Raw genomic sequence first — 57,671 nt, 5'->3', positions numbered from 1 at the left:
GGCCGAAGCATCGAGCATGGCATCGACGCGCAGGGACGCTGGTGTCCGGTGCGGGGGCGGTGCAGCACGAGGCGGCCTGGCATTCGCTGGGGACAGCGCATGACCGGCCACTGGAGCAGACTGCCCGAGCAGCGCACGTCGGCAGTAGGGCTCACTGGCCCCGAGCTGGTTACCTGGATCCGGGACCTCCAAGCCACCCTGGCGTTGGATCTCGGGTTCCTGACCCGCGCCCTCGACGAACGATATCCGCGACCGGACGCGGTGCGGGATCTCGGCGAGCGCCTTCTCGACCTCGGGCGGGCCTTGATCCGGCGGGCCGATCACCTCAACGAGATCGTCCTGGCGAGCCTGCCCGCGCACGGCTGGCTGCCGCAGGCGGGTGCGCCGGAGAACGCGGCTCGGCTGGCGCATCAGGTCGGGCGGCGTCCGTTGCGGTGCGGGCCGGTGTATCTCGGGTTGTGCGGGGCCGCGTGTTATCCGGTGTTCGGGCAGGATCCGCACGATCACACGAAACGGTACGCGCGCTGCGCGGACTGCCAGAGCAAGGGCGGTGCGGCCATGCTTCGCGGGTGAAGAGGCGCCACCGCAGCGGGACTGGTGAGCCACGGCGGGCGCGAGCCGGAGCAGTCCGGCCTGCGGCCGAAGCAGGGCGCGGACGGGGAACACCCCAGCCAGGGGCCAAAGGAGGGCGCGAGCCGGAGCAACCCGGCCTGCGGCGGCCGCAGGGCGCGAGCCGGAGTAACCCGGTCCGCGGCCGAAGCAGGGGCACGAGCCGGAACAGCCCGGCCACCGGAGGAAGCAGGGTACGAACCGGAACACCCCGGCCAGCGGTCAAAGCAGGGCACGCAAACCGGATCACCCAGCCGAAACCAGGCCGTCAACCCAGCATGTCCCGGGGTTTTCCGGTTTCCTGTACCGATGAGCGAGGAGACCTCCACCCGTTCCACCGAGCGGCTGTTCAAGATCGCGATCACGCTGAAGGGCCTCGACGGGGGCCTTCAGCTGATCGGGGCGCTGATCCTGGCGTTCATCCCCGCGACGGTCGTCACGGGGTTCGTCAACGCGGTCATCACCCGCGACCTGCTGGGCGACCCCTCCGGCACGCTGGCACGGCATCTGGAAACCGCTGCCGAGCATTTCGCCGGAGGGGGGACCAAGACGTTCGCCGTCATCTACCTGCTGGCGCACGGGTTGCTCAAGCTCGCCCTCGTGTGGGCGCTCGCGCGCAAGTGGGTCCGCGCGTATCCGGTCGCGATGCTCGTGCTCGCGGCGTTCGTCGTGTACGAGATTTACCGCGCCTTCGAAACGCACTCCATCGCGCTGCCGTTCTTCGCGGCACTCGACGCGGTGATCATCGTGCTCGTCTACCGCGAGTACCGGGCCCTCAAACGGGAGCGTGCTTAGGCGGCGGTGTGCAGCCTCTCCGTGACCAGCGCGGCCACGTCAGGGGCTTCCACGAACAGCGCCGTCGCGTTGTCGCGGCCGCCCAGGGCGATGGCGGTGGCGACCAGCGCTGAGGCGCCGCGGGCCGGGTCGGCGAGGATTTCGTCGATCGTGGCGGGCGTGAGGACCTTGTGCACGCCGTCGCTGGTGAGCAGGAGGCCGCCGCTCAGGGATTCCGTCGTGCCGATCTCCTCGGGCTTCGTCGTGCGGACGCTCGTGGTGACCAGGTGCTCCATCCGCGGCGAGTACGGCTGGTGCCGCGAGCGGAAGTACTCCGCCATCGTGTGGTCCCGCGTCAGCTTGTGGATCATCGACCCGTCCCACGCATACGCTCGCGCGTCGCCGACCCAGGCGATCCGGTATCCGCCGGCGAACGGCATGGCCACCACCAGGACGGCGTCGCCGGTGCCGCCCAGCCGGTGAACTGCTTGCTGGGCGGCCAAAACCGCCTTGACCGGACCGGCTTCGACGGGAGTCCGCGCGGCGGCCGCGGCGGCGACCTGGGCGGCTCGCCCGGCGCCGGGGTCGTCCCCGACGCCGTCGGCGAGTGCGAAGGTGATTCCGCGCGCCCCGGCAGCCGCGTAGGCGCTCACCGCGTCGGCATTGCGCTCGCGCGGGCCCTGCTCGCTCGCGGTGTGCCAGCGTGGGTATGCGGCCATCGTGACCTCCCGGACGTTCGCGGCGGATGACTCTCCGTGCTTTCCAGAATGCGCCTCGTTCCTGGGAGGAGGCTGAGGATTTCCCGACTTACCGGGTGAGCTGGTAGACAGTTTCGCCACCGACCGTGGTCGCGGTGAAGTTCGCGGCCACCCACTCGGAGATGTCGTTCGACCCGCCGCCGGGACCGCCGCCCCGGCCGCCGTCCACGTAGTACGCCACTTCGCCCGCCGCGACGTACTGCTTGAACTGCTCCAGCGTCGGGGCCGGATCGCTGCCGTCCCAGCCGCCGATGCCCATCACCGACTTGCCGCTCGCCAGCTCCAGGCTCGCCGCCGACTGCGATCCGGTCGTCGCGGCGGCCCACTTCGTCGTCGTGCCGCCCAGCAACTGGCCGACGGAACCGTTGGCCTCGTCCATCCCGCCGCCGAAACCGCCGCCCATTCCGCTGCTCCGAGGACCCGAAGTCGGGATAGAACCGCTGTGCGGCAAGGAAACCGTCTCCGCGGCGTATCCGGCGGTGCCGACCCCGAGCGTCAGGACGATCGCCGCCGCGAGGCCGATCAAGACGGTCCGCGTCCGCGGCACCCCGACCACCACGATGGTGCTCACGAGCAACCCCAGCACCACGATCACCCAGCGCAGCGCGGGCACCCAGTCCGGCGTCCGGTCGAGCAGGATGAAGTCCCACACCGCGGTCGCCGCGATCATCCCGCCCAGCACCGTCCGCGGCGCGGTGTGCGCCCGGCCGCGCCACAGCGCGTGCCCGGAAATCGCGACCAGCGCGGAGATCGCGGGCGCGAGCTGCACCGCGTAGTACGGGTGCACGGTGCCGCTCATGAAGCTGAACACCAGCCCGGTCACCAGCAGCCATCCGCCCCAGACCAGCAGCGACGCCCGGGTACGGTCGGTGCGCGCGGCCCGCCGGGTGAACCACAGCCCGGCCGCCAGGCCGATCAGCGCGGCCGGCAGCAGCCACGAGACCTCCGTGCCGAAGCTCGCGCCGAACATCCGCCCGAGACCGGAGCTGCCGCCGAACGCGGTGTTCCCGCCGCCCTGGCCGCCCATGCCGCCGCCGTTGCCCTGCCCGCCGAAGATCCGGCCGAGCCCGTTGTATCCGAGTGCCAACTCCAACAGGCTGTTCCCGGTCGACCCGCCGATGTACGGCCGCGAAGCCGAAGGCCAGAGCTCCACCAGCGCCACGAACCAGCCCGCCGACACGATCACCGCGAGCCCGGCGTAAACCAAGTGCAGCAACCGTTTCCCGAGCCCGGTCGGCGCGGCGATCAGATAAGCCAGCGCGAACGCGGGCAGCACGAGGAACGCCTGCATCATCTTCGTCAGGAAGCCGAAACCGATTGCCACGCCAGCGAAAGCGAGCCATCGAGGGCTGGCTTTTTCGATCGCCCGCACCGTGCAGTACGCACCGGCGATCAGCAACAGCGTGAGCAGCGCGTCCGGGTTGTTGAAGCGGAACATCAGTGCGGCGACCGGCGTCAGCGCGAGCATCGCCCCGGCCAGCAATCCCGGCAGCGGTCCGGAAACCCGGCGGACAGTCAGGTACAGCAACCCGACCGACCCGACGCCCATCAGCGCCTGCGGAGCGAGCACCGTGAAGCTCGAGAACCCGAAGATGCGGGCGAAAGCTGTCCCCACCCACAACGCGGCAGGCGGTTTGTCGACAGTGATCACGTTCCCGGCGTCCAACGAGCCGAACAGCCACGCCTTCATGCTCTGCGTGCCCGATTGCACGGCCGCGGCGTAGAACGAGTTGCCGAACCCGGAAGCGGTCAAGTCCCAGAAGTACAGGACAGCGGTGAGCGCCAGGAGTCCGAACACCGACGGGCGGACCCAGCGAGGTTTCGCGCGGTCCGGCGCGTCCGGGACGGCAGGCCGGGCGGACAGGACAGTGCTCAAGACGACTCCTCGGTAGCGGTACGGCGCGGATTGAAGACCCACCCCCGCAGCAGCAGGAAACGCAGCACCGTGGCGGCGAGGTTCGCCAGCACGAGCACGGTCGTCTCCAGGACGAGCCCGGGATGGGTGGTGTGGTTGAGCAGGGCGAGCGAACCGCTGGTCAGCGCCAGCCCGAGGCCGAACACGATGAGCCCCTCGAACTGGTGCCGCCCGGCTCCGGCCCGGCCGCGGACGCCGAACGTCACCCGCCGGTTCACCGCGGTGTTCGCGACGGCGGTGACGAGCAGCGCGGTGAAGTTGGCCGCCTGCGCGCCGACCATGGTCCGCAGCAGCAGGAAAAGCAGCAGGTACGCGACGGTGCTGGCGATGCCGACCGCCGCGAACCGCACGAGTTGTTTGACCAGGCTCGGGGACACTCCGGGGGCCTCCACGCCGATCGGTTCGCGGCCGAGCTGTTCGCGCAGCCGGTGCACGGGGATCTCACCGGTGAGGGTCGCGCGGGTGACCCTGGCGATGCCTTTGAGGTCCGCGGTGGCGGTCGCGATGAGGTCGACCGACGAGTCCGGGTCGTCGACCCAGTCCACCGGCACCTCGTGGATCCGCAGCCCGGAGCGCTGGGCGAGCACGAGCAGTTCGGTGTCGAAGAACCAGCCGGTGTCGCGGACGTGGGGGAGCAGCGCGCGGGCGACGTCGGCGCGGATCGCCTTGAACCCGCATTGCGCGTCGGAGAATCTCGCCGCGAGCGTGCCGCGGAGGATCAGGTTGTAGCAGCGGGAGATGAACTCTCGCTTCGGCCCGCGGACCACGCGGGCGCCGCGGGCGAGGCGGCTGCCGATCGCGACGTCCGAATGTCCGGACAGCAGCGGGGCTACGAGCGGGTCGAGCGCGGCGAGGTCGGTGGACAGGTCCACGTCCATGTAGGCCAGCACGGCGGCGTCCGAGGCGGACCAGACGGCTTGCAGTGCGCGGCCGCGGCCCTTCTCGTCGAGGTGGTGCACTTCGACTTCAGGGAACTCGCGGGCCAGTTCTTCGGCTACGGCAAGGGTTTTGTCGGTGCTCGCGTTGTCCGCGACGGTGATCCGGTACGGATAGCCGGCGCGTTCGGCGAGGTGCGCCCGCAGTCTGCGGATGCACGGTTCGAGGTCGGCTTCCTCGTTGTAGACCGGGATGACGACGTCGAGCACGGGATGCGGGCCGCCGAGGCCGACCGGAGTCGTCCCGGGCCGCGGGGCGCCGCTGCGGGAGGGGGCGGTGGCGTTCATGAGTTCACCGTCGTCCGCCGGGCTTTGGCCACGTTGTGGTGTTCCTGTGCCTGCGCTGTGCGACGTACGCCCGCTCGGGTGATCTTGGCCGCACGGCACGGAATCAGGCAGTCAGGTCATAGACGCTGACACCGTCCACTGTGGTCATCCGGTAGTTCTCGGCCACCCACTGGACGATCCGGGCGGCCGCGTCGCTTCCGCTGCCGGACCCGCGCATCGTCATGCCGTCGCCGAGGAAGTAGCGGATCTGGCCTTGCCGGACGTACTGCTCGAACTGCGCGAGCGTCGGATACGGGTCGGTGCCGTTGAATCCGCCCACCGCGAGCACAGGTTCGCCGCTGCCGAGCTGGTATCCGGCGGCGTTGTTGGACCCGACGGTCGCCGCGGCCCACCGGTGGTCGCCGGACTGCCGCAGCAGTGCCGTCAGATTCGCGCCGGGCAGGGTGGTGCCGAGGAGTCCGCCGCCACCGCCGAACATTTGCCGGGTATTCGGTCCGGCGGACGGAATCGCGCCGCTGTGCGGAGTCGCCGCGGTGGCGAGGCAGTACGCGCCGGTTCCGGTGAGCAGCACGACCAATCCCAGCACCGCGGCGATCCGGCCGAAGTGCTGAACGAAAAACAGGGCGATAGCCGCCAAAAGCCCGAGAACGAGCACGGTCGCGGCAAGCCACGGTTGCCAAGAGCCGTCCAACAGCAGATAACTCGTTACCGTCGTCAGTGCGATTCCGCCGCTCAAAAGCCCGACTGCGGCCGGATTGCCGCGGATCCGCCACAACTGGACGGCGGCGGTCCCGACGAGCGCGGCGATCGCCGGGGCGAGTGCGACGGTGTAGTAGGGGTGGATGATCCCGCCCATGAAGCTGAACACCGCGGCGGTCACGATGAGCCAACCGCCCCAGAGCACCAGCGAAGCGCGACTGCGGTCGGTGCGCGGCGCGTAACGGGTGAACCAGAGACCAGCGCCGAGTCCGAGCACCGCGGCGGGCAGCAGCCACGCGATACCACCCGCCATCTCGCTGCCGAACAACCGGAACAGCCCGGTGCTGCCCCAACCGCCGCCCGGACTTCCGCCGACACTGCCGGTCTCGTCGCCGGTGATGCGGCCGAAACCATTGTAGCCCAAGGTGAGTTCGAGCAGGCTGTTGTTCTGCGACCCGCCGATGTACGGCCGGTCCGCGGCTGGCCACAACGCCACGACCGCGAGATACCAGCCTGCCGAAACCACGACCGAGCCCAGTCCGGCGAGCAGATGCAGCAGACGCTTGCCGAGGGTGATCGGTGCGGCGACGAGGTACGCGAGGGCGAAGGCGGGCAGGACGAGGAAAGCTTGCAGCATCTTGGCGAGGAAGCCGAATCCGATTGCCACGCCAGCGAAAACCAGCCATCGAGGGCTGGCCTTCTCGATTGCCCGCACCGTGCAGTAAGCAGCGGCGATCAGCAATAGCACCAGCAATGCGTCTGGGTTGTTGAAGCGGAAAATCAGCGCCGCAGCCGGGGTGACGGTGAGTACTGCGCCAGCGAGCAATCCCGCAGCCGCGCCGGAAGTACGCCGCACAGTCGCGTACAGCAGCCACGTGGAGCCGACACCCATTAACGCTTGCGGCACCAGGATGCTCCACGCGTTCACGCCGAACAGCCGTGCGGACAGGCTCATGACCCAGAGCGCGGCTGGCGTCTTGTCCACAGTGATGCCGTTGGCCGCGTCGGTGGAGCCGAAGAACAACGCCTTCCAACTCTGCGATCCGGCTTGCGCGGCGGCGGAGTAGAACGCGTTGGCCCAGCCGGAAGCGCTGAGATCCCACAGATACAGCGCGGCCGTGGCGACGAGCAGCAGCACGAGGGACGGGCGCACCCACCTCGGTTCGGAGCGCTGTACCGGTGCGGCGGGAACGGCGGAATGGGTCGCGACTGCGGTCATGCGGCCAGCCTCGCGGGACGACCTGGGGCCGGGATGTGCCTACCCTGTGTGCCCGCTGTGGGACTTGCGGTCATCCACGGGCGGTGTGCGCTGAGCCGGAACCGCGATCGGCAGCCGCACGGCGAATTCCGTCTGGCCGGGGCGGCTCCGCATCGCGATGGTGCCGTGGTGCGCGGTCAGCACTGCGGACGCGATCGCCAAGCCCAATCCGGTCGAACCGGCTGCCCGCGACCGTGACGAATCCCCGCGCGCGAAGCGTTCGAACACCGCCGGCTGCAACTCCGGCGGGATGCCCGGGCCATTGTCGGTCACGGTCACTATGGCGCTGCCGTCCGCGGATCTCGTGAGAGCGGTGACGACCGTGGTGCCGGGCGGCGTGTGGACGCGGGCGTTCGCGAGCAGGTTCGCCAAAACCTGGTGCAGCCGTTGGACATCGCCAAGGACGAGGATCGGTTCGTCCGGCATCGCAAGCTGCCAGACGTGGTGCGGACCGGCCACGTGCGCGTCGCCGACCGCGTCCGCGACCAAGCGGGTCAGGTCGACTTCGGCGACGTCCAGCGGGCGGCCCGCGTCCAGGCGGGCGAGCAGGAGGAGGTCTTCGACGAGCGCCGTCATGCGGTCGGCTTCGGACTCGATCCGGGTCATCGAATGCGCGACGTTCGGCGGGGCGTGGCTGCCGGACCGTCCGGCGAGTTCGGCGTACCCGCGGATCGCGGCGAGCGGCGTGCGCAGTTCGTGACTTGCGTCGGCGACGAACCGGCGGACGCGCAGTTCGCTGGCGTGCCGGGCTTCGAGGGCGGAGGAGATGTGGCCGAGCATGTGGTTCAGCGCCGCGCCGACCTGGCCGACTTCGGTGCGGGGGTCGGTGTCTTCGGCGGGGACTCGGACGGACAGGTCGACGTCGCCACGGTCGAGGGGTAGTTCGGAGACTCGGGAGGCGGTTTCCGCGACGCGCTCCAGCGGGCGGAGGGTTCGGCGGACGGCGAAGGCGCCGAGGAATGCTGCGCCGGTTACTCCGGCGGCGGCTACGCCGAAGAGGATCAGGCCGACGGTCAGGAGGGTTTGCTGCATCGCGGCCAGGGGGACGCCGGTGATGACTACGCCGTCGGGGACTGGGAACGCGGTGAGGCGGTAGTCGCCCAGGGAGCCGATGGTGCGGGTGTAGGGGCGGCCGTTGGTGGGGAGGTCTTGCAGGGCTGTTAGTTCGTCTGGGGTGAGGGTCAGGCGTTGGCCGTGGGGGGAGAGCCAGCCGCCGGTGCCGTTGGTGCCGTCCGGGGAGAAGTGCGCGGTGACGGTGCCTGCGCCTTGGCCGGGGGCGTCGAGGGGGTTGCGTTCGCCGCCGGGCGGGCCGGGGTGGGTGGCGAAGTCCAGGGCTCGGGCGGTGGCTGCGGAGAGCTGGGTGTCGGTTTGGGTCATGAGGAAGGCGCGGAGGGCGAATTCGCTGATCACGCCGATGGTGAGGCAGACGAGGGAGAGGAGGATTACTACGGAGACGGTCAGTTTTGTGCGCAGGGATTGCCGGGCCGGGTGGGCGGCGGCGAACCTTGCGCGGGGGGTCATGGCTTGAGGGTGCGGTTCGTCGGTGTGGGGGCGATGTGTGCTCGCTGTGAGTGGGCTGTGGGGGCGGCTCGTCGCCTGGCGGCGACATTGCGCCCGATCTTGGTTGCGTGGGGCACCCCGAAGCTTGATTGTGCTGACGGTTCGGGGGTGCTTGTCAAGGCGGGAAAGATGCCTTGACAAGCACCCCCGAACCGCAGATGAGCTTCGTATCGGGGTGCGGGGGAGGTGTGGGTGCCTCGCTCGTTGGGTGCGCCGGTGCGGTTTGGGTGGGGCGGGGCTAGCGCCCCAATGCCACATTGGGTGCGTCAGACGCACCGAACGCCACATTGGGTGCGTCAGACGCACCGAACGCCACATTGGGTGCGTCAGACGCACCGAACGCCACATTGGGTGCGTCCCATGCACCCAATGCCGCATTGGGTGCATCGGCTGCGGGGGCGGGGCGGTCCGTGAAGGGCTCCTTGAGGGAATCTGGGTCCGTGAAGGAGCCCCTCACGGACGGCGGAGTCCGGAGGTCAGCCCAGGGAGCGGGCGGCGGCTGTTGCTTGGTCGGCATAGGAGCGTCCGAACAGGACTGTGTGCACCAGGAGCGGGAAGAGCTGGTGCAGGGCGATTCGTTCTCGATAACCGTCGGCCAAGGGTGCGAACTCGTTGTAGGCGGCCACGATTCGCTCTAACTGTGGGCAGCCGAACAGGTGCAGCATCGCTAGATCGGTCTCCCGGTGGCCGCCGTGTGCGGCTGGGTCGATTAGTACTGCTCCGTGTGCGTCCCAGAGGACATTGCCGCTCCATAGGTCCCCGTGCAGGCGGGACGGGGGTTCTGGTGGGCCAGCTACTGCCGGGATTCGGGTGCAGGCTCGTTCGAAGACGTTCGTATCAAGGATCTCGGCGGCCATTCGGACGTACGGGAGGATTCGGTATTCCGCGTACCATTCCGGCCACGAATCGCCTGGTGAGTTGCGCATCGGCGCGATGCCGATCCAGGCGTCGGTCAAGCCGTCTGGGGGCGGGGCGCCGAAGGCTGGGGCTCCGGCTGCGTGCAGGCGCGCGAGGTTGCGGCCGAACTCCTCCGCGTGTGACGGCGTGCTCTCCGCCACTCGGTCCAGCACCAGCCACGTGTCGTCCGCGCCATGAACCCGGGGGATCCGGACCGCGTCCGCTTCGGCGAGCCAGCGGAGTCCGGCTGCTTCGGCTCGGGTCGCGCCGGGGGCGTGGCCGCGTTTCACTACCGCTTCGACGCGGTGGGCGCCGTCGGTCAGGGTGATCTCACTGAGGGTGCCTGAGGCGTCGTGCGAGTCCGTGTTCAAACCGGTGAGCCGCGCCGCCGCTGCGGCCGGACCTTCGTTCTGCTGACCGGAAACCACGTCCCGACGCTACGGGCGCGGATCGGAGCGCGCTGAGCGGCAGGTGACCCGCGGCCGGTCTTGTCAACCCTCTGGCCTAGACTCGGATATCCCGGTCAGCAGGTGACCGGGGCGGTCCCGAGGGACTGTCCGCCCCCATCGTTTACCGCTCGAGGAGAAGACCTTGAAGAGCACCGTCGAGCAGCTCAGCCCGACGCGAGTGAAGATCAATGTCGAGGTGCCGTTCGACGAGCTCAAGCCGAACTTCGACGCCGCGTACCGGAAGATCGCCCAGCAGGTGCGGGTCCCCGGTTTCCGTCCCGGCAAGGTCCCCGCTCGCGTCCTGGAAAGCCGGATCGGCCGCGCGCCGGTGCTCGACGAGGTCGTCAACGAGGCCATTCCGGCCAAGTACATCGAGGCCGTCCGCGCGGGCGAGGTCCGGACGCTCGGCCAGCCCGAGTTCGAGGTGACCAAGCTCGAGGACCGCGAGGTGCTGGAGTTCAGCGCCGAGGTCGACGTGCGGCCGGAGATCGAGCTGCCCGACCTCGCCGGCCTCGAGATCAGCGTCGACGACGTCGAGACCACCGACGAAGAGGTCGCCGAGCAGCTCGACGAGCTGCGCGCCCGCTTCGGCACCCTGACCGGCGTCGAGCGCCCGGCCCAGACCGGCGACTTCGTGTCGATCGACCTGTCGGCCAGCGTCGACGGCAAGGCCGTCGAAGAGGCCTCCACCACCGGCCTGTCCTACGAGATCGGCTCCGGCCAGCTCGTGGACGGCATCGACGAGGCCATCGTCGGCGCGAACGCGGGCGAGACCAAGGTGTTCACCACCAAGCTGGTCGCGGGCGAGTTCGCCGGCCAGGACGCCGAGGTCACCGTCACCGTGCAGTCGGTCAAGGAGCGCGAGCTGCCCGAGGCCGACGACGAGTTCGCCCAGCTGGCGAGCGAGTTCGACACGATCGACGAGCTGCGCGAGGACCTGCGCACCCGGCTCGGCCGCGTCAAGACGATGCAGCAGGGCGTCCAGGCGCGCGACAAGGTCCTCGAGATCCTCCTCGAGCGCACCGACGTGCCGCTGCCGGAGAAGGTCGTCGAGGCCGAGATCGAGAACCGCAAGCACGACGCGATTCACCCGTTCGACCACGACGAGGCGCAGTTCGCCAAGGCCCTCGAGGCCGAGGGCCGCACCCTCGACGAGTTCAACGCCGAGGTCAAGGAGGAGTCGGAGAAGGCCGTCCGCACGCAGCTGCTGCTGGACACCATCGCCGACAAGGAGAAGACGTCGGTCAACGACGGCGAGCTCACCGAGCGGATCATCTACCAGGCGCAGCGCTTCGGCGTCAGCCCGGACGAGTACGTGCAGCGGGCCCAGCAGTCCGGCCAGCTGACCGCGATCTACGCCGACGTCCGCCGCGGCAAGGCTCTCGCCTCCGTCGTGCGCGGCACCACGGTGAAGGACGCGTCCGGGTCCGAGGTCGACCTGAGCGAGCTGTTCGGCGCGGACGAGGAAGCCCCCGCCGAGGAGACGCAGGTCACCGAAGAAGCGGCGGCGACCCCCGCGGAGTAAAGCTGTAAGCGAACTTGGGCGGTGTCAGGCATTCTGCACCGCCCAAGTTCGTTAGGGTCGGTTGCAAGATCTCAAGCATCTGAACACGACAGCGGCGGCGCGGCCCTCCGGCCGGCCCGCCGCCGGTGAAAAGGCAGGCAGACGTGAAGCAGCACATGCCCGAGGGGCGGACCGGCACCGCGGGGCTCAACCTCACCGACTCGGTGTTCGAGCGGTTGCTCCAGGAGCGCATCGTCGTTCTCGGCTCCGAGGTCAACGACGAGGTCGCCAACCGGCTCACCGCGCAGCTCCTGCTGCTCGACGCGGACGACGCCGAATCGGACATCCGGTTCTACATCAACTCGCCGGGCGGCTCGGTGACCGCCGGGTTCGCGATCTACGACACCATGCAGCTGATCCGCCCGGACGTGGCGACCTACGCGATGGGCATGGCGGCCTCGATGGGGCAGTTCCTGCTCTCCTCGGGCACCCCCGGCAAGCGCTACGCGCTCCCGCACGCGCGCATCCTGATGCACCAGCCGTCCGCGGGCGTCGGCGGCACCGCCTCCGACATCGCGATCCAGGCGGACCTGTTCAACAAGTGGAAGCAGGAGCTCGCGAAGATCACCGCCGAGCAGACCGGCCAGACCACCGAGCAGATCATCAAGGACGGCGACCGCGACCGCTGGTTCACCGCGCAGGAGGCGAAGGACTACGGCTTCGTCGACCACGTGCTGACCCGCGACAGCGGCCTGACCTCGAGCAACTGAGCCCCGAAGCACCACACAGGAGAGCATCATGAGCAACTTCCGGCTCCCGGGTGACTTCCGGGCTCCGCAGACTCCTCAGTCGCGGTACATCCTTCCGTCCTACGTCGAGCGCACCAGCTACGGCGTGAAGGAGTCCAACCCGTACAACAAGCTGTACGAGGAGCGGACGATCTTCCTCGGCGTGCAGGTGGACGACGCGTCGGCCAACGACGTGATGGCCCAGCTGCTGCACCTCGAGCACGAGGACCCGGACCGCGACATCAGCATCTACATCAACAGCCCGGGCGGGTCGTTCACGTCGCTGATGGCGATCTACGACACCATGCAGTACATCCGCCCGGACATCTCGACCGTGTGCCTCGGCCAGGCCGCCTCGGCCGCCGCGGTGCTGCTGGCGGCGGGCACGCCGGGCAAGCGCATGGCGCTGCCGAACGCGCGCGTGCTGATCCACCAGCCCGCCACCGAGGGCACCTACGGGCAGGTCTCGGACCTGGAGATCCAGGCCAACGAGATCCAGCGCGTGCGCCGCCAGATGGAGGTCATCCTGGCGAAGCACACGAACAAGGAACCGGACGAGATCAAGGCCGACATCGAGCGGGACAAGATCCTCACCGCCGAAGAGGCCAAGGCCTACGGCCTGATCGACGAGGTGCTCCCGTACCGGAAGGCCTCGGCGAACTGACCGCGACGGGCCGGTGCGCGGCGAATCCGCGACGCGCACCGGTCCGCTGGTCTACTGTCGGTCGTCGACGAGCCCGAAGGGGTCGGGTGTTCCCGACCGCGCCTTCGGACGGGTACCGTCGATGGCAATGCGTGTTGGTCCCGGGAACGCCTGGCAGTCCCGGGGCCGCCAGGAAGTAGTGCAGGTGCGCCCCGCGCACCGGAGGGGACGAGGTCAACGGCCATGGCACGGATCGGTGACGGCGGCGACCTGCTGAAGTGTTCTTTCTGCGGCAAGAGCCAGAAGCAGGTGAAGAAGCTCATTGCCGGGCCAGGGGTCTACATCTGCGATGAGTGCATCGACCTCTGCAACGAGATCATCGAAGAGGAGCTGGCCGAAGCCGGCGACGTGAAGCTCGACGAGCTGCCGAAGCCCGCCGACATCCACGAGTTCCTCGAGCAGTACATCATCGGCCAGGACGACGCGAAGAAGACGCTCGCGGTCGCGGTGTACAACCACTACAAGCGGATCCAGGCCGACGACAAGTCCGGGCCGAAGGACTCCAAGGACGAGCCGGTCGAGCTCGCCAAGTCGAACATCCTGATGCTCGGCCCCACCGGCTGCGGCAAGACCTACCTCGCGCAGACGCTGGCGAAGCTGCTGAACGTGCCGTTCGCGATCGCCGACGCCACCGCGCTCACCGAGGCGGGCTACGTCGGCGAGGACGTCGAGAACATCCTGCTGAAGCTGATCCAGGCGGCCGACTACGACGTCAAGCGCGCCGAGACCGGCATCATCTACATCGACGAGGTCGACAAGATCGCCCGCAAGAGCGAGAACCCGTCGATCACCCGCGACGTGTCCGGCGAGGGCGTGCAGCAGGCGCTGCTGAAGATCCTCGAGGGCACCACCGCGTCGGTGCCGCCGCAGGGCGGGCGCAAGCACCCGCACCAGGAATTCATCCAGATCGACACCACGAACGTGCTGTTCATCGTCGCGGGCGCGTTCGCCGGGCTGGAAAAGATCATCAACGAGCGGGTCGGCAAGCGCGGCCTCGGGTTCGGCGCGGAGATCCGCACCAAGGCCGAGATCGAGGGCAGCGACGTGTTCTCCGACACCATGCCGGAGGACCTGATCAAGTTCGGGCTGATCCCGGAGTTCATCGGCCGGCTCCCGGTCGTGGCGACGGTGAACCACCTGGACAAGGAATCGCTCGTCTCGATCCTGACGCAGCCGCGCAACGCGCTGGTGAAGCAGTACAAGAAGCTCTTCGAGATGGACAACGTCGAGCTGGAGTTCACCAAGACCGCGCTCGAGGCGATCGCCGACCAGGCCGTGCTCCGCGGCACCGGCGCCCGCGGCCTGCGCGCGATCATGGAGGAAGTCCTCCAGCCGGTCATGTACGACATCCCGAGCCGCGAGGACGTGGCGAAGGTCGTGATCACCGAGCAGACCGTGCGGGAGAACGTCAACCCCACGATCGTGGCTCGCCAGCCGTCGCGCCGCACCCGCAGCGAGCGCGGCGAGAAGTCGGCCTGACCCGGCGGCCGCCGGGCGTTAGCAGGAGTCGGCTGTCCGGGTGTCGGCGGCGGGCGCGATAATGGACAGGATGACAACCGTGCCGCTGACCGCACCCCGGGGGGACGACACTGCCGACCCCGGCGAAGCGGTACCCGCCGAGACCGAGCCTTCCGCCGCTCCGGTCGGCATTGTCGAGCTGAGCGAACGGGTCGCCGCGTCCGTGCTGACGCGCTTCCCGTGGCTGATCCGCGCGTCCGAGATCATGCTCGCACTGTTCACGCTGGTCTGCCTGGTGGCGGTCGGCACCCGGCTGTCGGCGCTGCCGCTGCTGCCGATCCCGCTGTTCGCGGTGTCGTGGCTGTTCCTGCGCCGCCTGCGCTCGTCGGAGACCCGGGCACAACAGCTGCGGTGGTCGCTGCTGATGGCGCTGGCGGCGATGGTGGGGTTCTGGGTGATGTCCGTCGTGGCCCGCTGGGTCTCGTAATTCCCTCGCGGTAGGCGTCCTCCGCAGTGGAGGATGACGCGGTGGATGCGGTCGTGCAGTGGGTGTGCACCTCGTGGACGAAGAAATCCCGCGGCGGTACGGAGGCGGCTCGCCGCAACGCGGCCCCGATCGCCTGCGGGTGAAGCTGGAAACAAGGCCGCACGGGGAATCCTCGTCGCTGGCGTCGCCCTCCGGCGCACCACCTGGCCTGCGGGGAATGGCTGCGGTGGCAGGTGAATTACCGCTTGTTCGGTGTCTGCCGCGGGGGAGTGGCACTACCGGCTGGACACGCTGAACGTCGCGTACGGGCCAGTGTCGCCGGAACTGTTCCTCGAACTGGGGATTCTCCGCTGAGAAGGATCACGCCTTCTGTCGCAGATGCTTCCCCAAGAAACCCACCATGCTCGGCACCGTCGTGCGGAAGAACGTGTCGCTGTGCTTCCCGTGCGCCGTATACCCGATCGTCGGGTGCGTTTCCGCGATATACCGCCGCACTCCGATGATGAACGGATCCTCCGTGCCGCAGTAAACTGCCGTCGGGATGCCCTGCAACGCTGACTGGTGGCGCAGCGGATCCAGCGACGTCCAGTCGTTCAGTCCGGTGAAAATGCGGCGTTTCGCCATTTCCGGCCACGACGTGATCAGTGCCGGAGCGATCGCGGCGACCGCGGCGGGCGGTTGGCGGCGTTCGGCTCGGCGGCGGGCGTACAGGAGCGCTCCGAAGCCGCCCATCGACACTCCGGCGCACGCGAACGGCTGGCCGTCCGTGCCGCCGAAGCCGCGGGCGCGCAGCCACTGCGGGACTTCTTCCAGCAGCATCGCCATCGGGTCGTCGCCCGGGCGGACTTGGTGCCAGTAGTTGTCTCCGCCGTCGACCGCGACGAAGCCGTACGCCGGCACGGCTTTGCGGGCGACGTCGCTGCCCAACTGCTTCAGCAGCCCGCTCGGCGCAGCGGAGCGGGCGGAACCGTGCAGGCCGTGCAGCATCAGCGACATCGGCAGTCCGGCCGGCGGCTTCTTGCTCGGCAGCAGGAAAACGAGGTCCACTTCCCGGCCGCGGGCGTGCGAATACACGCGCTCCACCCGCATGCTGCCCAACTGCGTCACCGGTGTCGACGACGTGACGCCTAGCGCCCGCTGCATGGCCTGGTTGAACGGCACGACGCCGGTCGCGCTCCCCACCGCGAGCCCGGCGATGCCGAGGCCTGAAGCGCCCGCGATCAGCATGGACCGGCGGCTCACCCGCCTTCGGCCCTCAGTCTCCTCGGTCACCCGATCCCCCTCACCCATATAGCGTAAGACGTGAGGAAGGGACGAAACGTTGCCTTCGGAAGATCTTCACTCGGTTGTTGTGACCAGCCCCACGGACGCCCGGGCGGCGGCAGGGCGGTCTCCGAGCCCGACGACCAGCGTCACGCAGAGTGGCGCGAGCACCTCGGTCACCCCGCGGTCGCCCCGGCCGAAGTGGCCCAGCAACTCGAGGGTGACATAACCGTGCACCGCGCTCCACACCTGTGCGGCGACGGTGAGCGGGTCGCCTTGAAGCCGTCCGGAGTCGATAGTGCGGCCGACTGCGGCGACCATGCCGCGGAATGACGACGCCGCCTCGCTGTCCTCCTTGGCCTTCATCAGCTCGCCGACCGGCTGTCCGTGCGCGCCCGCCTCGCGGAACATGAGCGCGAACAGCTCCGGGTGCTCGACCGCGGTGCGGCGGTAGGCGAGTGCCAGCTGGTACAGATCGGCGACCGGGTCGTCGGTGCGCTCGACCGTCGCCATGTTCGCGATCAGCCGCCGGAACCCTTCCCGCGCAACGGCTTCGATGAGCGCGGACATTCCGCCGAAGTGCGTGTAGACGGCCATTGTGGACGCGCCGATCTCGGCCGCCAGCTTGCGGGCCTGCAGTGCTTCCGCGCCGCCGTCGGCCAGCAGCCGGATCGCCGCCTCGACCAGTTGCGTCCGCGCGTGTTCGCCCCGAGTCCGCTCGCTCATGCTTGCCAGTATTCCATAACCCTGTTATACCGGTGTCCATAACCACGTTATGGACGGAGCGGGTCATGACGAATCACTTCCTCGAAGGCAACTTCGCGCCGGTCGAGCGCGAGTACACGAGCACCCGGCTGACGGTCACCGGGCAGCTGCCCGACTACCTCGACGGCCGCTACCTGCGGAACGGGCCGAACCCGGCCGACCCGGATCCCGAAACGCACCACTGGTTCCTCGGCCGCGGCATGGTGCACGGCGTACGCCTTCGCGACGGCCGGGCCGAGTGGTACCGCAGCCGCCGCGTCGGCACCGACGAGGGCGGGGCCAACACCAACGTCATCGGGCACGCCGGGCGCACGATCGCGCTGGTCGAGGGCGGGCTGCCGCAGTGGGAGCTCAGCGAGGAGCTGGACACCCTGGGCGTCTGCGACTTCGGCGGCACCCTCTCCGGGTACACCGCACACCCGAAGCGCGACCCGCGAACGGGTGAGCTGCACGCCGTCTCGTACCAATTCGGGCTCGGGAATCGGGTGCAGTATTCGGTGGTCGGCACCGACGGACGGGCGCGGCGGACGGTCGACATCGAGGTCACCGGGGCGCCGATGATGCACGATTTCTCGCTCACCGAACGGTATGTCGTGTTCTACGACCTGCCGGTCACCTTCGATCCGGACCAGGCCCCGGTGCCGGTCGACGTGCCCGACCCGCTGACCGCGCGCACCGGCCGCGGCGTGAGTTCCTTGCCGTACCGGTGGAATCCGGACTACCCGGCGCGCATCGGCGTGATGCCGCGCGAGGGGGACAACGGCGACGTCCGCTGGTTCGACGTCGGCCAGTGCTACGTCTTCCATCCGCTCAACGCCTACGACGAGGACGACCGGATCGTGCTCGACGTGGTCCGGCACCCGAAGATGTTCGACCGCGCGCTGCACGGCCCTGCCGAGGGCGAGCCGACGCTCGACCGATGGACCGTCGACCTCACGCTCGGGAAGGTCGTCGAGGAACGGATCGACGACCACGGCCAGGAGTTCCCGCGGGTGGACGAACGTCTCGTCGGATTGCCGCACCGGTACGGGTACGCGACGGCGCTCGACGACCGGTCGCGCAGCGTCGGCGCGGTGTACAAACACGACCTGCGCAAGGGTTCGGTCGATGCACACCGCTTCGGTCCCGGCCGCGAACCGGGGGAGTTCGTGTTCGTTCCGTCCAGTGTGGACGCGGGCGAGGACGAAGGCGTGCTCATGGGCTACGTGTACGACGCGGCCGAGGCGCGCAGCGATCTCGTCCTGCTCGACGCGGGCACCCTCGAAACCGTCGCCGCGGTCCACCTGCCGGACCGCGTCCCGCACGGCTTCCACGGCAACTGGGTGCCCGCCGAAGCGTGATCAGGTGAGCAGCCGCTGGTCCCCGGTGTAGAGGTTCATGCTGTCGCCGCGCAGGAAACCGATGAGCGTCATGCCGTTCTCCTCGGCCAGTTCGACCGCGAGCGACGACGGCGCGGACACCGCGGCGAGCAGCCCGATGCCCGCCATCGCGGCCTTCTGCACGAGCTCGAACGAGGCGCGGCCGGAGACCAGCAGCCCCAGATCGGGTGCCGGGATCCGGCCCGCCTGCAGGGCCCAGCCGAGCACCTTGTCCACCGCGTTGTGCCGTCCGACGTCCTCGCGCACGACGACGAGCTCACCGTCCGAAGTGAACAGTCCGGCGGCGTGCAGGCCGCCGGTGGACGAGAACACCTTTTGCTTCTCCCGCAACCGATCCGGCATCTGCGAGAGCACGTCGGTCTTCACCGCGAACTCCGACGCGCCGGGGGAGAACCGGCTGCGCAGCTTCACCGCGTCGAGCGCGGCCTTGCCGCAGACGCCGCACGACGAGGTGGTGTAGAAGTTCCGCTCGACGCCGGTGTCCGGCGGAGCTACTCCTTCGGCGAGTGCGATGTCGAGCACGTTGTAGGTATTGCGGCCCTGGTCGTCGACGCCGTCGCAGTAGCGCGCCACGGCCACGTCCTCACGGGACCCCAGCACGCCCTCCGAGAGCAGGAAGCCGTGCGCGAGTTCGACGTCGTGGCCGGGCGTGCGCATTGTCACCGCCAGCGCCTTGCCGCCGACCCGCAGCTCAAGCGGTTCTTCGGCGGCCAGCGAGTCCGGCCTGCGCCGTTCGCCGGCCGCGGAGATCCGCCGTACCGGCCGTCGCACCGTCACTCTGCCCATCGCCTGCTCCACTCGTCCCGGTTGTCGTCTTCGGCGTCGAATTTTGTTGTCATCGACAAGACATTCTCAAGTCATTCGACAGTCATCCGGCGCAACGCCGAGGATCTGGTAAACCATTCCCAGCACCTCGTCACTGTTGGGAGGAGACCGCCGATGGCTGTCCCCGGCTTCCTTGCCCGTTCCCGCATCGTCGCACCGCCCGGCTGGACCCGCTGGCTCGTGCCGCCCGCTGCGCTGTCCATCCACCTGTCGATCGGCCAAGCCTACGCGTGGAGCGTCTTCAAGACGCCGCTGGAGAAGACCCTCGGACTGTCCGGCACGCAGTCCGGGCTGCCGTTCCAGCTCGGCATCGTGATGCTGGGGCTGTCCGCCGCGTTCGGCGGCACCCTGGTGGAGAAAAACGGTCCGCGCTGGGCCATGACCGTCGCCACGGTCTGTTTTTCCGCCGGGTTCCTGCTCGCTGCCCTCGGCGTCGCGACCGGGCAGTTCTGGCTCGTGGTGGCCGGCTACGGCGGGGTCGGCGGGATCGGCCTCGGCATCGGCTACATCTCCCCGGTGTCGACGCTGATCAAGTGGTTTCCGGACCGGCCGGGCATGGCCACCGGGATCGCGATCATGGGCTTCGGCGGCGGCGCGCTGATCGCGTCGCCGTGGTCGTCGGCGATGCTCGGCACCGCGCCCACGACCGGCGACATCGCGACGGCGTTCCTGATCCACGGGATCGTGTACGCGGTGTTCATGACGATGGGCGTGCTGATCGTCCGCGTCCCGGCCGACGACTGGCGTCCGGCGGGCGCGGTGAAGCAGGCCGCGGAAAAGCCGATGATCTCCACGGCGAACGTCTCGGCGGCGAACGCGCTGAAGACGCCGCAATTCTGGCTTCTCTGGATTGTGTTGTGCCTCAACGTGACCGCGGGCATCGGCATCCTGGAGAAGGCCGCGCCGATGATCACCGACTTCTTCAAGGGCACCTCCGCGCCGGTCGGCGCCGCGTCCGCCGCCGGGTTCGTCGCGCTGCTCTCGCTGACCAACATGCTGGGCCGGTTCGTTTGGTCGTCCGCCTCGGATCTGGTGGGGCGCAAGAACATCTACCGGTTCTACCTCGGCGTCGGCGCGCTGCTGTACCTCGTGATCGCGTTGACCACGAACGGGTCGAAGCTCGTGTTCGTGCTGTGCGCGATGCTGATCCTGTCCTTCTACGGCGGCGGGTTCTCGACGCTCCCGGCGTACCTCAAGGACCTGTTCGGCACCTACCAGGTCGGCGCGATCCACGGCAGGCTGCTGACCGCGTGGTCGGCGGCGGGCGTGCTCGGGCCGCTCATCGTGGACGGGATCGCGGACAGCCAGAAGGCGGCGGGCAAGACCGGGCCGGACCTCTACCAGCTGTCGTTCTGGATCATGATCGGCCTGCTGGTGGTCGGGTTCGTCGCGAACGAATGCGTGCGCCCGGTGAAGGAGAAGTTCCACGAACCGGCCGGGCAGACCGCGGTGGGGAGCGAGGCGTGATGACGAGTGCCGAGGGCCGTTCCAGCGGCCGGACCGTTCTGCTGGTGATCGCGTGGCTGTGGGTGCTCGCCCCGTTCGGCTACGGCGTGGTCGAGCTGATCCGGAAGGTGGTCGGGCTGTTCGGCGGCTGAGTCCCGCTGACCGGCACTGCCCGGAAATAAGCTCTGGACAAATGGTCAAGAGTCGTTGACCATTAGCCCCGTGACTGGGGATGACCAAGCGGGCTACGTCCCGCCGCACGACACTGTCCATGTCGAAACGACCGACCAGCTGCGCGCCGTGAGCAATGTCGTGCGGCACCGTGTGCTCGCGGTGCTGCGCGACGGGCCCGCGACGATCACGCAGGTCGCCGACCAGCTGGGGATCGCGAAAGGCAGTTCCAGCTACCACATGCGGGTGCTGGAACGGGCCGGGATCGTGCACGTGGTGCGCACGCGGAAGGTGCGCGGCGTGCTGGAGCGCTACTACGCGCACGTCGGCAAGAGCATCGAGCTGCCCGAACCCGCGGCGGGCCAGCGGGACGTGCTGCTGCAGCACGCGCTCGACGACCTCTCGACCGCGCCCGAGGGCTCGCACCGGTTCGTCCGGCTGCAGCACACGCGGATCAGCGAGACGCAGTTCGAGGAGTTCGAGCGCAGGCTGGCCGGGCTGCTCGACGAGCTGCGGGACGCGCGCGACGCCGACGAGGCCGCCGCCACCGTCGCGGTCGCGTTCTTCCGCCCGGGCCCCGGAGCGGCCCGATGACCAAGACGAAAATGCCTCCCGCGTTCAGTCGCTTGTGGACCGCCGCGACGGTCAGTTCCCTTGGCGACGGCGCGTATACCGCGGCGTTGCCCCTGCTGGCGCTGCTGCTGGACAGCGATCCGCTGGTGGTCAGCCTGGTGACGGTGGCGGTGCTCGCCCCGTATCCGGTGGCCGGGCTGTTCGCCGGCGCGCTGGTCGACCGCTGGGACCGGCGGCGCACGATGTGGCTCGCGGACCTGGCCCGAGCAGTGTTGCTGGCGGCGACGGTGACCGCCGGCGCGTTCGGCTGGCTCAGCATTCCGGTCCTGTTCGTGGTCGCGTTCCTGCTCGGCACCGGCACGCTGTTCTTCGACACCGCCGCGCAGGCGTACCTGCCGGATTTGCTGGCGCGGGACCAGACCTTGCTTCGCCGCGCCAACGGCTATCTGCGCGGAGCGTCCACCGCGGCCGGGCAGTTCGCCGGGCCGCCGGTCGGGAGTTTCCTTTTCACCGTAGGGAGAACGCTGCCGTTCGCGGTGAACGCGCTGACGTACGTGGCCAGCGCGGTGCTGATCCGGACGCTGCCGCCGGCACCGGTGCCGGAGCGCACGCCGGGCCGGTCGGTGTGGGCGGACTCGAAGGAGGGTTTCGCTTACGTAGTCAAGGATCGGCTGCTGCTCGGCCTCGCTTTGCGGCCCGCGGTGGGAAACCTGGCCTTCGGCGCGTTCGGGGCGGTCCTGGTGGTGTTCGCGAAGGACGCGCTGGGACTGGACTCGGCTGGCTACGGCTTCCTGCTCGCGGTGGAAGCCGCCGGAGGACTGGTGGGCGCGATGGTGCTCGCCGGGCCGCTGGAGAAATGGCTGGGCACCGGCACCGCGCTCACCGTCACCGCGGTGATCGAGGGCGGCGCGGTCCTGGTCTTCGGCCTCGCCCGGGACCCGTGGCTCGCCGGGGCGATGTTCGCGCTGTGCGGCTGCGCGATGGCGACGACCATGGTGCTCGGCGGTTCGCTGCGCCAGGTCGTGGTGCCCGCACGGCTGATGGGCCGGGTCGCCGCGGCTTCGCGCCTGGTCTCGGCTTCGGCCGCACCGGCGGGCGCCGCACTGGGCGGCTGGCTCGCCGCGACGGCCGGAGTGCGAGTGCCTTACGTGGCGGCGGCGGGGGTGCTCGTGTCGATGACTTTGGTGACGATGAGCATGACGAGCAACAAGAAGATCGAAGAGGCGCTCGCGCGGGCGAAAGCTACTCCAGCGACGGCCATCCCGTGAGCAGGGTGATCTGCGGGAAGAGCACCGCGGCCACCGGCATGGTGGTCCAGATGACGACGCTGGCGTACGGCCGGGGAACGTAACGGTTCGCGACCGCCCCGGTCGCGGCGGCGAGCGGGAAGACGAAGATCCCGTACAGGCGGCAGAAGACGCCGATGATGTACACCACGTTGAGCGGGGATTCGGTGAAGGCCGCCGCGAGGCACAGGCTGAGCGCGGCGACCGCGGCCACGAGCGCGAAGACGGCGTGCAGCGCACCGAGAACGGCTTGGCTGGTCCGGTTCGGACTGCTGGTGAGGTCCACCGGCCCAGCCTGCCCGGGAGTTGTGGAGATTCCGGGGTGGTCCGGGGGAGAAACGCGGGGAGGCCGGATATCTCAGGGCGAGCGCCGAGACGATGACCCGCACCCGGCGTTCCGCGTGTTCCTCGGGCCTGCCGCCCGCCGCGCCCCGAACCAGGCTGGCGGGTCACAGTCCGGCGAGCAGGCTTTCCTGGGCTGAATGGACGTGCGCCTCGGCCACTTGGGCCAACCGCTCCCGGTCGCCGCTGCGAATCAGTTCCGCCAGTTCGCGATGCTCGGCGACCACCCGGGCCCGGTAATGCTCATGGCCGAGCGAAACCCGTTGCAGCTGAAACAGAAACACCTGCGACCGCACCGCGTGCCAGGCCTCGGTGAGGCGGCCGTTGCCCGCGGCGGCGTACACGCGGTCGTGGAACGCAATGTCCAGTGCCAGCAACTGCGGTCCGGGGGCCTTGATCCGCACCGCCTTCGCCAGGTCGGCGACCAGCGCGTCCAAGGCGGCGAGATCCGTCTCGGTCGCGTTGGCGCGCGCGGTGACGGCGGCCAGCCGGTCGAGGGCGGCGCGGACCGAATAGACCTCGGTGACGTCCTCGGCGGTCACGTCGACCACCGTGGTCGGGCGATGCCAGCCGCACCGGACCAGGCCCTCCCGGGCGAGCTGGGAGATGCCCTCGCGGACTGAACCGCGGCTGATGTCCAGCGACGCGGCCAGTTCGACCTCGCGCAACGGCGCGCCAGGCCGGAAATGGCCGGCGAAGATCGCTTCGCGCACCCGGTCGGCAGCCTCGTCGGCGAGCCCGCGGCGCGCCGCCTTCCTCAGGGGGGTGACTTCCACGTCCTAATGTTGACATTCGAACATCCGCCAGTCAACGTGGAGAGACCGATCCCCGCGCCGAAGGAGTGCCTCATGGCCGTCCGTCCCGCCTTCCACCTGGCCATACCGGTCGACGATCTGCCGAAAGCCCGCGAGTTCTACGGCGGCGTGCTCGGGCTGGCCGAGGGCCGCTCGGCGGACGCGTGGGTCGACTGGAACTTCCACGGCCACCAGGTCGTCACGCACGTGGTCCCGGGCGCTCGCGCGGAAGCGGGCCGCAATCCGGTCGACGGGCACGACGTGCCGGTGCCGCACTTCGGGCTGGTGCTCGACGTCGACACGTTCCACGACCTGGCCGGACGGCTGCGCGCGGCGGGCACCGAGTTCGTGATCGAGCCGTACCAGCGGTTCGCCGGGGAACCGGGGGAGCAGTGGACGATGTTCCTGCACGATCCGGCCGGGAACGCGCTGGAGTTCAAGGCTTTCCGCGACGAGACGCAGTTGTTCGCGAAATGAACGTCCTCGTCACCGGAGCCTCGCGCGGGATCGGCCGCGCCATCGCCGTCGCCTTCGCCACCCGGGGCGACCGGGTCGCTGTCCACTGTGGATCCAACCGGGAGGCCGCGCGCGAAACGCTCGAGGCGCTGCCCGGTTCCGGGCACGTCCTCGTGTCCGGCGACCTCGGCAACCCCGACGCCGCGCAGTGGATCGCCGACGTGGCCGAGGAACAGCTCGGCGGGGTCGACGTGCTGGTCAACAACGCCGCGGTCGGCACCACCCCGGCCACCCGCACGCCGATCGCTGAAATGTCCTATGCGGACTGGCAGGACGCGTGGCAGCGCACGCTCGACGTCAACCTCTACGGCGCGGCCAACGTGTCTTTCCACGTCGCACGCCACCTCATCGCCCGCGGCGTGCCCGGCCGGATCGTGAACATCGGATCGCGCGGGGCGTTCCGCGGCGAGCCCGAATACCTGCCGTACGGGGCGAGCAAAGCCGCGCTGCATGCGTTCGGCCAGTCGCTGGCGGTCCAGCTGGCGCCGCACGGGATTTCGGTCACCTCGGTGGCTCCGGGCTTCACCGCGACCGAGCGCGTCGCGGACCGGGTCACCGACGAGGTGCGCGAGCAGAGCCCGTTCGGCCGGGTCGCCGAACCGGAGGAGATCGCCGAAGCGGTGGTGTTCCTGGCCTCGTCGGAGACGCCGTGGGCGTCCGGTTCGATCCTCGACATGAACGGAGCGTCGCACCTGCGCTGAGTTGTGAGCTGCGTCACGAATGCAGCATTTCGGGGCGGCCAGACGTCCAGAGGGGCGTGCGGATCGCAGGAAAAGTTATCGCCGGGGCGCTGTCGACGGTGGTGTTCGCCGGCACGGCTTACGGGTTCTCGACCCTGAGCGCGCTCGACGACATCACCCGCAGCGACGTCATCGGCGGCGGCGGATCGGTGGACGAGGGGCAGAAGCACGCCGACGGCGCGCTGGACATCCTGATGGTCGGCCGGGACTCGCGCAAAGGCCCGGACGGGCAGATGCTGCCGAAGAGCGTGCTGGAAGAACTGCGCGCCGGCGCGAACGGCGACGACCTCACCGACACGTTGATCGTGCTGCGGATCCCGGACGGGCAGCAGGAGGTCAAGGCGTTCTCCATCCCGCGCGACTCGTACGTCTCGATGCCCGGCGGGAAGGGCAAGATCAACGCCGCGTTCGGCCGGGGCAAGGCCGCCGAGGCCGCGAAACTGCGCGCGGCGGGCGAGACGGACAAGGACAAGATCGAGCAGGAGTCGATGACCGCGGCGCGCAAGGCGACGCGGCAGGCGGTCGAGGACCTCACCGGCGTCACCATCGACCACTACGCCGAGGTCAACCTGCTGAGTTTCTCCGAGATCAGCAAGGCCGTCGGCGGGGTCGAGGTGTGCTTGAAGCACGCCACCAAGGACGAGAACTCGGGCGCGGACTTCCCGGCAGGCAAACAGCGGCTGTCCGGCGGCGCCGCGCTCGCCTTCGTGCGGCAGCGCGACAACCTGCCCGGCACCGACTTCGGCCGGATGCGGCGGCAGCAGGTGTTCCTCGCCGCGATGGCGCACCAGGTGCTCTCGGCCGGGACGCTCGCCGACCCGGGCAAGCTGAGCGACCTCATCGACGCGGTGAAGAACTCGGTGGTGCTGGACCAGTCCTGGGACATCCTGGACTTCGTCAGCAAAATGCGCGGGGTGTCCGGCGGCGGCATCCAGTTCACGACGGTCCCGGTGGTGAACCCGGACTACCGCTACGACAAGTCCCATCCCACGGCGACCGCGGTGCAGGTGGACCCGGCGCAGGTGAAAGCGTTTGCGGCCGGGCTGGTCGGCGCCGCCCCGTCGTCGTCCGCGCCGCCCGCCGCACCGAAGGCAGCGGTGGAGATCTCCAACGCCGGCGGATCCTCCGGCCTGGCAGCACGCGTCGCGGATGTGTTGAAGGGCAAGGGATTCGCCGCGACCGCCGCGGGCAACGCCCCGTCGCAGCGGACGTCGATCGTGCGCTACCCGGCCGCGCTCGCCGCCGAGGGCGCGGAGGTGGCGAAAGAGCTGGGCGGACTGTCCACAAAGGAATCAGCGGACGTTCCGGCAGGGCACATCCAGGTGGTGCTCGGGAAGGTCTACTCAGGACCGGGGGTGTCGGACGGCGGATCCGCGGCTGGTGTGCCGGTGAAAAGCGACCAGCCGCCGCCCGTCACGTCAGACGGTGACAACTGCATCGACTGACGCCTCGTGCGTGGCGATGCCGGTTCTAATCGGCATCGCCACGCACGAGATCGCGGAGTCAGGTGGTGCCACCGCGCTCGCTTCGGGGAGACACCGACGGTCGCGTCGGCGGAGGTCGCGCGTGGTGGTGCGGTTCCAGCCGGATCGCCACGGCCTTCGAGGCCAGGCTTTCCATCACGGAATCGAGCGGCAGCAACGCATTCGCCTCGGGAAGCCCGCCGCTGCACACCGGCGATCCGTCGGATCCGCGACCGCGCGGAAGCGGGGCGCGCCGTGCGTCGTGAGCGGCGATCGCGGTGCTGACCGGGATCGCCGCTCACGAGCAGGTCACGCGTGGTGGTGCGGCTCCAGCCGAATCACCACGGCCTTCGAAACCGGCGTATTCGACTTCTCCGCCACAGAATCCAGCGGCACCAACGCATTCGCCTCCGGGAAGTACGCCGCCGCACACCCCCGCGCCGTCGGGTAAGCCACCGCTCGGAAGCTGGGCGCCCGCCGATCCCCGTCTCGCCATTCCGAGACCAGATCCACGATCTCCCCGTCCGCGACCCCCAGCGCGGCCAGGTCGTCCGGGTGCACGAACACGACCCGGCGGCCGTCCTCGATGCCGCGGTAGCGGTCGGACAGGCCGTAAATCGTCGTGTTGTACTGGTCGTGGCTGCGCAGCGTCTGCAGCAGCAACCGGCCCTCGGGAACCTCGGGATACTCCAGCTCCGACACGGTGAACGTGCCCTTGCCGGTCGCCGTGCCAGTGAACTCCCGCGAGTCGCGCGGCGCGTGCGGCAGCACGAAACCGTCCGGTTCGCGGACGCGGCGGTTGTAGTCGTGACAGCCCGGCACCACCGCGGCGATACGGTCGCGGATCAGGTCGTAGTTCTTCTCGAACGACCGCCACGGCACCGAGTGGTCGGCACCGAGCAGCTTCTCCGCAAGGCGGCAGACGATGGCGACCTCGGACAGCAGTTCGTCGCTCGCCGGAGCCAGGCGGCCGCGCGAGGCGTGGACCTGCGACATCGAGTCCTCGACCGTCACGAACTGGCGGCCGGATTCCTGCTCGTCGCGTTCGGTGCGGCCGAGCGTCGGCAGGATCAGCGCGGTGCGGCCGGGCACGACGTGCGAGCGGTTGAGCTTCGTCGACACGTGCACGGTCAGCGAGCACGCCCGCAGCGCCTCCGCGGTCCGGTCCGAATCCGGGGTGGCGGAAGCGAAGTTGCCGCCCATCGCGAAGAACACCTTGCCGCGTCCGTCGAGCATCGCGCGGATCGAGTCGACGGTGTCCCAGCCGTGATTGCGCGGCACGGTGATGCCGAACTCGCGGTCGAGGGCGTCCATGAACGGCTCGGGCATCTTCTCCCACACGCCCATGGTGCGGTCGCCTTGCACGTTCGAGTGGCCGCGCACCGGGCACAGCCCCGCGCCCGGCTTGCCGATCATCCCGCGCACCAGCGCCAGGTTCACGACCTCGGCGATCGTCGGCACCGCGTGCTTGTGCTGGGTCAAACCCATCGCCCAGCAGTAGATCGTGCGCTCGGACGTCGCGATCATCCGCGCGATGTGCTCGATCTGCGCGCGTTCGAGGCCGGTCGCCTTCTCGGTTTCCGGCCAGTCGATCTCGCGCAGCTGCTTGGCCCAGTCCTCGAAGCCGTGCGTGGACTTCTCGACGAACTCGCGGTCCACAATGGACCCGGGCGCGGCGTCCTCCCACTGCAGCAGCAGATGCCCGACCGCCTGGAACAGCGCGAGATCGCCGCCGAGCCGGATCTGCGCGAACTCGTCGGCCAGCGGCGTGCCCTTGCCGACCACGCCGCGCACGTTCTGCGGGTTCTTGAACCGCATCAGCCCGGCCTCGGGCAGCGGGTTGACCGCGACGACCTTCGCGCCGTGCCCCTTCGCCTGCTCCAGCGCGGACAGCATCCGCGGGTGGTTCGTGCCCGGGTTCTGCCCGACGACCACGATCAGGTCGGCCTGGTGGATGTCGGCCAGCGACACCGAACCCTTGCCGATGCCGGTGGTCGCCGACAGCGCCGCGCCGGACGATTCGTGGCACATGTTCGAGCAGTCCGGCAGGTTGTTCGTGCCGTACGCGCGGACCAGCAGCTGGTACACGAACGCGGCCTCGTTGCTGGTGCGGCCGGACGTGTAGAAGATCGCCTCGTCCGGGCTGGACAGGCCGCGCAGTTCGTCGGCGATCAGGCCGAACGCGTCGTCCCAGGAGATCGGCTCGTAGTGCGAGCCGCCTTCGCGCAACACCATCGGCTCGGTGAGCCGGCCCTGCTGCCCGAGCCAGTAGTCGGTGCGCTCGTTCAGTTCGGACACCGGATGCGCGGCGAAGAACTCCCGGCCGACCCGGCGTTTCGTCGCCTCCTCGGCGACCGCCTTCGCGCCGTTTTCGCAGAACTCCGCCATCTTGCGCTTCTCGCCGTCGACCTGCCGCGGCTCGGGCCACGCGCAGCCCGGGCAGTCGAAGCCGTCCCGCTGGTTCAGCAGCCGCAGCGTGCGCGCGGTGCGGACCGGGCCCATCTGCTCCACCCCACGCGCGAGCGAAACCGCGACTCCCGGGATTCCGGCCGCCCAGCCTTTCGGCTTGCCCACTTCGAGGCGGGCTTCGTCCACGTCACCAGTCGGAGCTTCGCGAGTCATGGGCACATCGTCCGCCTTTGCCTTGCGGAAACCAAGACGGGGGTGGTCACATCGCCGCCTGCCGGTCCCGCTCCCGGCGTTCGGCCCGCAGCAGCGCGCGGTCCGCGGCGGTCACGACCAGCAGCAACGCGCTGGTCACGATCAGCACGACGGCCAGCCGGTGCAGTCCTTCGGAATCCGCATGCCCGCCATAGCATTGGGCGATGACCGTGGCCGCGACTATCGCGCCGAGGTATTGCGCGGTCCGGAAGAGCCCGCTCGCGGTGCCCATCGTCTCGGCCGGGGTTTCGCGGTAGAGCGTCGTCTGGTTGGCGACGCTGGTGAGCCCCTGGGCCAGGCCGAACAGCGCCGCGAGCACGAGCAGCCAGATCAGCGCGGTGCCGTCGTCGACGAACAGCAGCGCGACGGATCCGCCCAGGAGCGCGGCGCCGACCAGCCGCAGCCGCAGCCGGACGCCGGTGGGCTTCCCGGACAGCGCGGCCGCGCCCACGGCGATCCCGGACATCGGCAGGAGCAGCAGCCCGGCAGCGGACTCGGCGAACCCGCGCGCCTCCTCGAGCCACTGCACGTAGCCGAACATGATGGTGTAGATCGCCAGGAAACTCAGTGCCTGCCGCAAATACGTGCGCAGGACCGGACCGTTCGCGGCGAGCATCCGCAGGTCGATGAACGGCTTCCGGGCGCGCAGTTCGACCCTCGCGAAGAGCCCGCCGAGCACGATCGCCACGGCCAGCAGCCACAGATCGCCGATGCCGGGTTCCATCAGGTAGCACAGCAACACCAGCAGCGCGGCGGAAAACAGCGCGATCCCGGCGACGTCGATCCGCTCGGCCGGCTTCTCCGCCGGAGTGTCCTTGGGCACCCACAACAGGGTCAGCACGAGCGAAATTCCGGCGAGCGGCAGGTTCACCGCGAAGATCGCCGGCCAGCCGAAGAGCGCGATCAGCACGCCGCCGAGCGTCGGGCCGATCACCATGACCGTCTGCGCGGACATCGCCAGCACGGACAACACCCGCGCCGGAACGCCTTCGCCGATTTCGTCGGCGCGCCGCCGCAGGACCGCCATCGCGGCCGGGAACCCGGCGCAGGTGCCGATGCCGAGCACCGCTCGGACGCCGGTGAGCCATTCGACCGAGATCGGGATCATCCCGGCGATCCCCGCCACCATCACGACGGACGCGCCGCCGAGCAGCACGCGCCGCGCGCCGTAGCGGTCGACGAGCAGTCCGACGACCGGCTGCCCGACCGCGGTGGCCAGGTACAACGAGGAAATCAGCCAGGCCGTGCGGCCCGGCCCGGCGCCGAAGGCCTGTCCGATCGGGACGAGCGCGACGGCGATGAGCGTGGAGTTGATCGGATTCAGCACGGCGCTCGCGACCAGCGGGGTCACCAGGCGCGCGCCGAAACGGGATTTCGCGGGGGCGGTCGCGGTGTTCGTCAGTGCTCCTCGGGTTTAAGGGGGTCAGCGCTGGGCGATCCGCTGCAGCAAGGGCAGCGCGCGCCGGACCGTTTCGAGTTCGTCCTCGGTCAGTTCGTCGGTCAGCGCGGCGGCGAGCCATTCGTCGCGGTGCTGCCGGATGCCGATGACGGTCTTGGCGCCGAGATCGGAGAGCGAGATCACGACGCGCCTCCCGTCGGCCGGGTCGCGCGTGCGGTTCAGGTAGCCGAGCGAGTCGAGCACGCCGAGCGTGGCGGCCATGGACTGCTGCCGGACGTGCTCCGCGGCCGCCAGTTCGGCCTGGGTACCCGGACCTTCGCGGTGCAGCCGGTTGAGCACGGCGGTCTGCGTCGGCGTGAGGATCTCGGCGTTGTCGACCTGCCGCAGCCTGCGGTGCAGCTGGCCGACGACGCCGCGGATCCAGCCCGCGGACTCGGCGACGCGCGGGGGGACGGGCGGGTCATCGGACATAAGCACAGTCTAGCCTGTTGAGTCCAAGCTGTGCATCCTCGGCCCGAAAGACGGGAAGGGCTCCTTCAGGGAATCTGATTCCCCGAAGGAGCCCTTCACGGACTTCGAGCTAGAGCGGCTGAGAGCTCGTCGCGGCGGGGGAGCCCAGTCCGACGATGTACCCGATCTTCTCGTCGTTGACCCCGATCGGCTGAACCTGGTGCACCACGACCGCCGCGGCGAGCAGCAGGACCAGGCCGACGATCGCCGCGATCCCGGGCCAGCGGCTGGGCGCCGCGCCGCCGCGGCCGTAGACGGGCGACGGAGCGTTGCGGCGTTCGCGCTTGCGCCGCTTCTTCATGTCCTTCTTGGCGCCGAGCCACGCGTCCCGCTGGGCGTGCTTGCGCCACTCCGGGTCCATGAGGTCCGGATGGGTTTCCATCCGGTCGTCCGGATCCTCCGGCCGAGTCATCGGCGCACCGCCTTTCCCCCTGCGTAACCCCGCCGCGGCGGGTTCGTAGACTTGTCCATTGTGACCGAGAACGCTCCGCAGCAGAAAACCGACCTTCCGGGTGCCTGGGACCCGGCCGCCGAGGAAGCCCCGATGTACGACCGCTGGGTAGCGGCCGGGTACTTCACGGCTGACGCTTCGTCGGAGAAGCCGCCGTTCTCGATCGTACTGCCGCCGCCGAACGTCACCGGCAGCCTGCACATGGGCCACGCGCTCAACCACACCCTGATGGACGCGATGAGCCGCCGCCGCCGGATGCAGGGCTACGAGGTGCTCTGGCTGCCGGGCATGGACCACGCGGGCATCGCGACGCAGAACGTCGTCGAGCGCCAGCTGGCCGGCGAGGGCCTGTCGCGCCACGACCTGGGCCGCGAGAAGTTCGTCGAGCGCGTCTGGGAGTGGAAGGCCGAGTACGGCGGCAAGATCCTCGGCCAGATGAAGCGCCTCGGCGACGGCGTCGACTGGTCGCGCGAGCGCTTCACCATGGACGAGAACCTGTCCAAGGCCGTCCAGACGGTGTTCAAGAACTTCTACGACGCCGGCCTCATCTACCGCGCCGAGCGGATCATCAACTGGTGCCCGCGCTGCCAGACGGCGCTGTCGGACATCGAGGTCGACCACAGCGACGACGACGGCGAACTCGTGTCGATCCGCTACGGCGACGGCGACGCCTCGATCGTCGTGGCCACCACCCGCGCGGAGACGATGCTCGGCGACACCGCGGTGGCCGTGCACCCGGACGACGAGCGGTACACCCACCTGGTCGGCACCGAGATCGAACTGCCGCTGACCGGCCGGAAGATCCCGGTGGTCGCCGACCGGCACGTCGACCCGGAGTTCGGCACCGGCGCGGTCAAGGTGACCCCGGCGCACGACCCGAACGACTTCGAGATCGGCCGCCGCCACGACCTGCCGATGCTGACCGTCATGAACGAGCGCGCCGAGGTCACCGTGCCCGGTCCGTTCGAGGGCCTCGACCGGTTCGAGGCGCGTCCCGCGGTGGTCGCCGCGCTGCGCGAGCAGGGCCGGATCGTCGCGGAGAAGCGGCCGTACGTGCACGCGGTCGGGCACTGCTCCCGCTGCGACACGGTCGTGGAGCCGCGGCTGTCGCTGCAGTGGTGGGTCAAGGTCGCCGAACTGGCCCAGGCCGCGGGCGACGCGGTGCGCGACGGGCGGACGAAGATCCACCCGGCCGAACTGGAGAAGCGGTACTTCGACTGGGTCGACAACATGCACGACTGGACGATTTCCCGCCAGCTGTGGTGGGGGCACCGGATCCCGGTCTGGTACGGGCCGGACGGCGAGGTCGTGTGCGTGGGGCCGGACGAGCAGCCGCCGTCGGGCGAGGGCTGGACGCAGGATCCGGACGTGCTCGACACGTGGTTCTCGTCGGGGCTGTGGCCGATGTCGACCATGGGCTGGCCGGAGGAGACCGCGGACCTGGCGAAGTTCTATCCGACCAGCGTGCTGTCGACCGGCTACGACATCCTGTTCTTCTGGGTCGTCCGGATGATGATGTTCGGCGTGCAGGAGATGGACGGGCGGCAGCCGTTCGACCATGTCTACCTGCACGGGCTGATCCGCGACGCCAACGGCAAGAAGATGTCGAAGTCGCGCGGGAACGTCATCGACCCGCTGGAGTGGATGGACGCCTACGGCGCGGACGCCACCCGGTTCACGCTCGCGCGCGGGGCCAACCCGGGTGCGGACATGGCGCTGGCCGACGAGTGGGCCGCCGGGTCGCGGAACTTCTGCACGAAGCTGTGGAATGCCAGCAAGTTCGCGATGATGAACGGGGCGACGGTCGAGGGGTCGTTGCCGCCCGCTGCCGAGTTGACCGAATCGGATCGGTGGATTCTCGGGCGGCTGGCGGCGCTGGTGTCCGAAGTGGACGGACTGTTCGAGGACTTCCAGTTCGCCAAGGTTGCCAATGCGCTGTACCAGTTCACATGGAACGAGCTGTGTGACTGGTACTTGGAGCTGGCGAAGGTTCAGCTGTACCAAGGGGATTCCGCACGGGTCGAGGCTACGCGGAAGGTGCTGGGGCATGTGCTCGACACTGTGCTTCGGTTGCTGCACCCGTTCGTTCCGTTTGTCACGGAGAAGCTGTGGACTGCCCTGACGGGTGGCGAGTCGTTGGTGATCGCGGCTTGGCCTTCGGCGGTTGAGGGGTATGCGGATCCGGTTGCTGATGCACGGGTTGCTGACGTGCAGAAGCTGATCACCGAGATTCGGCGGTTCCGGGCTGACCAGGGGTTGAAGCCGGGGCAGAAGGTTGCGGCTCGGCTTTCCGGGGAGGCGTTTCCGGAGGGGCATTCTGGGGCGATTCGGTCGTTGGTGCGGCTTACTGAGCCTGAGGATGGGTTTTCGGTTAGTGCTTCGTTGGAGGTTGCGCTCGCTGGTGGCGTGGTGACTGTGGAGTTGGATACTTCCGGCACTATTGATGTTGCTGCTGAGCGGAAGCGGTTGGAGAAGGACCTCGGGGCTGCGCGGAAGGAGTTGGCGCAGACTGAGGGGAAGTTGGGGAATGAGGCGTTTATCGCCAAGGCACCGGAGCACGTGATCGAGAAGATCAAGGTGCGGCGGGAGACTGCGGTGGCCGATATTGGGCGGATTGAGGCTCGGTTGGCTGCGTTGCCTGCGTCTTAGGCGGCTCGTCGCCTGGCGGCGACATTGCGCCCCTGGTTGCGTGGGGCACCCCGAAGCTGATTGTGATGACGGACGGCGGGTGCTTGTCAAGGCGGGAAAGATGCCTTGACAAGCACCCCCGGACCGCATTTTTGGCTTCGTATCGGGGTGCGGGGGTGGTGTGGGTGCCTCGCTTGTTGGGTGCACTGGTGCGGTTTTTGGTCGTGAGGGGGACCCTGAGGGAATCTGGTTCCGTCAGGGTGGCCCTCACGGCGTTTTTTTAGCGGAGTTGTTGGCGGATTACTTTTGCTTCGCCTGCCATTCCTGCGTAGAGCGGGTGGTAGGGGGCTGCGGCTAGCAGGTTCAGGTCCTTGCCGTTGATCCAGGCTACGTCTGGGCCTTTGCAGGCGTCGTGGCCGAAGGACGGGGTGTAGGTGTCCACATAGGACGATTGGCCGTCTGCTTCCACTGCGTTGCTCACTGCTGCGTTCAGGGCTTCTTCCACGCTTGAGAGCCAGGCGTAGTCGCCGTTCGCGAAGGGCAGGACGTTCGGGCAATAGCCTTCTGCGGGGGCGATGCGCGGGTAGCCGATGGCCAGCACCTTGGCGTGCGGCGAGCGGGCGTGGATTCCGGCCAGTACTTGCTGGATGGCTGCTTGCGTCTTCGGGAGCAGCGCCTTGATCGTGTCCACGCCGTCGACGGTGAAGTGCTTCTGGCACGGGTTTCCGGTCGGGTCCGAGGCGCGCAGGGTCGGGCAGGTGTCCACCAGTTTGCCGAACAGGCCCGAATCGTTGCCGCCGATGCCGACCGTCACCAGGTCGGTGTCGGAGCGCAGTGCGGAGAACTGCGGGGCGTTCTGGCCCAGCGGCACGCTTTGCGGCGCGGTCATGTGCGAGGTGTTCGCGCCGCCGCAGCTGACGTCGGTGAAGCGGTCCACGTCCAGGGAGGCCGCGACCATCGACGGGTAGTTGGACGTCGAGCGGAAGCAGCCGAACGGATCCAGCCTGGGCAGCGGGATGAGCGGCCCCGACGTGTACGAGTCGCCCAAGGCGACGTAATGACGGTAGTGCCGGGGCGCGGCGCTCGCGGCCGCTGCCGTCGACAGAAGCAGTGCGATGGCCGCGATCGCGGCCAGCACGATTCGGATGGTGCGCATGCGGAACCCGTCCTCCCTAGCGGTCGACCCGCTTTACCTTTCGGCACGCGGGGCGCGAGCGCTCTCCGCCGATCGGGTGGTCGGGGCGGCTTTTCACCCGGCTGCTGGGTGATCTGCGGGTTTCCGCCAGGTCAGCAGGTACCGCCAGAAGACCAGCGGGCGGACCGTGCTGCCGGGAAGCAGGCGGGCGGCGTCGCGGCGTACGTCGGTCAAGGGCGGGAATTTCATGTGCACCGGGGCCTTGGCGACCGGGTCCGGACCGCCGTTGAGACGGTCGCCGGCGAAGACGATCAGCCTGGCCGCGAGGTTCGCGGGGACGGCGACGAGTTCGCGGGCGTAGTCGCCGGGGCGGCTGGGGCGGGCGCAGCCGAGGACGGCGAGGACGCCGCCGGGGGCGAGGGCGTCGCGCAGTCTCGTGACGGTTTCGAACGGGACGTGGTGCAGGGAGGCCAGGCAGGAGATGTACGCGTACGCCTCAGGTTCCAGCGGGTCGGTCGTGACATCTGCGCGGCGGTACTCCGCGGTGCCTGGTCCTGGCGAACCGGCGGACGTCGCGCGGGTGATCATTTCCGCCGACGTGTCGATGCCTTCGACGGTCATGCCGGCGGCGGCCAGCTTGCGGGCGAACCGGCCGTCGCCGCAGCCGACGTCCAGGGCGCGGCCGGGGCCCGGCGGCAGGAGGCGGAGCAGGGCCGGGTGGTAGTGATGGTTGTGGTCGAAGGGCATGCGCCCGACCTTGCCACGGATCCCTGCGGGCACGATCACGCCGAAGCCCCGGGGCCGCTGGGCGCGCGGCGGCCCCGGGTACGCTCGACGGTGTGCCGGGCCGAACCTTTCGCCTGGTCTTCCCGGTCGCGCGACCGCGCCGGGACAGCGACTTCAAGGAGTGCACGAGTGCCGCGCGGTGAGGAGCCCGAGGAGACCCGGCGGCCGGATCTCGCCGATCCGGACAGTTTCGCGGGGGTCGACGAACTGGGCGCGCTCGCGCACAGCGACGACGAGGACGATCCCGGGAACGAGCTGGAGCCGGACCTCGACGCGCCGGACGCGGCCTACACCGTCGGCGGCGGTTCGCGAGGCGGGATCGGCGGCATCGGCCAGCTCGGCGACAACCTGGCGCTCGGCCCGGTCCCGGACCTGTCCGTCGAAGAGGGCACTGAGCTGCACGAACTCGACGACGAGGGCGCGCCGGCCGAGTTCGGCGACGAGAACGGCCCGGAGGCCCGCCGCGACCTGATGGCCGCCGAGGCCGAGCTGAACCAGCGCTGGCCGGAGACGAAGCTCGAACCGTCGCTCGCCCGGATCCAGGCGCTGATGACGCTGCTCGGCGAGCCCAACCACGGCTACCCGGTGGTGCACGTCGCGGGCACGAACGGCAAGGGCTCGGTCGCGCGGATGGTCGATTCGCTGCTGACCCGGATGGGCCTGCGCTCGGGCCGCTACACCAGCCCGCACCTGCAGCTGGTCACCGAGCGGATCGCGCTCGACGGACGGCCGATCTCCGCCGCCCGCTACGCCGAGCTGTACCAGGACATCGCGCCGTACGTGGCGATGGTGGACGGCGCGAGCGAGGACGGCGTGCCGATGAGCAAGTTCGAGGTGCTCACCGGGATGGCGTTCGCGGCGTTCTCCGACGCGCCGGTCGAGGCCGCGGTGCTCGAGGCGGGCATGGGCGGCGCGTGGGACGCGACGAACGTCGCCGACGCCCAGGTCGCCGTCATCACGCCGATCGGGCTGGACCACACCGAATACCTCGGCCCGACGGCGGTCGACGCGGCCGCGGAGAAGGCCGGGATCATCAAGCCCGGGTCGGTCGCGGTGATCGGCGAGCAGGACCCCGAGGTGCTGAACGTCCTGCTGAAGCGCACGGTCGAGGTCGACGCCGCGGTGGCGCGCGCGGGCAGCGAGTTCGGCGTGCTCGAACGCGAGGTCGCGGTCGGCGGGCAAATGCTGAAGCTGCAGGGCCTCGGCGGCGTCTACGACGAGATCTTCCTGCCGCTGCACGGCGCGCACCAGGCGGCGAACGCGGCCCTCGCGCTGGCCGCGGTCGAGGCGTTTTTCGGGGCGGGCAAAGACAAGCAGCTCGTGATCGAGGCGGTGCGCGAGGCGTTCGCCGAGGTCGAGAACCCGGGCAGGCTCGAACGCGTACGGGCCGCCCCGGCGGTGCTGGTCGACGCTGCGCACAACCCGATGGGCGCGCGGGCGCTCGCCACGACGATCACCGACGAGTTCAACTTCCGCCGGCTCGTCGCGGTCGTCGGCGTGCTGTCCGACAAGGACGCGCGCGGCATCCTCGACGCGCTGGAACCGGTGGTCTCCGACGTCGTGGTCACGCGCAGCTCGTCGCCGCGGTCGCTGCCGGTCGAGGACCTGGCGGAACTGGCCGCGTCGATCTTCGGCGAGGACCGCGTGCTCGCCGAACCCGACCTGGAAACCGCGATCGAGACCGCGATCGGCCTCGTGGAGCAGAACGACGACCCGGAGGAACCGCTCGCGGGCGGCGGCGTGCTGGTGACCGGCTCCGTGGTCACCGCGGGCGACGCGCGCACGCTGTTCGGGAAGGAGCCAGCGTGAGCGAGACCCCGGAAACGCCCCAGCCGCCGGTGAAGCCGCCCGCGAAGGACCCGATGAAGGGCTTCCGCGGCGTCATGGCGGGCACGCTGATCATGGAAGCGATCACCGTCGCGCTCGCGCTGCCGGTGGTCGCCAAGCTCGGCGGCGGCATCACGAGCTTCACCGGCTGGACGGTCATCGCGCTGGCCGTGGTGCTGATCGTGCTGTGCGGGATGCTCAAGCACGTCTGGGCGGTGCCGGTGATCCTGCTGCTGCAGCTGGCGATCATCGGGATCGGGATCACCCAGCCCGCGATCGCGATCATCGGCGTCATTTTCCTGGCCGCGTTCGTGTGGTTCCTGTGGCTGCGCCGCGACGTCGCGCGCCGGATGGCGGCGGGCACGTTGCCGAGCCAGCAGCAGCCGCAGGCTTGAGCCGCGCGCTCTCCGCCGCGGCACTCCCGCGAGGTGCGGCTCAGCGGTAGACGCTGACCTCGATCAGGTTCCGGTCCGGGTCGCGGAAGTACACGCTGCGGATCGGCCCGGTCGCGCCCGTGCGGTCGACCGGGCCCTCCTCGACCGGCACCCCGTGCGTCGCGAGGTCCTCGACGACCTGCTCCAGCGAATCGGCCGTGATCAGGCACAGGTCCGCGCTGCCCGGCGTCGGCCGGTCCGCCTTCGGCTCGAACTCGTGCCCGGCCTCGTGCAGGTTGATCTTGCTGGCGCCGAACACCAGCGCCTTGCGGCCCGCCCCGAACGTCACCTCGGTCATGCCGAGGACGCGCGTGTAGAAATCGACCGTCGCACCGAGGTCGGCGACGGTGAGGACGAGGTGGTCGAGCCGGTCGATGCGCATGGTTTCACCCTATTCCGATGTAACGGCCGGGCCGCCACGGCGACGGTGCAAGTGTGATCGTGGTGCGCGAGCTGAGCGCGGAGAACTGGGCGGAGTGGCGCGACCTCCGGCTGGCGGCGCTGCGCGAGGACCCGGGGGCGTTCAGCTCGACACTCGCGGACTGGCAGGGCGAAGGCGACGCCGAACCGCGCTGGCGGGCCCGGCTGCGCGACGTGTCGCTCAACGTCCTGGCCGACCTCGACGGCGTTCCGGCCGGGATGGTCAGCGGGCACCTTTCCGAACGCGGCGACAAAGCCGAGCTGCTGTCGATGTGGGTCGCCCCGTCGGCGCGCGGCAGGGGAGTCGGGGACGCGCTCGTCCGGGCCGTGGTGCGCTGGAGCGAAGGGCGCGGGGCGGGCGAGCTGGCGTTGCGCGTCGCGGGCGGCAACGAGCACGCCATGGCGCTGTACGAACGGCACGGGTTCGTGGAGCGTCCGCTGTCCGGACCGAGCGAGTGCGAGCACGAGATGGTTCGGGAAGCACACCGAGCGTGACGACCGGCTGTGAGCTTCCTCCTGCCGGGTGAGCCGTTCACCCGGCGGTCAGCCCGAGTTGGCCGCTTGGCCGTGGTCGCCGGATAGAACGGCCGCCATGACCGAAACGACCCCTTCCCGGCGCTCGGTGCTCAAAGCCGGGATCGCCGTCCCCGCGCTCGCCGCGGCAGGCGGGCTGCTGCTGCCCGGCTCCGCCTCGGCCGCCCCGCTCGTCCGCCGCGACCGTCCGGTGCTCGCCCACGGCGTCGCGTCCGGGGACGTGACCGCCGGCTCCGGCATCGTGTGGTCGCGGGCCGACCGGCCGGCGCGGCTGATGGTCGAGGTCGCGCGTGACCCGTCGTTCCGGCACGCCCGCCGGGTGCCCGGCCCGTTCGTCACGCCCGCCACCGGCGGCACCGGCAAGGTGCGCGTCGCCGGACTGGCCCCGGGCACCGAATACCACTACCGCGTCACCGCCGTGGACCTCGACGGCCGCAGCGCGAGCGAGCCGGTCGCCGGCCGGTTCGCCACCGCGCCCGTCGGCCGCGCGAACACGCGGATCCTGTGGAGCGGCGACGTCGTCGGCCAGAACTACGGCATCAACCCAGGCCTCGGCGGCATGACGATCTTCTCCGCGATGGCCGACCGCCGCCCGGACCTCTTCCTGCACAGCGGCGACACGGTGTACGCCGACGGCCCGCTCACCGAAACCGTCACGCTCCCCGGCGGCGGGGGCACCTGGCACAACATCGTGACGCCGGAGAAGTCGAAGGTCGCCGAAACCCTCGACGAATACCGCGGCCAGCACGCCTACAACCGGCTCGACGCCAATTTCCGCCGGTTCGCCGCCGAGGTGCCCGCTTACGTCCAGTGGGACGACCACGAGGTGGTCAACAACTGGTACCCGGGCGAAATCCTCAACGACCGTCCCGAATACACCGAAAAACGCGCCGATGTGCTCGCCCGGCGCGCGTTCCAGGCGTTCCACGAATGGCATCCGATCGACCGCCGCCAGGCCGTCGACGGCCGGGTCTACCGGAGCTTCCGCTACGGCAGCCGGGTCGAGGTGTTCGTCCTCGACATGCGCACCTACCGCGACGCCAACACCTCGGACCAGACCAAGCCCGGCCACATCCTCGGCGACGCGCAGGCCCGCTGGCTGGCCGACGGGCTCCGGCGCAGCACCGCGACCTGGAAGATCGTCCAGGCGGACATGCCGATCGGCCTCGTCGTGCCGGACGGCAAGGACATCGAGGCGGTCGCCAACGGCCTTCCCGGCGCGCCCGGCGGCCGCGAGACCGAACTGGCCTGGGTGCTGAACCAGATCTCGCGCCACCGCGTGCGCAATGTCGTGTGGCTGACCGCCGACGTGCACTACACCGCCGCGCACCATTATTCGCCCGAGCGCGCCGCGTTCCAGGACTTCGACCCGTTCTGGGAATTCGTCTCCGGCCCGCTCAACGCCGGCGCCTTCGGCCCGAACAAACTCGACCCGACCTTCGGCCCGGAAGCGGTGTTCGTGCACGCCCCGCAGACGCAGAATTCCTCGCCGGTGCAAGGGTTCCAGCACTTCGGCGAGGTGAATGTGGACGGTGCGAGCGGAGCGCTGACGGTCGACCTGCGCGACGCGACCGGGGCCTCGCTGTGGTCCAAGACGCTGCAGCCGCAGCGGCGCTGACCGGCCCGGCAGGCGCGTCGGATAGGCTCAGCGCCGAATAACACGAATCCGCACAAGGAGAAATACCGTCGTGACTGAACGCACGCTGGTCCTCGTCAAGCCCGATGGCGTCGCGCGCGGCCTCGTCGGCGAGGTCGTTTCGCGCATCGAGCGCAAGGGCCTGAAGCTGGCCGCGCTGGAACTGCGCACCGTCGAGCGCTCCGTCGCCGAGGAGCACTACGCGGAGCACAAGGAGCGCCCGTTCTTCGGCGACCTGCTGGAGTTCATCACGTCCGGCCCGCTCGTCGCGCTGGCCGTCGAGGGCCCGCGCGCGATCGCCGCGTTCCGCCAGCTCGCCGGCGGCACCGACCCGGTCGAGAAGGCCACCCCGGGCACCCTGCGCGGCGACTTCGCGCTGGAGACCCAGTACAACCTGGTGCACGGTTCGGACTCGCCGGAGTCGGCCGAGCGCGAGCTGAAGCTGTGGTTCCCGGACCTGTGAACCGGCTGAACCGGCATTGACCTTCGCGGACGCCGGGCAGGGGCTGCGGTCCCGGCCCGGCGTTCGTGTTTCCGGCCGCTTATTCCGCTGCCGGGACCTGGAGGCAGCGCTGCCGATGCGTCTGAGGCACGTGCGCCTGGAGCGACAGGTTTGCAGTCCGTGAAGGGCTCCTCGAAGGAATCTGATTCCCCCAAGGAGCCCTTCACGGACCAGATGATCCGGGCTGAAGCGACGCAGCTTGAGTCCCTCAGGGGCTCCCGCGGGCGCTTATTCCCCATGCCAGGAACTCAAGGCGGCGCTGCGGGTGTATTCGAGCCGGGTCCGCCCAGGTCGAAGGTGCCCCCGGCCTGGGGTGCGGTACGTGAGGGGAACCCTGAGGGAGTCAGATTCCCTCAGGGTGGCCCTCACGTACCGCAAGACCTGGTTGGATGGGGAGAAATCGGGCATTTCACTGGCGGTGCCGTCTCTTGTGGACGGTCAGCGAGGCTGCGGCCACGCGGCTCAAGTTCCTGGCATTGGCGCTTTAATCCGCTGCCGGGGACTCGGCGTATCGGTTAACCTCCACCGGTGACTGCCCTGCCGCTGCCGCCGCGCGATTACCTGCCGCACCTGCGCTCGCTCACCGAGGCCTTCGCCGCGGAAGCCGAGGGCGACCTGGACAACCCGGTCCCGTACTGCGGAGACTGGACCAAGCGCGACCTCGTCGCGCATCTGGGCAACGTGCACCGGTGGGCCGCCGGCATCGTCCGCACCGGAGAGCTGAGCAAGCAGGAATTCGACGTCACGCCGAGCGGCGACCTCGCGCCCTGGTACGCCGAGAGCGCGGCCGAACTGCTGGACGCGCTCGACGCGGCCGATCCCGCCGACGCGTGCTGGGTTTTCGGTGCTGCGGAGAAGACCAAGGCATTCTGGTTCCGCCGTCAGGTGCACGAAACTGCCGTGCATTTGGTCGACTTGTTCGGCGCACGCGGCGCAACGACGCGGCTTGATCCGCTGATCGCGGCGGACGGCGTCTTCGAGGTGCTCGGCACGATGCTGCCGCGCGTCGCGCGCTGGAAGCACGAGGTTCCGCTGGCCGCGCCGATCACGTTGCGCACCACCGACACCGGGCACTCGTGGACCGTCGTGCCCGGCGAACCGCCCGAGCTGGGCGAGGGCGAAGCGGTGGCCACGGTCGCGGCGCCCGCGCAGGATTTGCTGGTGTCGCTGTGGAAGCGCACCGATGCGCAGCCGGAGATCGACGGCGACGAGGCTGTCGCGAAGGAGTTTCTCGCCGCGCGCATGACCCCCTGAGCGGATAATCCTGCGCCATTCAGGTCCCGTTCACCGCAGGGCCTTCCGGCGGTCGCGCCGATGGATTTGGCTGACCTGAGCCATTTTCGCGATCGTGGGGTACCTGGTGAAAAGATCAAGATCCGTGCTGCTCAGCGCCCTGCTGGTGCTGACGCTGGCCACGCCTGCGCATGCCGACCCGCTCTCCGCTCCGCTCGGCCCGCCGCCGGTCGAGAGCGCCTCCGCCTTCTCTTCGGCCCGGGAGGCCCCGGCGATCGCCGCGGCACCCGCCGCCGACGACGGCCTCGAGACCAGCAGCGCCACCAACGCGGTGGCGCCTGGTCTGAACCTCACCCAGTTCGACCGCTTCGACCCGAAGGGCTGGATCCGCGGCGACGCGCTGAGCGTCGACCTCACCAGCAAGGTCCTGAAGCCGACTTACCTCAGCCCGGGCACCGTTTCCGCGCGCACCCCGCTGTCTCAGCAGGTCGCTCGCGCCGGTGCGGTCGCGGGCGTCAACGGCGATTTCTTCGACATCAACGCCTCCGGCGCGCCGCTCGGCGTCGGCATCGACAAGGGCGAGCTGCACAACGCGCCCGCGTCCGGGCACAACACCACCGCGGCGATCACCGCGGAGGGACGCGCGAAGCTCGCCGACATCTTCCTCGAAGCGTCGGTCACGCTGCCGGACGGCCGAGCTGTCCCCGCCACGAACTTCAACAGCCCGGTGCTCGGCAAGGACGCGCTCGGCGTCTACACGCCGCTCTGGGGCGCTTCGGCGCGCGCGACGTCGGTCGCCGGTGCGCAGAAGGTCATCGAGGTCGAGGTCCGCGATGGTGTGGTGACGCAGGTGCGTCCGAAGCCCGCGGACGGCCCGATCCCGGCGGGAAGCACGCTGCTGCTCGGTCGCGAAGCTGGTGCGGACGCGTTGTCGGCGTTGCGCGTCGGTGATCGCGTGGGCGTTTCGTACGCGCCGCGGACCGACGCGGGCAAGATCGCGGTCGCGGTCGGCGGGAACAAAACGCTGCTGAAGGACGGACAGCTCCAGCAGCTCGACGACGTCACCCTCGCGCCGCGTACCGGCGTCGGCTTTTCCGCTGACGGCAAGCGGATGTGGCTCGTCACGGTCGACGGTCGCCAGGCCGACAGCCGTGGGATGACGGAGCTGGAAATGGCCCGGCAGCTGAAGCGGCTCGGTGCCGACGACGCGATCAACCTCGACGGCGGAGGCTCCTCGACGCTGCTCGCGCGCAACGAAGGAGAGGCTGCGCCGTCGGTGCGCAACTCGCCTTCGGACGGCGGGGAACGCTTGGTGCCCAACGGCATCGGCTTCGCGACGGTGGCCGGCAGCGGACGGCTGACTGGCTTCGCGCCCGCTCCCGCGCAGGAGGGCGACAACTCGACCCGCGTGCTGTCCGGCCTGAGCCGCGCGCTCGTGCCGAACGGCCACGACGAGACGGGTGCCGCAGTGGCGTCGCGCCCGTTCTGGACCACGTCGAACCCGTTCCGCGGCACGGTCACGAAGAACGTTTTCACCGCGCAGCCCGACTTCCTGCACCCGGACGCGCGAGCCGACGTGACGGTCACCGCGCATCAGAACTTCGTGAACGGCCGCACGAAGCTGACCGTGCTGGGCAAGCCGGTGCGCCTCGGCGCGAGCACCAAGCAGGTCGCGCTTTCGGGTGCGGAGGCGCGCGGCGAGTTCCAGGTCTACGGCTACGACGCGGACGGTTACGGCACCTGGATCGAACCGTCGGACGTGAAGCTCGAATACGACCCCGCCGTGGTGAAGATCGAGCCGTCGGGCAAGGGTTTCGCAGTCACCGCGAAGACCGCTTCCGGGGCCACCGCGATCACCGTGCACGCGGGCGGGAAGACCATGCACCTGGCGGCTTCGGTGGGCACCGAAGCCAAGGTCGCGGCACCGCTAGCCGGTCCGGAAGGCTGGTCCGCCACGGTGTATCCGGCCGTCGTCGGTGCTGCGCTTTCGTCGGCAGAGGGACGCAACGGCGGCAAGGGCCTGGCACTCGACTACCGCCTCACCGGCACGACTGCCACGCGCGCCGCGTATGTCAACGCTGCCAACCCGATCGCGGTTCCGGCTGGCACGCAGAAGATCGGCATGTGGATCAACGGCGACGGCAAGGGCGCCTGGATCCGCGCGGAACTCCGCGACGGCGCCAACACCGCGTCCATTGTGGACCTCTCGCTGAGCGTGAACTGGACCGGCTGGCGGTACGTGACCGCCGCGGTGCCCGCCGGATTGCCCGACGGGCAGCGCCTCACCCGGTTCTATGCCGTGGAAACCGCGGCGGGCAAGCAGTACGAGGGCAGACTGGTCTTCAACGACCTCACCTTCGAGGTCGCGCCGACCACGGCCGTGCCGCACGATCCGGCCGTCCCGGACCCGGCGCTGGTCACCAACGGCACGCTCGGCAAGGGCGGCCTGAAGATCGCGGTGGTCAGCGACGCTCAGTTCACCGCTGACGCTCCGGACGGCCCGCTCGTCGCCCAAGCACGCCGGGCACTGCGCGAGGCGGTTGCCGCGAAACCGGATCTCGTGCTGATCAACGGCGACTTCGTGGACCGCGGCACCGCGCCGGACTTCGTCTTGGCCCGCAAGATCATCACCGAAGAGCTGGACGGCCGCGTCCCCTGGTACTACGTGCCAGGCAACCACGAAGCCGAGGGCGGCAACGGCCTGAAGAACTTCCAGGACGCATTCGGGGAAACGCACCGCGTGGTCGACGTCCACGGCGTGCGGCTGATCCTGATGGATTCCTCGCGCGGCTCGCTGCGCGCGGGCGGATTCGACCAGGTGCGCATGCTGCGCGAGGCGCTCGACAACGCGGCGAAGGACCGTTCCGTGCGTGGTGTGGTCGTCGCGATGCACCACCCGGTGAAGGACCCGAGCCCGACCGGCAATTCGCAGCTGGGCGACCGGAAGGAGGCCGCGCTGCTGCAGACGTGGCTGACCGGTTTCGAGGAGAAGTCCGGAAAACCGGCCGCCTCGCTGGCTTCGCACGCGGGAGTGTTCGGCCTGTCGCGCACGGACGGCGTGCCGTATCTGGTGAACGGCAACTCGGGCAAGACCCCCGCCGCGGCCCCCGGCGACGGCGGCTTCGTCGGCTGGACCCTGGTGCGAGTGGACCCCTCGGACCGCGGCCAGCCGGTGCGCTTCGAAACGCGCCCGAACGTCGACGCGCTGACGGTGACCGGGCCGGGCACTCTTTCGTGGGGCGGCACCGGAAAGGTGACCGCCGCGGTGACGCAGGAGGGCCGGTCGATTCCGGTGGCGTACCCGGTGAGCGCGGCTTGGGGCGGTCGCGGCGTGCACATCGGCAGCTGGCCACCGGCGCCGTGGGATGTGGTGTCGCTCGACCCGGCCACCGGGACGGTGCGCGGGCTGCGTCCGGGAACGGCGGAGATCTCGGTGACGGTGAACGGGGTGTCCCGGTCGGTGTCGTTGACGGTGCGCTGAGTTTTTGAGGGGCGGGGCGGTCTTCGGGCCGCCCCGCCTTTTCGCTGGGCCGCGGGCTCGTCGTTTCCCCGTTCCCCGCCGGAGATCCACCCGGATGCCGTACCCGCGGCGGGGAAACCGGTCGAGAATTGTCGGTGCCTCCCTCTACTGTCGTTCCTCGTGGGAGAGTCGGCATCGGAACCAGCCCTCGTGCAAGCGAAGGCGCTGGTCAAACGGTTCGGAGAATTCGAGGCAGTCCGCGGCATCGACGTTGAGGTGCGGCGAGGGGAGGCGTTCGGCTTCCTCGGGCCCAACGGCGCGGGGAAGTCGTCGACGATGCGGATGATCGCGTGCGTGTCCCCGCGCAGCGACGGCGATCTGCGCGTCCTCGGCATGGACCCCAACGCGGACGGGCCGCGGATCCGCGCGCGCCTGGGCGTGGTGCCGCAGGAGGACAACCTCGACGTGGAGCTCACCGTCCGGCAGAACCTGCACGTCTACGGCCGCTATTTCGGCCTTTCCCGCGCCCACGTGCGGCGGAAGGCGGTCGAGCTGATGGAGTTCGCGCAGCTGTCCGACCGTGCCGAGAAACCGGTCGATTCCCTGTCCGGCGGCATGAAGCGGCGGCTCACCATCGCCCGGTCGCTGGTCAACGATCCGGAACTGCTGCTGCTCGACGAACCGACCACCGGGCTCGATCCGCAGGCACGGCATCTGTTGTGGGACCGGCTTTTCCGGCTCAAGGCCCGCGGCACCACGTTGATCGTCACTACCCATTACATGGACGAGGCAGAGCAGTTGTGCGACCGGCTCGTCGTCATGGACGGCGGCCGGATCGCCGCGGAAGGCTCGCCCGCCGACCTGATCGCGCGGCATTCCACCCGGGAAGTGGTCGAGCTCCGGTTCGCGCCGGGGGAGCAGCAGGACGCGGCCGACCGGCTCGACGGGCTGGCCGAGCGCGTCGAGGTCCTCCCGGACCGGGTGCTGCTCTACACGATGACCGGCGAGGCCACCCTCGAGCGCGCGCACGAACGCGGCCTGCGCCCGCTGTCGAGCCTCGTCCGGCGCAGTTCCCTGGAGGACGTCTTCCTCCGCCTCACCGGCCGGACGTTGGTGGACTGATGACCATTCCAGCCACCGGCCGCGTCGTCGGCCGGTTCCACGGCGCCTGGCTGCGCGTCGAGGGCTACTGGACCTGGTACCGCAGGCACTGGCTCAGCACGCTCTACTCCACCGGCCTGCAACCGGTGCTGTTCCTCGCCGCGATGGGGCTCGGGTTCGGCTCGCAGGTCAAGGCCGGTCCGGCGACCGGCGGGGTGTCGTACCTGGTGTACGTCGCCCCGGCGCTGCTCGTCGCCGGCGCCGCGCAGCAGGGCGTCAGCGAATCGAGTTATCCGGTCCTCAGCGGATTCAAATGGCAGAAGGACTATCTGGCGGTCACCGCGACGCCGGTGTCCCCGGGCCAGGTCCTCGGCGGGCACCAGATCTGGACCATGCTGCGGCTCGCCCTTTCCGGCACGGTCTACGCGCTCATCGCGTGGTTGTTCGGCGCCTGGGACAACGCGGGGGCGCTGCTGGTGGTCCTCGTCGGCGTCCTCACCGGGCTCGCGTGCGGATCGCTGATCGCCGGGCTGGCGGCGTGGACCTTCGACGAGGGACAGCGGTTCGGGCTGATCTTCCGGTTCGTCGTCATCCCGATGACCCTGTTCTCCGGCACGTTCTTCCCGATCACTCAGCTGCCGCTGTACCTGCGCTGGCTCGCCTGGATTTCCCCGCTGTGGCACGGCACCGAGCTTTCCCGCGCCGCCACGCTCGGCGGGCGGGAGCTGCTCCCGGTGCTCGGGCACCTTGCGTATCTGGCAGCACTGGTGGCGATCGGCTGGACGATCGCGCACCGCGGCTTCTACCGACGGCTGGTGGCGTGATGACCGACCTGCAGAGCGCCCCGATTCTCCCGCAGCGGCGCGGAATTCTGCTCCGCGTCCTGCCCGCGGGCATGTACAGCGGCCGCGCCACCGCGTTGATCGAACGCGCGCTCACCGTCTACGGACGGTCGTGGACGATGCTCGCGTCCGGCGCGCTCGAGCCGTTGTTCTACCTGCTCGCGTTCCAGGTCGGCTTCGGCAAACTGGTCACCACCGTGCCGGGGCCGGACGGGCAGCCGATGAGCTATGTCGCGTTCGTCGCGCCCGCGCTGCTGGCGTCGTCGGCGATGAACGGCGCGGTCTTCGAGTGCACGTACAACCTGTTCTTCAAACTGCGCTACGCCAAGACGTACGACGCGATGCTGGCGACCCCGGTCGGCCCGCTCGACGTCGCGCTCGGCGAGATCGCGTGGGCGATGATGCGCGGCGGCCTGTATTCGGTCGCGTTCCTGGCGGTCACCGGCGTCATGGGGCTGCTCACGTCGTGGTGGGCGCTGCTGCTCCTGCCCGCCGCGCTGCTCGTGTCGTTCGCGTTCGCGGCCATCAGCATCACGTTGGTCAGCTTCCTGAAGTCGACGTCGCAATTCGACTACATCCAGCTCGTCCTGATGCCGATGTTCCTGTTCTCCACCACGTTCTTCCCGATCACGGTCTACCCGGAGGCGCTGCAGTGGGCGGTCCGCTGCTTCCCGCTCTACCACGGGATCGAGCTGATGCGCGGGCTCGCGACCGGCATCTTCTCCTGGAGCATGCTCGGCAATCTGGCGTACCTGCTGGTGCTCGCCGCGATCGGGATCTGGGGCGCGACAAGGAGGATCGCGAAACTGCTGCTTACCTGAACACTGAACGCTGAACGCGGCTCAGCGGGCCGGGCTGGGCAGTCCGTTCTGCGCGGGCGCCACCGCGGTCCGGGCGTCGACGAGGCCGTGGCCGTAGAAGCCGTTGTATCCGTCGTAGCCGGAGCAGTAGGCGTCCTGGGCACCGTCACCGGTGAGGTCGTAGTCGTCCGGGCACGGCATCGGCGTCGCGCGGGAGTCCAGCGCGCGGCGCAGCTCGGCGGCCGTCCACGTGGGATGCACCGACTTGAGCAGCGCCAGCACCCCGGCGACGTGCGGCGCGGCCATCGACGTCCCGCACATCGGCGCGTAACCGCCGGGAACGGTCGAAACCACGCAGCGGTCGTCGTCGCCGCCCGGGGCCGTGACATCGACCACACCCAGCCCGTACGAGCTGTAGCCCGACTTCACCCGGTCCGGGCTGATCGCCGACGCCGTCACCACGTCCCGCAGCCCGGCCGGCAGCGCCTCGCACTTCCCGGCGGCGGACGGCGAACCCGAGCGGCCCGACGGCGTGAGGTCGACCGCCTCGTTGGTCGCGGCGGCGACGTTCAGCGTGCCTTGGGAAGTCGCGTACTCCACGGCTCGCGCCAGCACCTCGTGCACCACGCCGCGGTCGTTGCCGCGCACGCAGGACAGCGACCACGGGTTCACGAACCAGCTGCTGTTGGCGATCGGCAGATGCCGCGCCGCCGACCACATGATCCCGCAGACCGCCGCCTCGGGATCTGCGTAGCCGCGGTCGTCGATCACCTTCACCGACGCGATCCGCACGCCCGGCGCGACGCCGGTGATGCCCTTGCGGTCGTCGGCCGCGGCGATGATGCCCGCGACGTGCGTGCCGTGCGCGGAGGTCGTCGGCTGCCACGCGGCCGGGCTCGGGTCCGGGACGCCAGTGAGACAACCCGCCGAATCGTCCGGGTCGATCGCTGCGGCGAGATCGGGGTGTTTCGGGTCGACACCGGAGTCCAGGACGCCGACGACCACTGAGCGGCTGCCTTCGGTGACCTGGTGCGCGGCCGGGGCGCCGATCAGGTTCATGTCCCATTGCTGCGAGGAGAGGTCCGCCGCGGGCACTCGCGCCGGGTCGCTGAGCGGGAGTGTGGCCCGAGCGGGCTGGGCGGCGGCGCCTGGCTGTTCGGCGGCCGTCCGGGTGGCTTGCGCGCTGAACGCCCGTTCCGGGCCGAGACGGTCCGCGAACGCCCGATCGGCTGACGTTACGACCGCCACGGAAATCTGCGGGTAGTAGCCGACGAGCTGCCCGCAGCCCGCGCTCGCCTGCTGGCGGGCGGAAGATTCCGGGGTCCCGCGGTCGAACGCGACGACGTAGCGCACCGCCCGCCCGCCCGAGGCGCATCCGGGGCTCGCGACGACGGCGGGGGAGACCGCCGCGCAGCCGACGAGGACCAGGAAGGAGCACACGGCCGCCCGCAGCGGCCGCGCCAGCACAGACACCGGACCTCCCACCGCGCGCAGGGTTGTGCCGGGCGCCCGCGCGAGCGCCCGAGCCCGCACGCTAACCACCCCGGGCCCGGCGCGACAAGCGAAGCGCGGAAGTTCGCCCGGGCGCATGATCGCGGCACGCCCGGGCGCCTGCCGCGGGACACCGACTACACCGGGTGTCCCCCCGGGTGTGGGATACTTGCGTTGGCCGCTGCGCCGACGGGCATCCCGCTCGCGTCGTGAGCGGCCCGGAGGAGTGCCGGACCGGCACCACGCGCGTCGCCCCCGGGAGGCCGGGCCAAGGTCGATGTCGTGGCGGGTGGCCCGGGGGTCGCGAGCAGGCCGGCACCCCGCCGAGCAGACCAGGAACCGAGCGGCCGCCGACCCGGCGGACCGCACGGCTGCCAGCAGGATTCCCGCCGCTGGTCACCACCACGGCGGGCACGGAACAGAAAGGGCCCCTGCGCGGCCGCGTCACCACCGGTGCGAACCGGCTGACGCGCCCGGGGGCGGAGGAGACATATGTCGAACGCGGACACACCCGCCGATCAGACCGGCGGGAATACCGTCGCACCCACGACCAGCAGGCTGGGCGAGCTGCCGCCGCGCATCCGCGTGCACGCGCTGGCGAAGCTGCTCGGCCTGAGCAGCCGCGACCTGCTCGGCAAGCTCGCCGAGCTGGGGGAGAGCCCCCGCAGCGCCCAGTCGAGCGTGACCAAGGAGGTCGCGCACCGCGTCGCGGTCATCCTCGACGCGGAGGCCGCGGGCGAGACCGGCGAAGCCGCCGAGACCGCCGTCGGCGCTGCCCCGGAGACCGCCGCCCCGGCCGCCGCCGAGCAGGCCAGCGACCAGGCGACCGCGGGAGCCCAGGTCGGCGATGCCGCCCAGACGGCCGCGGCCTCGGACGCCGCCGAGCAGGGCGGCGTTTCGCAGGAGAACGAGGCCCCGGAAGCCACCCAGGGTGCTGCAGCTCAGGCCACCGCGTCTCCGGAAGCGGCCGCCGACCAGGGCACTGCTTCGAGCGAATCCGCCGCCCCGGACGCCGCCGCGCAGGCGACGGGCACCGCGCCGGAAGCTGCCGCGAACGCGACGGGCACCGCCTCGGAAACCCCCGCGCCGGAAGCCGCCGCTGAGCAGAGCACCGCCTCGGAAGCCGCCGAGCAGCCCAGCGCCGCCGCCCCCGGCTGGTCGGCCCGCCCGTTCTCGGCCGAATCCGCCGAACCGGAAGCCGCTCAGGAGTCGGGCGAGAAGCGCACCCGGACCCGTCGCTCGCGCCGCGCCGTCGCGCCCGCGATCCCGGCCGACCAGCAGGAAACCGAGCAGGCCACCCCGGCCCGCGGCCCGGTGCACGTGCCGGTCTTCGCCGCGCCCTCGCCGGTCTTCCTGCCGCCCGAGCCCGCGCAGCAGACGCGGAGCAAGCCCGAGCCGCTGTTCGGCGTCGGCGAGGCTCCGGCGCAGGCCGAGCGTCCCGACCGCACCGCCGAAACCGCTGAGGAAGACACCTCCGGCGAAGCCCGCGACGAGCGTTCCGACGAGGACGGCGACGACGCGAGCGGCCGTCGCCGGCGGCGTCGCGGACGTCGCGGCCGCGGCCGGGGCAAGGGCGGCGACGAGGCCCAGTCCGAGAACGAGGACGAAACCACCGAAGACCAGCAGGACAAGGGTGCCAAAGACGGCGGCAAGGACGCCAAGGACACCAAGGACAAGACCGAAAAGCCGGACGAGGCGGGCGACGCCGAGGCGGAGTCCGACGACGACGCCGAGTCCGACGGCGGCAGCAAGCGCCGTCGCCGTCGCCGCCGTCGCAAGGGCGGGGACGACGACGGGGCCGAGACGACCGGCACCGACGACCCGCCGAACACCGTCACGCACGTCCGCCAGGCCAAGGCCGCCGAGGCCGAGCGCCCGGCGCGCGACGAGGTGCGCAGCGTCCGCGGCTCCACGCGGCTGGAGGCCAAGCGCCAGCGCCGCCGCGACGGCCGCGAGGCGGGCCGCCGCCGCGCCCCGATCCTGTCCGAGGCCGAATTCCTCGCCCGCCGCGAGTCGGTCGAGCGCACGATGGTCGTCGCCGAGAAGGGCGACTCCACGCAGATCGCCGTGCTCGAGGACGGGGTGCTGGTCGAGCACTTCCTGACGTCGTCGGGCACCGGCTCGATCGTCGGCAACGTCTACCTCGGCCGCGTCCAGAACGTGCTGCCCAGCATGGAGGCCGCGTTCATCGACATCGGCCGCGGCCGCAACGCCGTGCTCTACGCGGGCGAGGTCGACTGGGACTCGGCCGGGCTGGAAGGCAAGGCGCGCAAGATCGAGCAGGCGCTCTCCACCGGCGACAGCGTCCTGGTGCAGGTCACCAAGGACCCGGTCGGGCACAAGGGCGCCCGGCTCACCACGCAGATCTCGCTGCCCGGCCGCTTCCTCGTCTACGTCCCCGCGGGCGGGGCCACCGGCATCTCCCGCAAGCTGCCGGAGAACGAGCGGCGCAGGCTCAAGGACATCCTCAAGCGGATCGTCCCGGAGGACGCGGGCGTCATCATCCGCACCGCGTCGGAAGGCATCGGCGAGGAGGAGCTGGGCCGCGACGTCGACCGGCTCAAGGCGCAGTGGGACGTCATCAAGGACAAGGCGGCGGCCGCTTCCGGCAAGAAGGGCAGCGCGCCGACCATGCTCTACGAAGAGCCGGACCTGCTGGTCAAGGTCGTGCGGGACCTCTTCACCGAGGACTTCGTCAAGCTGGAGGTCCAGGGCAGCCGGTCCTGGGACACCATCAACGACTACGTCCAGCACGTCGCGCCCGACCTCGCCGACCGGCTCAAGCGCTACACCGGCACCGGCGACGCGTTCGCCGACCACCGGATCGACGAGCAGATCACCAAGGCGCTCGACCGCAAGGTCTGGCTGCCCTCGGGCGGCTACCTGGTCATCGACCGCACCGAGGCGATGACCGTCATCGACGTCAACACCGGCAAGTTCACCGGCTCGGGCGGCAACCTCGAGGAGACGGTGACCCGCAACAACCTGGAGTCGGCGGAGGAGATCGTCCGCCAGCTGCGGCTGCGGGACATCGGCGGCATCATCGTCATCGACTTCATCGACATGGTGCTCGAGTCCAACCGCGAGCTGGTGCTGCGCAGGCTCACCGAATGCCTCGGCCGGGACCGCACGCGCCACCAGGTGGCCGAGGTCACGTCGCTCGGCCTCGTGCAGATGACGCGCAAGAAGATCGGCACCGGGCTGCTCGAGGCGTTCTCCACGCCGTGCGAGCACTGCAAGGGCCGCGGCGTCGTCGTGTCCACCGAACCGCAGCGCACCGGCGGCGGCAACGGGAACGGCCACAACGGCGGCAACGGGCACAACGGCCACAGCCACGGCGGCGGCGACACCAAGAGCTCGCGGCGCAACCGCGGCCGCGGCAAGGGCGAGGAGCAGCACCCCGAGCCCAAGCCGGAGCAGGCCGCCCCGGCCCCGACTCCGGTGCAGCGCGAGTCCGTGGTGTCGGCGGTGCAGGCCATGGCCAACGCGTCCAAGGCGAAGCACGAGCACCACGCTCCAGAGGCCGAAGCGGTGAAGCCGGCGGACCAGGAGACGGCCAAGCAGCCGGTCGAGCAGGCCGCCGCGCCGGACAAGGCCGAGGACAAGACGGAGGCCCCGGCCCCCGTCCAGCAGCCGGAAGCGAAGCAGCCGGAGCCCGCGGCCAGCCAGGCCGCGCCGGACGCGGAAGCCCCGAAGGAGGCCGCGGAAGCGGACTCCAGCGAAGAACCCGAGGTCGACGTCCCGGCCCCGGCCGTGCGCAGCACCCGGCGCCGTCCGCGCCGCGCCGCTTCGCGCCCGGCGGGGCCGCCGGTGAAGGCTTCGGACCAGAGTTGATCCACCACGGGTACCCCGGGTGCAGCAGCGCCCGGGGCCTCCCGTAACCTGTAGTACGGCTCATCGCAAGCATGAGTTGCTGCGCGAGCACCTGGACCGTCTTCGGGCGGGCCGGCCGCGCCAGCCCCCTAACCCATTGTCGAGTAATGCAGGAGACATCCGTGTCGGCGTACGCGATCGTCAAGACCGGCGGCAAGCAGTACAAGGTGGCCGTCGGCGACGTCGTCGAGGTCGAGAAGCTCGAGGGCGAGCCGGGCACCGAGCACACCTTCCCCGCCGTGCTGTTCGTGGACGGTGGCGAGGTCACCACGGACGCCGACGCGTTGGCGAAGGTCTCGGTCATCGGCAAGGTCGTCGAGCAGACCAAGGGTCCGAAGATCCGGATCCACAAGTTCAAGAACAAGACCGGCTACCACAAGCGCCAGGGTCACCGGCAGAAGCTGACCCGCGTCGAGGTCACCGGCATCTCCAAGTAGTTCTTCGGATCTTCGGGACTGAAGCTTTCAAGAAGGGGCATGAGCGATGGCTCACAAGAAGGGTGCGTCCAGCTCCCGCAACGGTCGTGATTCGAACGCCCAGCGACTGGGCGTGAAGCGCTTCGGCGGCCAGGAGGTGAACGCGGGCGAGATCCTGATCCGCCAGCGGGGCACCAAGTTCCACCCGGGCGTGAACGTCGGCCGTGGCGGCGACGATACGCTGTTCGCGCTCGCCGCCGGTGCGGTCGAGTTCGGCTCGAAGCGCGGCCGCAAGACGGTCAACATCGTGCCAGTCGAGGCCTGATTCTCGGTCTCGATAGCGTCAGAACCTCCAAGCGAGGGGTGGGACCGGAATAACTCCGGCACCACCCCTCGTTTGTTTTTGTCCGGATACTTTTTCGCACAATCGCACGTGAAGTGAGGCAGAACCATGGCGTCCCGGTTCGTGGACCGCGCGGTCATCCATCTGACCGCCGGGGACGGGGGAAACGGCTGTGCCTCGGTGCACCGCGAAAAGTTCAAGCCGCTCGGCGGCCCGGACGGCGGCAACGGCGGCAACGGCGGTGACGTCACCCTCGTCGTCGACGCCAACGTGCACACCCTCCTCGACTTCCACTTCCGCCCGCACGCCCGCGCCGGCAACGGCAAAATGGGCATGGGCAGCAACCGCAACGGCGCCGCCGGCGAGGGCCTGGAGATGAAGGTCCCGCCGGGCACCGTCGTGTTCACCGAGGACGGCGAACTCGTCGCGGACCTCACCAGCCCCGGCACCCGGTTCATCGCCGCGCAGGGCGGCCGCGGCGGGCTCGGCAACGCCGCGCTCGCGTCGAAGGCCCGCAAGGCGCCGGGGTTCGCGCTGCTCGGCGAGCCCGGCGAGAGCCGGAACCTCGTGCTGGAGCTGCGGTCGGTCGCCGACGTCGGCCTGCTCGGGTTCCCGTCAGCGGGCAAGTCGTCGCTGATTTCCGTGCTGTCCGCGGCGAAGCCGAAGATCGCCGACTACCCGTTCACCACGCTCGTGCCGAACCTCGGCGTCATCACCGCCGGGTCGTCGGTCTTCACGATGGCCGACGTGCCGGGCCTGATCCCGGGCGCGTCCGAGGGCCGCGGGCTCGGCCTGGACTTCCTGCGCCACATCGAACGCTGCGCCGTGCTGGTGCACGTGGTCGACTGCGCGACGCTGGAGCCGGGCCGCGATCCGCTGTCCGATGTGGACGCTCTCGAGGAGGAGCTGGCCCGCTACACGCCGGGGCTGGGCGGCAAGCTCGAGGAGCGCCCGCGCGTGGTGGTGCTGAACAAGATCGACATCCCGGAAGCGGCCGAGCTGGCCGAGTTCGTGCGTCCCGACCTGGAGGCGCGCGGGCTGCGCGTGTTCGAGGTCTCGACCGCGTCGCGCAAGGGCCTGAAGGAGCTGACCTTCGCGCTGGCGGAGGTCGTCGAGACCTATCGCGAAGCGCAGCCGGTGCTGGAGCCGGAGAAGATCGTGCTGCACCCGCTCGCGATCGACGACAGCGGGTTCACCGTCGAACGCGACCCGGAGGAAGAGGGCGGGTTCATCGTCCGCGGTGCGCGCCCGGAGCGGTGGATCCGGCAGACGAACTTCGCCAACGACGAGGCCGTCGGCTACCTGGCGGACCGGCTCAACCGGCTCGGCGTCGAGGAAGCGCTGGCGAAGAACGGCGCCCGCCCGGGCAGCCCGGTCACCATCGGCGACATCCAGTTCGAATGGCAGCCCTCCACCCCGGGCGTCGCGGTGCATCTGTCCGGCCGCGGCACGGACGTCCGGCTGGAGCGCACCGACCGCGTCAGCGCGTCCGACCGCAAGGAAGCCCGCCGGATCCGCCGCGACGGCACCGGCGAGGACGAGGACCTGGTCGAAGAGGAGACCACCCCGTCCATCGATGCCGAACTGGACGACGTGTGGGACGACGAGGAGCAGGCGGAGCGCGACCGGTGAGCGGCACGCGCCAGGAGATCGCGGAAGCCCGCCGGCTGGTCGTCAAGGTCGGTTCCTCGGCACTGACGACCGCGGGCAGCGGACTCGACGTTGCCCGGCTCGACGCCCTGGTGGACGCCATCGCGGACCGCGTCGCCCGCGACGCACAGATCGTCCTCGTGTCCTCGGGCGCGATCGGCGCCGGGCTCGCGCCGTTGAAGCTGGGCAAGCGCCCGCGCGACCTGGCCACCCAGCAGGCCGCGGCGAGCGTCGGGCAGCTCGCGCTAGCGCACGCGTACGCGGAATCGTTCGGCCGCTTCTCCCTGACCGTCGGCCAGGTGCTGCTCACTTCCGACGATGTCGTCCGTCGCTCGCATTACCGCAACGCGCAGCGCACGTTCTCCCGGCTGCTAGCGCTCGGCGCGGTGCCGGTCGTGAACGAGAACGACACCGTTGCCACGCAAGAGATCCGCTTCGGCGACAACGACCGGCTCGCTGCCCTCGTGGCGCACCTCGTCGGCGCCGACGCGCTGGTCCTGCTGTCCGATGTGGACGGTCTGTACGACGGCGACCCGCGAGACGGCGCGACCCGCAAGATCACCGAGGTGCGCGGCGAGTCCGATGTGGAGGGCATCGCGGTCGGCATGTCGTCCTCGGGCCTCGGCACCGGCGGCATGGTCTCGAAACTTTCCGCCGCGCGCACCGCGGCCGGCGCCGGAATCCCGGTGCTGCTGGCCGCCGCCGACGACGCCGGAGACGCACTGCGCGAGGCGAACGTGGGCACCGCGTTCGCGCCCGCCGACACCCGCCTGTCGGCCCGCCGCTTCTGGCTCGGGTACGCCGCAGACACCTCCGGCCGCCTCCGCTTGGACGACGGCGCCGTGCGAGCGATCTTGCGCCGCCGGTCGCTGCTGGCGGCGGGAATCACCGGTT

The 57,671-nt window shown here is 70.1% G+C and carries 50 protein-coding genes; 31 read left to right on the top strand and 19 right to left on the bottom strand.

Features of this window, described 5'->3' with window-relative positions; genetic code table 11:
• Positions 1-99: 99 nt before the first annotated feature.
• A complete protein-coding gene (locus tag EIZ45_RS22320) occupies positions 100-573 on the top strand; it encodes a hypothetical protein (protein ID WP_134663071.1) in 474 nt (157 codons plus the stop codon).
• A 345-nt stretch (positions 574-918) separates the two neighbouring features.
• The gene (locus EIZ45_RS22315; RefSeq protein WP_134663070.1) at positions 919-1,404 is read left to right on the top strand and encodes a DUF2127 domain-containing protein; all 486 of its coding nucleotides are present in this window, start codon (positions 919-921) and stop codon (positions 1,402-1,404) included.
• Here the strand turns inward: EIZ45_RS22315 and EIZ45_RS22310 are convergent.
• From EIZ45_RS22310 to EIZ45_RS22280, 6 genes are all read right to left on the bottom strand, one after another.
• The gene (locus EIZ45_RS22310; protein ID WP_043828217.1) at positions 1,401-2,102 is read right to left on the bottom strand and encodes a PP2C family serine/threonine-protein phosphatase; all 702 of its coding nucleotides are present in this window, start codon (positions 2,100-2,102) and stop codon (positions 1,401-1,403) included. The two genes, EIZ45_RS22315 and EIZ45_RS22310, sit on opposite strands and share 4 nt — an antisense overlap.
• Before the next feature lie 88 nt (positions 2,103-2,190).
• Positions 2,191-4,017, bottom strand: a complete 1,827-nt coding sequence (locus EIZ45_RS22305; protein ID WP_134663069.1) for a glycosyltransferase family 39 protein — start codon at positions 4,015-4,017, stop codon at positions 2,191-2,193.
• Positions 4,014-5,279 (bottom strand): bifunctional glycosyltransferase family 2/GtrA family protein, encoded by a 1,266-nt coding sequence (locus tag EIZ45_RS22300; RefSeq protein WP_134663068.1) that lies wholly within the window; start codon positions 5,277-5,279, stop codon positions 4,014-4,016. The genes EIZ45_RS22305 and EIZ45_RS22300 overlap by 4 nt, the downstream gene beginning before the upstream one ends.
• Positions 5,280-5,382: 103 nt before the next feature.
• Positions 5,383-7,197: a glycosyltransferase family 39 protein gene (locus tag EIZ45_RS22295; protein ID WP_134663067.1), complete on the bottom strand. Its 1,815-nt coding sequence runs from the start codon at positions 7,195-7,197 to the stop codon at positions 5,383-5,385.
• Between the two features lie 39 nt (positions 7,198-7,236).
• Complete coding sequence (locus EIZ45_RS22290; RefSeq protein WP_134663066.1) at positions 7,237-8,757, bottom strand: cell wall metabolism sensor histidine kinase WalK; 1,521 nt, start codon at positions 8,755-8,757, stop codon at positions 7,237-7,239.
• A 515-nt stretch (positions 8,758-9,272) separates the two neighbouring features.
• On the bottom strand, positions 9,273-10,121 hold the full coding sequence (locus tag EIZ45_RS22280) for a fructosamine kinase family protein (protein ID WP_134663065.1): 849 nt from the start codon (positions 10,119-10,121) through the stop codon (positions 9,273-9,275).
• 163 nt (positions 10,122-10,284) lie between these two features.
• Here EIZ45_RS22280 and tig point away from each other — a divergent pair, with 163 nt between their 5' ends.
• From tig to EIZ45_RS22255, 5 genes are all read left to right on the top strand, one after another.
• Entirely contained in the window at positions 10,285-11,667 is a 1,383-nt protein-coding gene (tig, locus tag EIZ45_RS22275; RefSeq protein ID WP_037813864.1) for a trigger factor, read from the top strand.
• A gap of 143 nt (positions 11,668-11,810) precedes the next feature.
• Positions 11,811-12,416: a ClpP family protease gene (locus EIZ45_RS22270; protein ID WP_037813861.1), complete on the top strand. Its 606-nt coding sequence runs from the start codon at positions 11,811-11,813 to the stop codon at positions 12,414-12,416.
• A gap of 28 nt (positions 12,417-12,444) precedes the next feature.
• Entirely contained in the window at positions 12,445-13,098 is a 654-nt protein-coding gene (locus tag EIZ45_RS22265) for an ATP-dependent Clp protease proteolytic subunit (RefSeq protein WP_009081146.1), read from the top strand.
• Between the two features lie 222 nt (positions 13,099-13,320).
• Entirely contained in the window at positions 13,321-14,616 is a 1,296-nt protein-coding gene (gene clpX, locus EIZ45_RS22260) for an ATP-dependent Clp protease ATP-binding subunit ClpX (RefSeq protein ID WP_037813853.1), read from the top strand.
• A gap of 70 nt (positions 14,617-14,686) precedes the next feature.
• Positions 14,687-15,082 carry a hypothetical protein gene (locus EIZ45_RS22255; protein ID WP_235147034.1) on the top strand — a complete coding sequence of 132 codons (396 nt, stop codon included), beginning with the start codon at positions 14,687-14,689 and terminating at the stop codon, positions 15,080-15,082.
• Between the two features lie 360 nt (positions 15,083-15,442).
• On the opposite strand, the gene EIZ45_RS22245 is transcribed toward EIZ45_RS22255, so the two are convergent.
• Entirely contained in the window at positions 15,443-16,372 is a 930-nt protein-coding gene (locus EIZ45_RS22245) for an alpha/beta hydrolase family protein (RefSeq protein WP_134663064.1), read from the bottom strand.
• A 48-nt stretch (positions 16,373-16,420) separates the two neighbouring features.
• Positions 16,421-17,071 carry a TetR/AcrR family transcriptional regulator gene (locus tag EIZ45_RS22240; protein ID WP_037813846.1) on the bottom strand — a complete coding sequence of 217 codons (651 nt, stop codon included), beginning with the start codon at positions 17,069-17,071 and terminating at the stop codon, positions 16,421-16,423.
• Between the two features lie 65 nt (positions 17,072-17,136).
• Here EIZ45_RS22240 and EIZ45_RS22235 point away from each other — a divergent pair, with 65 nt between their 5' ends.
• A complete protein-coding gene (locus tag EIZ45_RS22235; RefSeq protein ID WP_134663063.1) occupies positions 17,137-18,450 on the top strand; it encodes a carotenoid oxygenase family protein in 1,314 nt (437 codons plus the stop codon).
• Here the strand turns inward: EIZ45_RS22235 and fdhD are convergent, their stop codons facing one another.
• On the bottom strand, positions 18,451-19,275 hold the full coding sequence (gene fdhD, locus EIZ45_RS22230; protein WP_037813836.1) for a formate dehydrogenase accessory sulfurtransferase FdhD: 825 nt from the start codon (positions 19,273-19,275) through the stop codon (positions 18,451-18,453).
• A gap of 153 nt (positions 19,276-19,428) precedes the next feature.
• On the opposite strand from fdhD, the gene EIZ45_RS22225 reads away from it, so the two are divergent.
• From EIZ45_RS22225 to EIZ45_RS22215, 4 genes are all read left to right on the top strand, one after another.
• The gene (locus EIZ45_RS22225) at positions 19,429-20,781 is read left to right on the top strand and encodes an OFA family MFS transporter (RefSeq protein ID WP_134663062.1); all 1,353 of its coding nucleotides are present in this window, start codon (positions 19,429-19,431) and stop codon (positions 20,779-20,781) included.
• Positions 20,781-20,912, top strand: coding sequence for a hypothetical protein (locus EIZ45_RS47385; RefSeq protein ID WP_255443335.1), 132 nt, complete (start codon positions 20,781-20,783; stop codon positions 20,910-20,912). The genes EIZ45_RS22225 and EIZ45_RS47385 overlap by 1 nt, the downstream gene beginning before the upstream one ends.
• Before the next feature lie 70 nt (positions 20,913-20,982).
• Complete coding sequence (locus EIZ45_RS22220) at positions 20,983-21,525, top strand: transcriptional regulator (protein WP_037813829.1); 543 nt, start codon at positions 20,983-20,985, stop codon at positions 21,523-21,525.
• On the top strand, positions 21,522-22,772 hold the full coding sequence (locus EIZ45_RS22215) for an MFS transporter (protein ID WP_134663060.1): 1,251 nt from the start codon (positions 21,522-21,524) through the stop codon (positions 22,770-22,772). Before EIZ45_RS22220 ends, EIZ45_RS22215 begins: the two co-directional genes overlap by 4 nt.
• Here EIZ45_RS22215 and EIZ45_RS22210 read toward each other — a convergent pair.
• Both EIZ45_RS22210 and EIZ45_RS22205 read right to left on the bottom strand, forming a co-directional pair.
• Positions 22,747-23,076, bottom strand: coding sequence for a hypothetical protein (locus EIZ45_RS22210; RefSeq protein WP_134663059.1), 330 nt, complete (start codon positions 23,074-23,076; stop codon positions 22,747-22,749). The two genes, EIZ45_RS22215 and EIZ45_RS22210, sit on opposite strands and share 26 nt — an antisense overlap.
• Positions 23,077-23,239: 163 nt before the next feature.
• Complete coding sequence (locus EIZ45_RS22205) at positions 23,240-23,908, bottom strand: GntR family transcriptional regulator (protein WP_037813824.1); 669 nt, start codon at positions 23,906-23,908, stop codon at positions 23,240-23,242.
• Between the two features lie 72 nt (positions 23,909-23,980).
• Here EIZ45_RS22205 and EIZ45_RS22200 point away from each other — a divergent pair, with 72 nt between their 5' ends.
• From EIZ45_RS22200 to EIZ45_RS22190, 3 genes are read left to right on the top strand one after another with little or no spacing between them, the layout of a single operon-like run.
• Positions 23,981-24,403 carry a VOC family protein gene (locus EIZ45_RS22200; RefSeq protein WP_037813822.1) on the top strand — a complete coding sequence of 141 codons (423 nt, stop codon included), beginning with the start codon at positions 23,981-23,983 and terminating at the stop codon, positions 24,401-24,403.
• Entirely contained in the window at positions 24,400-25,143 is a 744-nt protein-coding gene (locus tag EIZ45_RS22195; RefSeq protein WP_043837271.1) for an SDR family NAD(P)-dependent oxidoreductase, read from the top strand. The genes EIZ45_RS22200 and EIZ45_RS22195 overlap by 4 nt, the downstream gene beginning before the upstream one ends.
• 56 nt (positions 25,144-25,199) lie before the next feature.
• The gene (locus EIZ45_RS22190; RefSeq protein ID WP_134663058.1) at positions 25,200-26,627 is read left to right on the top strand and encodes an LCP family protein; all 1,428 of its coding nucleotides are present in this window, start codon (positions 25,200-25,202) and stop codon (positions 26,625-26,627) included.
• Positions 26,628-26,954: 327 nt separating this feature from the next.
• Here the strand turns inward: EIZ45_RS22190 and EIZ45_RS22185 are convergent, their stop codons facing one another.
• From EIZ45_RS22185 to EIZ45_RS22170, 4 genes are all read right to left on the bottom strand, one after another.
• Positions 26,955-29,267 carry an FdhF/YdeP family oxidoreductase gene (locus EIZ45_RS22185; protein ID WP_134663057.1) on the bottom strand — a complete coding sequence of 771 codons (2,313 nt, stop codon included), beginning with the start codon at positions 29,265-29,267 and terminating at the stop codon, positions 26,955-26,957.
• A 46-nt stretch (positions 29,268-29,313) separates the two neighbouring features.
• Entirely contained in the window at positions 29,314-30,657 is a 1,344-nt protein-coding gene (locus EIZ45_RS22180; protein ID WP_167756523.1) for an MFS transporter, read from the bottom strand.
• A 72-nt stretch (positions 30,658-30,729) separates the two neighbouring features.
• Positions 30,730-31,176 (bottom strand): MarR family winged helix-turn-helix transcriptional regulator, encoded by a 447-nt coding sequence (locus tag EIZ45_RS22175; protein ID WP_037364487.1) that lies wholly within the window; start codon positions 31,174-31,176, stop codon positions 30,730-30,732.
• Between the two features lie 109 nt (positions 31,177-31,285).
• Positions 31,286-31,627, bottom strand: a complete 342-nt coding sequence (locus EIZ45_RS22170; RefSeq protein ID WP_134663056.1) for a hypothetical protein — start codon at positions 31,625-31,627, stop codon at positions 31,286-31,288.
• 60 nt (positions 31,628-31,687) lie between these two features.
• On the opposite strand from EIZ45_RS22170, the gene EIZ45_RS22165 reads away from it, so the two are divergent.
• Positions 31,688-34,315, top strand: a complete 2,628-nt coding sequence (locus tag EIZ45_RS22165) for a valine--tRNA ligase (RefSeq protein ID WP_043837279.1) — start codon at positions 31,688-31,690, stop codon at positions 34,313-34,315.
• Between the two features lie 259 nt (positions 34,316-34,574).
• Here EIZ45_RS22165 and EIZ45_RS22160 read toward each other — a convergent pair whose 3' ends face one another.
• Together EIZ45_RS22160 and EIZ45_RS22155 are read right to left on the bottom strand one after the other, a co-directional pair.
• Positions 34,575-35,450: an SGNH/GDSL hydrolase family protein gene (locus EIZ45_RS22160; protein ID WP_134663055.1), complete on the bottom strand. Its 876-nt coding sequence runs from the start codon at positions 35,448-35,450 to the stop codon at positions 34,575-34,577.
• A gap of 93 nt (positions 35,451-35,543) precedes the next feature.
• Positions 35,544-36,176: a bifunctional 2-polyprenyl-6-hydroxyphenol methylase/3-demethylubiquinol 3-O-methyltransferase UbiG gene (locus EIZ45_RS22155; protein WP_134663054.1), complete on the bottom strand. Its 633-nt coding sequence runs from the start codon at positions 36,174-36,176 to the stop codon at positions 35,544-35,546.
• Positions 36,177-36,344: 168 nt separating this feature from the next.
• Between EIZ45_RS22155 and EIZ45_RS22150 the strand changes: the two genes are divergently transcribed.
• Together EIZ45_RS22150 and EIZ45_RS22145 are read left to right on the top strand one after the other, a co-directional pair.
• Entirely contained in the window at positions 36,345-38,024 is a 1,680-nt protein-coding gene (locus EIZ45_RS22150; RefSeq protein ID WP_134663053.1) for a folylpolyglutamate synthase/dihydrofolate synthase family protein, read from the top strand.
• A 53-nt stretch (positions 38,025-38,077) separates the two neighbouring features.
• Complete coding sequence (locus EIZ45_RS22145) at positions 38,078-38,437, top strand: DUF4233 domain-containing protein (protein ID WP_051172901.1); 360 nt, start codon at positions 38,078-38,080, stop codon at positions 38,435-38,437.
• 40 nt (positions 38,438-38,477) lie between these two features.
• On the opposite strand, the gene EIZ45_RS22140 is transcribed toward EIZ45_RS22145, so the two are convergent.
• Positions 38,478-38,858, bottom strand: a complete 381-nt coding sequence (locus EIZ45_RS22140) for a VOC family protein (RefSeq protein ID WP_134663052.1) — start codon at positions 38,856-38,858, stop codon at positions 38,478-38,480.
• A gap of 53 nt (positions 38,859-38,911) precedes the next feature.
• Between EIZ45_RS22140 and EIZ45_RS22135 the strand changes: the two genes are divergently transcribed.
• The 8 genes from EIZ45_RS22135 to EIZ45_RS22100 all read left to right on the top strand — a co-directional run bounded on the left by EIZ45_RS22135 (position 38,912) and on the right by EIZ45_RS22100 (position 49,025).
• A complete protein-coding gene (locus EIZ45_RS22135) occupies positions 38,912-39,391 on the top strand; it encodes an N-acetyltransferase (RefSeq protein WP_134663051.1) in 480 nt (159 codons plus the stop codon).
• A 97-nt stretch (positions 39,392-39,488) separates the two neighbouring features.
• Complete coding sequence (locus EIZ45_RS22130) at positions 39,489-41,048, top strand: alkaline phosphatase (protein WP_134663050.1); 1,560 nt, start codon at positions 39,489-39,491, stop codon at positions 41,046-41,048.
• A 70-nt stretch (positions 41,049-41,118) separates the two neighbouring features.
• Positions 41,119-41,529, top strand: coding sequence for a nucleoside-diphosphate kinase (gene ndk, locus EIZ45_RS22125; protein ID WP_020660996.1), 411 nt, complete (start codon positions 41,119-41,121; stop codon positions 41,527-41,529).
• A 567-nt stretch (positions 41,530-42,096) separates the two neighbouring features.
• A complete protein-coding gene (locus EIZ45_RS22120; RefSeq protein ID WP_134663049.1) occupies positions 42,097-42,822 on the top strand; it encodes a maleylpyruvate isomerase family mycothiol-dependent enzyme in 726 nt (241 codons plus the stop codon).
• Between the two features lie 124 nt (positions 42,823-42,946).
• Complete coding sequence (locus EIZ45_RS22115; protein WP_134663048.1) at positions 42,947-46,282, top strand: phosphodiester glycosidase family protein; 3,336 nt, start codon at positions 42,947-42,949, stop codon at positions 46,280-46,282.
• 159 nt (positions 46,283-46,441) lie between these two features.
• Positions 46,442-47,383 (top strand): ABC transporter ATP-binding protein, encoded by a 942-nt coding sequence (locus EIZ45_RS22110; protein WP_043837293.1) that lies wholly within the window; start codon positions 46,442-46,444, stop codon positions 47,381-47,383.
• A complete protein-coding gene (locus tag EIZ45_RS22105; RefSeq protein ID WP_037813768.1) occupies positions 47,383-48,186 on the top strand; it encodes an ABC transporter permease in 804 nt (267 codons plus the stop codon). Before EIZ45_RS22110 ends, EIZ45_RS22105 begins: the two co-directional genes overlap by 1 nt.
• Positions 48,186-49,025 (top strand): ABC transporter permease, encoded by an 840-nt coding sequence (locus EIZ45_RS22100; protein WP_134663047.1) that lies wholly within the window; start codon positions 48,186-48,188, stop codon positions 49,023-49,025. Before EIZ45_RS22105 ends, EIZ45_RS22100 begins: the two co-directional genes overlap by 1 nt.
• A gap of 21 nt (positions 49,026-49,046) precedes the next feature.
• On the opposite strand, the gene EIZ45_RS22095 is transcribed toward EIZ45_RS22100, so the two are convergent.
• Complete coding sequence (locus EIZ45_RS22095) at positions 49,047-50,477, bottom strand: S8 family serine peptidase (RefSeq protein ID WP_134663046.1); 1,431 nt, start codon at positions 50,475-50,477, stop codon at positions 49,047-49,049.
• A gap of 510 nt (positions 50,478-50,987) precedes the next feature.
• On the opposite strand from EIZ45_RS22095, the gene EIZ45_RS22090 reads away from it, so the two are divergent.
• From EIZ45_RS22090 to proB, 5 genes are all read left to right on the top strand, one after another.
• The gene (locus tag EIZ45_RS22090) at positions 50,988-54,329 is read left to right on the top strand and encodes a translation initiation factor IF-2 N-terminal domain-containing protein (protein WP_134663045.1); all 3,342 of its coding nucleotides are present in this window, start codon (positions 50,988-50,990) and stop codon (positions 54,327-54,329) included.
• A 161-nt stretch (positions 54,330-54,490) separates the two neighbouring features.
• Positions 54,491-54,805 carry a 50S ribosomal protein L21 gene (gene rplU, locus EIZ45_RS22085; RefSeq protein ID WP_037813760.1) on the top strand — a complete coding sequence of 105 codons (315 nt, stop codon included), beginning with the start codon at positions 54,491-54,493 and terminating at the stop codon, positions 54,803-54,805.
• Between the two features lie 46 nt (positions 54,806-54,851).
• On the top strand, positions 54,852-55,109 hold the full coding sequence (gene rpmA, locus EIZ45_RS22080) for a 50S ribosomal protein L27 (RefSeq protein ID WP_009081082.1): 258 nt from the start codon (positions 54,852-54,854) through the stop codon (positions 55,107-55,109).
• A 126-nt stretch (positions 55,110-55,235) separates the two neighbouring features.
• A complete protein-coding gene (obgE, locus tag EIZ45_RS22075; protein ID WP_037813748.1) occupies positions 55,236-56,759 on the top strand; it encodes a GTPase ObgE in 1,524 nt (507 codons plus the stop codon).
• Positions 56,756-57,671, top strand: a 916-nt coding sequence (gene proB, locus EIZ45_RS22070) for a glutamate 5-kinase (protein ID WP_134736068.1), incomplete at its 3' end; no start/stop codon positions are given. The genes obgE and proB, both read left to right, overlap by 4 nt.

Origin of the sequence: Amycolatopsis sp. CFH S0740 (assembly GCF_004522315.1) — a bacterium.
Lineage (GTDB): Bacteria > Actinomycetota > Actinomycetes > Mycobacteriales > Pseudonocardiaceae > Amycolatopsis > Amycolatopsis nivea.
Note: the sequence above shows the minus strand (reverse complement) of the source record. Positions and strands in the feature narration are given on the sequence as shown.

Bases quoted from the DNA above. Each gene is read 5' to 3' on its own strand.
- clpX (WP_037813853.1), top strand. From the start codon at position 13,321: ATGGCACGGATCGGTGACGGCGGCGACCTGCTGAAGTGTTCTTTCTGC.
- EIZ45_RS22145 (WP_051172901.1), top strand. From the start codon at position 38,078: ATGAAGGGCTTCCGCGGCGTCATGGCGGGCACGCTGATCATGGAAGCG.
- EIZ45_RS22130 (WP_134663050.1), top strand. From the start codon at position 39,489: ATGACCGAAACGACCCCTTCCCGGCGCTCGGTGCTCAAAGCCGGGATC.
- EIZ45_RS22105 (WP_037813768.1), top strand. From the start codon at position 47,383: ATGACCATTCCAGCCACCGGCCGCGTCGTCGGCCGGTTCCACGGCGCC.
- EIZ45_RS22090 (WP_134663045.1), top strand. From the start codon at position 50,988: ATGTCGAACGCGGACACACCCGCCGATCAGACCGGCGGGAATACCGTC.
- EIZ45_RS22240 (WP_037813846.1), bottom strand. From the start codon at position 17,071: ATGAGCGAGCGGACTCGGGGCGAACACGCGCGGACGCAACTGGTCGAG.
- rpmA (WP_009081082.1), top strand. From the start codon at position 54,852: ATGGCTCACAAGAAGGGTGCGTCCAGCTCCCGCAACGGTCGTGATTCG.
- EIZ45_RS22320 (WP_134663071.1), top strand. From the start codon at position 100: ATGACCGGCCACTGGAGCAGACTGCCCGAGCAGCGCACGTCGGCAGTA.
- EIZ45_RS22195 (WP_043837271.1), top strand. From the start codon at position 24,400: ATGAACGTCCTCGTCACCGGAGCCTCGCGCGGGATCGGCCGCGCCATC.
- EIZ45_RS22295 (WP_134663067.1), bottom strand. From the start codon at position 7,197: ATGACCGCAGTCGCGACCCATTCCGCCGTTCCCGCCGCACCGGTACAG.
- EIZ45_RS22140 (WP_134663052.1), bottom strand. From the start codon at position 38,858: ATGCGCATCGACCGGCTCGACCACCTCGTCCTCACCGTCGCCGACCTC.
- fdhD (WP_037813836.1), bottom strand. From the start codon at position 19,275: ATGGGCAGAGTGACGGTGCGACGGCCGGTACGGCGGATCTCCGCGGCC.
- EIZ45_RS22235 (WP_134663063.1), top strand. From the start codon at position 17,137: ATGACGAATCACTTCCTCGAAGGCAACTTCGCGCCGGTCGAGCGCGAG.
- EIZ45_RS22160 (WP_134663055.1), bottom strand. From the start codon at position 35,450: ATGCGCACCATCCGAATCGTGCTGGCCGCGATCGCGGCCATCGCACTG.
- EIZ45_RS22225 (WP_134663062.1), top strand. From the start codon at position 19,429: ATGGCTGTCCCCGGCTTCCTTGCCCGTTCCCGCATCGTCGCACCGCCC.
- EIZ45_RS22255 (WP_235147034.1), top strand. From the start codon at position 14,687: ATGACAACCGTGCCGCTGACCGCACCCCGGGGGGACGACACTGCCGAC.
- EIZ45_RS22300 (WP_134663068.1), bottom strand. From the start codon at position 5,279: ATGAACGCCACCGCCCCCTCCCGCAGCGGCGCCCCGCGGCCCGGGACG.
- EIZ45_RS22290 (WP_134663066.1), bottom strand. From the start codon at position 8,757: ATGACCCCCCGCGCAAGGTTCGCCGCCGCCCACCCGGCCCGGCAATCC.
- obgE (WP_037813748.1), top strand. From the start codon at position 55,236: ATGGCGTCCCGGTTCGTGGACCGCGCGGTCATCCATCTGACCGCCGGG.
- EIZ45_RS22245 (WP_134663064.1), bottom strand. From the start codon at position 16,372: ATGGGTGAGGGGGATCGGGTGACCGAGGAGACTGAGGGCCGAAGGCGG.
- EIZ45_RS22200 (WP_037813822.1), top strand. From the start codon at position 23,981: ATGGCCGTCCGTCCCGCCTTCCACCTGGCCATACCGGTCGACGATCTG.
- EIZ45_RS22265 (WP_009081146.1), top strand. From the start codon at position 12,445: ATGAGCAACTTCCGGCTCCCGGGTGACTTCCGGGCTCCGCAGACTCCT.
- EIZ45_RS22100 (WP_134663047.1), top strand. From the start codon at position 48,186: ATGACCGACCTGCAGAGCGCCCCGATTCTCCCGCAGCGGCGCGGAATT.
- EIZ45_RS22310 (WP_043828217.1), bottom strand. From the start codon at position 2,102: ATGGCCGCATACCCACGCTGGCACACCGCGAGCGAGCAGGGCCCGCGC.
- EIZ45_RS22215 (WP_134663060.1), top strand. From the start codon at position 21,522: ATGACCAAGACGAAAATGCCTCCCGCGTTCAGTCGCTTGTGGACCGCC.
- EIZ45_RS22155 (WP_134663054.1), bottom strand. From the start codon at position 36,176: ATGCCCTTCGACCACAACCATCACTACCACCCGGCCCTGCTCCGCCTC.
- EIZ45_RS22315 (WP_134663070.1), top strand. From the start codon at position 919: ATGAGCGAGGAGACCTCCACCCGTTCCACCGAGCGGCTGTTCAAGATC.
- EIZ45_RS22170 (WP_134663056.1), bottom strand. From the start codon at position 31,627: ATGACTCGGCCGGAGGATCCGGACGACCGGATGGAAACCCATCCGGAC.
- EIZ45_RS22185 (WP_134663057.1), bottom strand. From the start codon at position 29,267: ATGACTCGCGAAGCTCCGACTGGTGACGTGGACGAAGCCCGCCTCGAA.
- EIZ45_RS22175 (WP_037364487.1), bottom strand. From the start codon at position 31,176: ATGTCCGATGACCCGCCCGTCCCCCCGCGCGTCGCCGAGTCCGCGGGC.
- EIZ45_RS47385 (WP_255443335.1), top strand. From the start codon at position 20,781: ATGACGAGTGCCGAGGGCCGTTCCAGCGGCCGGACCGTTCTGCTGGTG.